Annotated in this window: 58 protein-coding genes, 2 pseudogenes and 1 riboswitch (2 of these 61 running past the window's edge); of the genes and pseudogenes, 8 read left to right on the top strand and 52 right to left on the bottom strand. The window is 41.6% G+C overall.

Features of this window, described 5'->3' with window-relative positions; genetic code table 11:
- Both mce and FCL54_RS15895 read right to left on the bottom strand, forming a co-directional pair.
- Positions 1-374: the 5' end (the start) of a methylmalonyl-CoA epimerase gene (mce, locus tag FCL54_RS15900; protein ID WP_138127722.1), read on the bottom strand. The gene continues 466 nt to the left of window position 1, outside the view; the window shows 374 of its 840 coding nt (coding positions 1-374); it begins with the start codon at positions 372-374; the stop codon falls past the left edge of the window.
- 25 nt (positions 375-399) lie between these two features.
- Complete coding sequence (locus FCL54_RS15895; protein ID WP_138127721.1) at positions 400-2,055, bottom strand: acyl-CoA mutase large subunit family protein; 1,656 nt, start codon at positions 2,053-2,055, stop codon at positions 400-402.
- Positions 2,056-2,267: 212 nt separating this feature from the next.
- On the opposite strand from FCL54_RS15895, the gene prli42 reads away from it, so the two are divergent.
- Positions 2,268-2,357, top strand: coding sequence for a stressosome-associated protein Prli42 (gene prli42, locus FCL54_RS15890; protein ID WP_138127720.1), 90 nt, complete (start codon positions 2,268-2,270; stop codon positions 2,355-2,357).
- Between the two features lie 54 nt (positions 2,358-2,411).
- Here the strand turns inward: prli42 and FCL54_RS15885 are convergent, their stop codons facing one another.
- The 14 genes from FCL54_RS15885 to FCL54_RS15820 form a co-directional block, all read right to left on the bottom strand.
- The gene (locus tag FCL54_RS15885) at positions 2,412-2,924 is read right to left on the bottom strand and encodes a L,D-transpeptidase (RefSeq protein ID WP_138127719.1); all 513 of its coding nucleotides are present in this window, start codon (positions 2,922-2,924) and stop codon (positions 2,412-2,414) included.
- A gap of 47 nt (positions 2,925-2,971) precedes the next feature.
- A complete protein-coding gene (locus tag FCL54_RS15880; RefSeq protein WP_138127718.1) occupies positions 2,972-3,946 on the bottom strand; it encodes an aromatic acid exporter family protein in 975 nt (324 codons plus the stop codon).
- Between the two features lie 206 nt (positions 3,947-4,152).
- Positions 4,153-4,875, bottom strand: a complete 723-nt coding sequence (locus FCL54_RS15875) for an amino acid ABC transporter ATP-binding protein (protein WP_138127717.1) — start codon at positions 4,873-4,875, stop codon at positions 4,153-4,155.
- Positions 4,868-5,521, bottom strand: coding sequence for an amino acid ABC transporter permease (locus tag FCL54_RS15870; protein ID WP_425467134.1), 654 nt, complete (start codon positions 5,519-5,521; stop codon positions 4,868-4,870). The genes FCL54_RS15875 and FCL54_RS15870 overlap by 8 nt, the downstream gene beginning before the upstream one ends.
- Before the next feature lie 36 nt (positions 5,522-5,557).
- Positions 5,558-6,364, bottom strand: a complete 807-nt coding sequence (locus FCL54_RS15865; protein ID WP_138127715.1) for a transporter substrate-binding domain-containing protein — start codon at positions 6,362-6,364, stop codon at positions 5,558-5,560.
- Between the two features lie 726 nt (positions 6,365-7,090).
- Positions 7,091-7,519, bottom strand: coding sequence for a BrxA/BrxB family bacilliredoxin (locus FCL54_RS15860; RefSeq protein ID WP_138127714.1), 429 nt, complete (start codon positions 7,517-7,519; stop codon positions 7,091-7,093).
- 147 nt (positions 7,520-7,666) lie between these two features.
- The gene (locus FCL54_RS15855) at positions 7,667-8,962 is read right to left on the bottom strand and encodes a dihydrolipoamide acetyltransferase family protein (protein ID WP_138127713.1); all 1,296 of its coding nucleotides are present in this window, start codon (positions 8,960-8,962) and stop codon (positions 7,667-7,669) included.
- A 40-nt stretch (positions 8,963-9,002) separates the two neighbouring features.
- The gene (locus FCL54_RS15850; RefSeq protein ID WP_138127712.1) at positions 9,003-9,986 is read right to left on the bottom strand and encodes an alpha-ketoacid dehydrogenase subunit beta; all 984 of its coding nucleotides are present in this window, start codon (positions 9,984-9,986) and stop codon (positions 9,003-9,005) included.
- Between the two features lie 11 nt (positions 9,987-9,997).
- Positions 9,998-10,990 (bottom strand): thiamine pyrophosphate-dependent dehydrogenase E1 component subunit alpha, encoded by a 993-nt coding sequence (locus FCL54_RS15845; protein WP_138127711.1) that lies wholly within the window; start codon positions 10,988-10,990, stop codon positions 9,998-10,000.
- Positions 10,991-11,021: 31 nt separating this feature from the next.
- Positions 11,022-12,443 carry a dihydrolipoyl dehydrogenase gene (lpdA, locus tag FCL54_RS15840; RefSeq protein WP_138127710.1) on the bottom strand — a complete coding sequence of 474 codons (1,422 nt, stop codon included), beginning with the start codon at positions 12,441-12,443 and terminating at the stop codon, positions 11,022-11,024.
- A 23-nt stretch (positions 12,444-12,466) separates the two neighbouring features.
- Positions 12,467-13,573, bottom strand: coding sequence for a butyrate kinase (buk, locus tag FCL54_RS15835; RefSeq protein ID WP_138127709.1), 1,107 nt, complete (start codon positions 13,571-13,573; stop codon positions 12,467-12,469).
- 16 nt (positions 13,574-13,589) lie between these two features.
- Positions 13,590-14,690 carry a branched-chain amino acid dehydrogenase gene (bcd, locus tag FCL54_RS15830; RefSeq protein WP_138127708.1) on the bottom strand — a complete coding sequence of 367 codons (1,101 nt, stop codon included), beginning with the start codon at positions 14,688-14,690 and terminating at the stop codon, positions 13,590-13,592.
- A gap of 27 nt (positions 14,691-14,717) precedes the next feature.
- Entirely contained in the window at positions 14,718-15,620 is a 903-nt protein-coding gene (gene yqiS, locus FCL54_RS15825; protein WP_138127707.1) for a phosphate butyryltransferase, read from the bottom strand.
- Between the two features lie 122 nt (positions 15,621-15,742).
- Entirely contained in the window at positions 15,743-17,809 is a 2,067-nt protein-coding gene (locus tag FCL54_RS15820) for a sigma 54-interacting transcriptional regulator (protein ID WP_138127706.1), read from the bottom strand.
- Between the two features lie 178 nt (positions 17,810-17,987).
- Here FCL54_RS15820 and FCL54_RS15815 point away from each other — a divergent pair, with 178 nt between their 5' ends.
- A complete protein-coding gene (locus FCL54_RS15815) occupies positions 17,988-18,224 on the top strand; it encodes a DUF2627 domain-containing protein (RefSeq protein WP_138127705.1) in 237 nt (78 codons plus the stop codon).
- Between the two features lie 73 nt (positions 18,225-18,297).
- On the opposite strand, the gene spo0A is transcribed toward FCL54_RS15815, so the two are convergent.
- On the bottom strand, positions 18,298-19,098 hold the full coding sequence (spo0A, locus tag FCL54_RS15810; RefSeq protein WP_138127704.1) for a sporulation transcription factor Spo0A: 801 nt from the start codon (positions 19,096-19,098) through the stop codon (positions 18,298-18,300).
- A 425-nt stretch (positions 19,099-19,523) separates the two neighbouring features.
- Here spo0A and FCL54_RS15805 point away from each other — a divergent pair, with 425 nt between their 5' ends.
- Positions 19,524-19,853 carry a hypothetical protein gene (locus FCL54_RS15805; RefSeq protein WP_138127703.1) on the top strand — a complete coding sequence of 110 codons (330 nt, stop codon included), beginning with the start codon at positions 19,524-19,526 and terminating at the stop codon, positions 19,851-19,853.
- Here the strand turns inward: FCL54_RS15805 and spoIVB are convergent.
- The 27 genes from spoIVB to FCL54_RS15670 form a co-directional block, all read right to left on the bottom strand.
- On the bottom strand, positions 19,814-21,121 hold the full coding sequence (spoIVB, locus tag FCL54_RS15800; RefSeq protein ID WP_138127702.1) for a SpoIVB peptidase: 1,308 nt from the start codon (positions 21,119-21,121) through the stop codon (positions 19,814-19,816). The genes FCL54_RS15805 and spoIVB overlap by 40 nt on opposite strands.
- Before the next feature lie 125 nt (positions 21,122-21,246).
- Positions 21,247-22,971: a DNA repair protein RecN gene (gene recN, locus FCL54_RS15795; protein WP_138127701.1), complete on the bottom strand. Its 1,725-nt coding sequence runs from the start codon at positions 22,969-22,971 to the stop codon at positions 21,247-21,249.
- 41 nt (positions 22,972-23,012) lie between these two features.
- The gene (gene ahrC, locus FCL54_RS15790; RefSeq protein WP_138127700.1) at positions 23,013-23,462 is read right to left on the bottom strand and encodes a transcriptional regulator AhrC/ArgR; all 450 of its coding nucleotides are present in this window, start codon (positions 23,460-23,462) and stop codon (positions 23,013-23,015) included.
- A 281-nt stretch (positions 23,463-23,743) separates the two neighbouring features.
- Entirely contained in the window at positions 23,744-24,562 is an 819-nt protein-coding gene (locus FCL54_RS15785; RefSeq protein ID WP_138127699.1) for a TlyA family RNA methyltransferase, read from the bottom strand.
- Between the two features lie 4 nt (positions 24,563-24,566).
- Positions 24,567-26,459, bottom strand: coding sequence for a 1-deoxy-D-xylulose-5-phosphate synthase (gene dxs / locus FCL54_RS15780; protein WP_138127698.1), 1,893 nt, complete (start codon positions 26,457-26,459; stop codon positions 24,567-24,569).
- Between the two features lie 16 nt (positions 26,460-26,475).
- Positions 26,476-27,069 (bottom strand): hypothetical protein, encoded by a 594-nt coding sequence (locus FCL54_RS15775; RefSeq protein ID WP_138127697.1) that lies wholly within the window; start codon positions 27,067-27,069, stop codon positions 26,476-26,478.
- Positions 27,070-27,752: 683 nt separating this feature from the next.
- Positions 27,753-28,640 carry a polyprenyl synthetase family protein gene (locus tag FCL54_RS15770; RefSeq protein WP_425467135.1) on the bottom strand — a complete coding sequence of 296 codons (888 nt, stop codon included), beginning with the start codon at positions 28,638-28,640 and terminating at the stop codon, positions 27,753-27,755.
- The gene (locus tag FCL54_RS15765) at positions 28,634-28,873 is read right to left on the bottom strand and encodes an exodeoxyribonuclease VII small subunit (RefSeq protein ID WP_138127696.1); all 240 of its coding nucleotides are present in this window, start codon (positions 28,871-28,873) and stop codon (positions 28,634-28,636) included. Before FCL54_RS15765 ends, FCL54_RS15770 begins: the two co-directional genes overlap by 7 nt.
- On the bottom strand, positions 28,863-30,221 hold the full coding sequence (gene xseA, locus FCL54_RS15760; protein ID WP_138127695.1) for an exodeoxyribonuclease VII large subunit: 1,359 nt from the start codon (positions 30,219-30,221) through the stop codon (positions 28,863-28,865). The genes FCL54_RS15765 and xseA overlap by 11 nt, the downstream gene beginning before the upstream one ends.
- A gap of 12 nt (positions 30,222-30,233) precedes the next feature.
- Entirely contained in the window at positions 30,234-31,106 is an 873-nt protein-coding gene (gene folD, locus FCL54_RS15755; RefSeq protein ID WP_138127694.1) for a bifunctional methylenetetrahydrofolate dehydrogenase/methenyltetrahydrofolate cyclohydrolase FolD, read from the bottom strand.
- Positions 31,107-31,121: 15 nt separating this feature from the next.
- On the bottom strand, positions 31,122-31,508 hold the full coding sequence (gene nusB / locus FCL54_RS15750; RefSeq protein WP_138127693.1) for a transcription antitermination factor NusB: 387 nt from the start codon (positions 31,506-31,508) through the stop codon (positions 31,122-31,124).
- 198 nt (positions 31,509-31,706) lie between these two features.
- Entirely contained in the window at positions 31,707-32,102 is a 396-nt protein-coding gene (locus FCL54_RS15745; RefSeq protein ID WP_138127692.1) for an Asp23/Gls24 family envelope stress response protein, read from the bottom strand.
- A gap of 21 nt (positions 32,103-32,123) precedes the next feature.
- Positions 32,124-33,488, bottom strand: a complete 1,365-nt coding sequence (gene accC / locus FCL54_RS15740; protein WP_138127691.1) for an acetyl-CoA carboxylase biotin carboxylase subunit — start codon at positions 33,486-33,488, stop codon at positions 32,124-32,126.
- 12 nt (positions 33,489-33,500) lie between these two features.
- Entirely contained in the window at positions 33,501-34,001 is a 501-nt protein-coding gene (gene accB, locus FCL54_RS15735) for an acetyl-CoA carboxylase biotin carboxyl carrier protein (protein ID WP_138127690.1), read from the bottom strand.
- Between the two features lie 381 nt (positions 34,002-34,382).
- Positions 34,383-34,952 carry a SpoIIIAH-like family protein gene (locus tag FCL54_RS15730; protein ID WP_138127689.1) on the bottom strand — a complete coding sequence of 190 codons (570 nt, stop codon included), beginning with the start codon at positions 34,950-34,952 and terminating at the stop codon, positions 34,383-34,385.
- Between the two features lie 4 nt (positions 34,953-34,956).
- Complete coding sequence (gene spoIIIAG / locus FCL54_RS15725; protein ID WP_138127688.1) at positions 34,957-35,604, bottom strand: stage III sporulation protein AG; 648 nt, start codon at positions 35,602-35,604, stop codon at positions 34,957-34,959.
- Positions 35,601-36,236 carry a stage III sporulation protein AF gene (spoIIIAF, locus tag FCL54_RS15720; protein WP_138127687.1) on the bottom strand — a complete coding sequence of 212 codons (636 nt, stop codon included), beginning with the start codon at positions 36,234-36,236 and terminating at the stop codon, positions 35,601-35,603. The genes spoIIIAG and spoIIIAF overlap by 4 nt, the downstream gene beginning before the upstream one ends.
- A gap of 23 nt (positions 36,237-36,259) precedes the next feature.
- A complete protein-coding gene (spoIIIAE, locus tag FCL54_RS15715; protein WP_138127752.1) occupies positions 36,260-37,468 on the bottom strand; it encodes a stage III sporulation protein AE in 1,209 nt (402 codons plus the stop codon).
- Positions 37,469-37,487: 19 nt separating this feature from the next.
- Positions 37,488-37,877, bottom strand: a complete 390-nt coding sequence (spoIIIAD, locus tag FCL54_RS15710) for a stage III sporulation protein AD (protein ID WP_138127686.1) — start codon at positions 37,875-37,877, stop codon at positions 37,488-37,490.
- A 12-nt stretch (positions 37,878-37,889) separates the two neighbouring features.
- On the bottom strand, positions 37,890-38,096 hold the full coding sequence (spoIIIAC, locus tag FCL54_RS15705) for a stage III sporulation protein AC (protein WP_138127685.1): 207 nt from the start codon (positions 38,094-38,096) through the stop codon (positions 37,890-37,892).
- 21 nt (positions 38,097-38,117) lie between these two features.
- Positions 38,118-38,630: a stage III sporulation protein SpoIIIAB gene (gene spoIIIAB / locus FCL54_RS15700; protein WP_138127684.1), complete on the bottom strand. Its 513-nt coding sequence runs from the start codon at positions 38,628-38,630 to the stop codon at positions 38,118-38,120.
- Between the two features lies 1 nt (position 38,631).
- Positions 38,632-39,567, bottom strand: a complete 936-nt coding sequence (gene spoIIIAA / locus FCL54_RS15695; protein ID WP_138127683.1) for a stage III sporulation protein AA — start codon at positions 39,565-39,567, stop codon at positions 38,632-38,634.
- A 123-nt stretch (positions 39,568-39,690) separates the two neighbouring features.
- Positions 39,691-39,966 (bottom strand): YqhV family protein, encoded by a 276-nt coding sequence (locus FCL54_RS15690; protein WP_138127682.1) that lies wholly within the window; start codon positions 39,964-39,966, stop codon positions 39,691-39,693.
- A gap of 229 nt (positions 39,967-40,195) precedes the next feature.
- Positions 40,196-40,753, bottom strand: a complete 558-nt coding sequence (efp, locus tag FCL54_RS15685; RefSeq protein WP_138127681.1) for an elongation factor P — start codon at positions 40,751-40,753, stop codon at positions 40,196-40,198.
- A gap of 19 nt (positions 40,754-40,772) precedes the next feature.
- Entirely contained in the window at positions 40,773-41,843 is a 1,071-nt protein-coding gene (locus FCL54_RS15680; protein WP_138127680.1) for a M24 family metallopeptidase, read from the bottom strand.
- A 3-nt stretch (positions 41,844-41,846) separates the two neighbouring features.
- Positions 41,847-42,287: a type II 3-dehydroquinate dehydratase gene (aroQ, locus tag FCL54_RS15675; protein ID WP_138127679.1), complete on the bottom strand. Its 441-nt coding sequence runs from the start codon at positions 42,285-42,287 to the stop codon at positions 41,847-41,849.
- A gap of 74 nt (positions 42,288-42,361) precedes the next feature.
- Positions 42,362-42,871 carry a YqhR family membrane protein gene (locus FCL54_RS15670; protein ID WP_138127678.1) on the bottom strand — a complete coding sequence of 170 codons (510 nt, stop codon included), beginning with the start codon at positions 42,869-42,871 and terminating at the stop codon, positions 42,362-42,364.
- 258 nt (positions 42,872-43,129) lie between these two features.
- Here FCL54_RS15670 and FCL54_RS15665 point away from each other — a divergent pair, with 258 nt between their 5' ends.
- Positions 43,130-44,077 (top strand): DUF1385 domain-containing protein, encoded by a 948-nt coding sequence (locus FCL54_RS15665; protein WP_138127677.1) that lies wholly within the window; start codon positions 43,130-43,132, stop codon positions 44,075-44,077.
- Positions 44,078-44,100: 23 nt separating this feature from the next.
- Entirely contained in the window at positions 44,101-44,493 is a 393-nt protein-coding gene (locus FCL54_RS15660) for an SA1362 family protein (protein WP_138127676.1), read from the top strand.
- Here FCL54_RS15660 and FCL54_RS15655 read toward each other — a convergent pair.
- From FCL54_RS15655 to FCL54_RS15635, 5 genes and pseudogenes are all read right to left on the bottom strand, one after another.
- Entirely contained in the window at positions 44,490-45,401 is a 912-nt protein-coding gene (locus FCL54_RS15655) for a patatin-like phospholipase family protein (RefSeq protein ID WP_138127675.1), read from the bottom strand. The two genes, FCL54_RS15660 and FCL54_RS15655, sit on opposite strands and share 4 nt — an antisense overlap.
- 220 nt (positions 45,402-45,621) lie before the next feature.
- The gene (gene mntR, locus FCL54_RS15650) at positions 45,622-46,062 is read right to left on the bottom strand and encodes a transcriptional regulator MntR (protein WP_138127674.1); all 441 of its coding nucleotides are present in this window, start codon (positions 46,060-46,062) and stop codon (positions 45,622-45,624) included.
- A 142-nt stretch (positions 46,063-46,204) separates the two neighbouring features.
- Positions 46,205-47,947, bottom strand: a pseudogene (locus FCL54_RS15645) (vitamin B12-dependent ribonucleotide reductase); the annotation flags it as partial.
- Positions 47,948-48,280: 333 nt separating this feature from the next.
- A pseudogene (locus tag FCL54_RS15640) lies at positions 48,281-49,093 on the bottom strand (ribonucleotide reductase N-terminal alpha domain-containing protein); the annotation flags it as partial.
- A gap of 431 nt (positions 49,094-49,524) precedes the next feature.
- A complete protein-coding gene (locus tag FCL54_RS15635) occupies positions 49,525-50,358 on the bottom strand; it encodes a lipoate--protein ligase family protein (RefSeq protein WP_138127672.1) in 834 nt (277 codons plus the stop codon).
- A 164-nt stretch (positions 50,359-50,522) separates the two neighbouring features.
- On the opposite strand from FCL54_RS15635, the gene FCL54_RS15630 reads away from it, so the two are divergent.
- On the top strand, positions 50,523-50,897 hold the full coding sequence (locus FCL54_RS15630; RefSeq protein WP_138127671.1) for a rhodanese-like domain-containing protein: 375 nt from the start codon (positions 50,523-50,525) through the stop codon (positions 50,895-50,897).
- Between the two features lie 231 nt (positions 50,898-51,128).
- Here FCL54_RS15630 and gcvPB read toward each other — a convergent pair whose 3' ends face one another.
- The 3 genes from gcvPB to gcvT are packed head-to-tail and all read right to left on the bottom strand — an operon-like array spanning position 51,129 to position 55,059.
- Positions 51,129-52,592 carry an aminomethyl-transferring glycine dehydrogenase subunit GcvPB gene (gene gcvPB / locus FCL54_RS15625; RefSeq protein ID WP_138127670.1) on the bottom strand — a complete coding sequence of 488 codons (1,464 nt, stop codon included), beginning with the start codon at positions 52,590-52,592 and terminating at the stop codon, positions 51,129-51,131.
- Entirely contained in the window at positions 52,589-53,932 is a 1,344-nt protein-coding gene (gcvPA, locus tag FCL54_RS15620) for an aminomethyl-transferring glycine dehydrogenase subunit GcvPA (protein ID WP_138127669.1), read from the bottom strand. The genes gcvPB and gcvPA overlap by 4 nt, the downstream gene beginning before the upstream one ends.
- Positions 53,933-53,958: 26 nt before the next feature.
- Positions 53,959-55,059: a glycine cleavage system aminomethyltransferase GcvT gene (gene gcvT, locus FCL54_RS15615; RefSeq protein WP_138127668.1), complete on the bottom strand. Its 1,101-nt coding sequence runs from the start codon at positions 55,057-55,059 to the stop codon at positions 53,959-53,961.
- Positions 55,060-55,246: 187 nt separating this feature from the next.
- A riboswitch (glycine riboswitch) is annotated at positions 55,247-55,334 on the bottom strand.
- Positions 55,335-55,648: 314 nt separating this feature from the next.
- On the opposite strand from gcvT, the gene FCL54_RS15610 reads away from it, so the two are divergent.
- Together FCL54_RS15610 and FCL54_RS15605 are read left to right on the top strand one after the other, a co-directional pair.
- The gene (locus FCL54_RS15610) at positions 55,649-57,328 is read left to right on the top strand and encodes a DEAD/DEAH box helicase (protein ID WP_138127667.1); all 1,680 of its coding nucleotides are present in this window, start codon (positions 55,649-55,651) and stop codon (positions 57,326-57,328) included.
- Positions 57,306-57,671, top strand: partial view of a YqhG family protein gene (locus FCL54_RS15605; protein ID WP_138127666.1) — the 5' portion only. Its footprint extends 426 nt past the window's final position; 366 of the gene's 792 nt are visible here — the first part of the coding sequence; it begins with the start codon at positions 57,306-57,308; its stop codon lies off the right edge, out of view. The genes FCL54_RS15610 and FCL54_RS15605 overlap by 23 nt, the downstream gene beginning before the upstream one ends.

Genomic DNA, 57,671 nt, shown 5'->3' with positions numbered 1-57,671 from the left:
ATAAATACAGCTGTATCTTTCGTTGGAGTTCCTGGAGTAAACACCTTTTTTATACCTCTTGATTCAAGAAACGGAATGTCTTCCCATGGGATTACTCCCCCTCCTACAACAATGATGTCATCTGCACCACGCTCTTTTAATAATTCCACGATTTCCGGGAAAAGTTCATTGTGTGCTCCTGACAGGCAGGAAAGACCGATCACATCCACATCCTCCTGTATAGCCGAAGCTGCTATTTGCGCGGGTGTCTGCCTTAAACCGGTGTATATTACTTCCATGCCGTAATCTCTCAGTGCCTGTGCGATTACAAGTGCACCTCTGTCATGGCCGTCTAGTCCTGGCTTTGCAATTAAAACGCGAATTGTTTTCTCCATAAATCTCCCTCCACTCTCAAAAGTCTTAAACTCCTGTATACTCGCCGAATTCTTCGCGAAGAACTCCACATATTTCCCCAACTGTACAATAGTCCCTTACACAGTTGATAATAAGGGGCATCAGGTTATCAGTGCCTTTCGCTCCCTGCCTCAATTCGTCTAATCGAGCGCTCACTCGGTTCTGGTCTCTGTTTTCGCGGACTGATTTCAACTTTTCTGTTTGTTTGCGCTGGAGCTCTGGATCTACTCTATGAAGTTCAGGCTTTGGTTCATCTTCAAGCGTAAATTTGTTCATGCCAACGACAATTTCTTCTCCAGATTCGATTTTCTTCTGGGTTTCGTAGGCAGCCTGGTGTATTTCCCGTTGCATATAACCCTGTTCTACAGCAGAAACAGCACCGCCAAGGTCATTTATTTTTTCCAGATATTCTTCTACCTTCTTTTCAATTTCGTCTGTTAGTGACTCGATGTAATATGATCCACCAAGAGGATCGACAGTATCGGTCACACCGCTTTCATTCGCGATAATTTGTTGTGTTCGGAGAGCAATTCTGGCCGAGTCTTCCGTCGGAAGTGCCAGTGCTTCATCCCGTGCGTTAGTGTGCAAGCTTTGCGTTCCTCCAAGAACTGCTGCCAATGCCTGGATCGTTACTCGGACAATATTGTTATCAGGTTGTTGAGCCGTCAATGTAGACCCTGCTACCTGAGTATGGAAACGAAGCTGGAGGCTTTTTTCTTTTTTCGCCCCGTATTTCTCTTTCATGATTTTCGCCCATATACGGCGTGCTGCTCTAAACTTGGCCACTTCTTCAAAGAACTGGTTGTGCCCGTTAAAGAAAAAGGCAAGGCGTGGGGCAAATTCGTCTATTTTTAATCCTGCATCAAGTGCTGCATCGACATAAGCCATTCCGTTTGCGATAGTAAACGCAAGTTCCTGAGCTGCGGTTGAACCTGCTTCACGGATATGGTATCCAGAAATGCTGATCGTGTTCCATCTAGGGACATTTTTAGAACAAAAAGCGAAGATGTCTGTTATCAACCTCATAGAAGGTTTAGGCGGGAAAATATATGTTCCCCTTGCAATATACTCTTTTAAAATATCATTTTGAATCGTCCCTGATATTTTTTCAGGGGATACCCCTTGCTTTTCTGCTACAACAATATACATCGCAAGAAGGACTGCAGCTGGTGCATTGATCGTCATGGAAGTACTAACCTTATCAAGCGGTATTTTATGTAAAAGCGCTTCCATATCTTCCAAAGAGTCAATAGCAACCCCTACTTTTCCGACTTCCCCTTTTGCCATCGGATCATCAGAGTCGTAACCAATCTGGGTCGGCAAATCAAAAGCTACAGAAAGGCCTGTCTGCCCCTGGTCCAGAAGGTAGCGAAAACGCTTATTGGTTTCTTCAGCTGACCCGAATCCTGCATACTGCCGCATCGTCCATGTTCTTCCTCTATACATGGTTGGCTGGATTCCACGTGTATAAGGATACATCCCCGGGAATCCTAATTTCTCTATGTAACCTTCATCTACTGTTTCCGGTGTATACAGCCTGTCAACCTCTATATCGGATGACGTTTTAAATTGTTCTTTCTTTTCTGGAAATCGATTCATCAATTCCTCTGTTTTCATTTTCCATTCTTTATACAGTTCATCAAAATTCGTTTGGTCAGCCATATTTTTTCCCTCCCTGGTGTAGTTATATCTGGAATGCTGGCACTTTTTAGCACAAATCCTTACCTACTTCTTTTGAAATCTGACCGATTCCTGCAAGCTTGAAAAATAATTTACTATCTATTCTCTATTTTAACACGCTTTCATGCTCTTGTTGAAATCTAGTTTTCAAGGTAAAATACTTTCTAGCAGTCTATCTATTAGGAGGTTTGTTCATGAACCGTAAAGTCATAAAGGTTGTCGTTTATATAATGCTTATCTCAATGGTACTTAGTCTATTCGCTGGTGCCGCTACTTTCTTATAATTTCCATCAACCAAACAGAACTAGCAGATAATAGCGGCATTAAAAAAAGAGGGATTAACCCTCTTTTTTTAATGCTCCAGCTTCCCTTCCAATTGTCGTAAAATCTTTTTCGCTTGATAAAATAAGGATTTTTGTACCGATTGGAATTTGGCCAAATAGAGTTTCAATGTTGCTATTGTCCAATCTCACGCAACCTGCAGTAATGTTTTTTCCGATGGATTCCGGCCGGTTCGTACCATGTAAACCGTAAATACGTCCATCTGTTCCATCTGCGTCAAAGCCGATCCATCTTGTTCCAAGCGGGTTTTCTTTTGAGCCACCTATTATGTTCTTTTTCCTGTAATAGGGATTCGCAGCTTTTACTGTGATCGTAAAAGTCCCTTCAGGTGTTAAAGAACGCTCTTTTCCAATGGCTACGGGAAAAACAGCCTTCACTTCATTTTCACTAAGAAAAGCCATCTGTTTTTTATCTTTATTAACAATAACAAAAGGGTCGCCTGGCAGAGGATTTTCACCAAGTGGCCATATTGGTGATAAAATGCTAACCGAAATTAGGAGAATGCTCATTAGGTGTCCCAATCTTATACATCCCTTCTTTTTTCTTTTAGGATGCGTTATGCATTTACTTTCATTCCTTTGTTTGTATCTTCCCGTTTAAAATAACGTTTTAATAACAAATATTGCTCCATTTCATTTAAGAAATGCAAAAGTGCCGACCTTGTTTCAAATTCTTTTCTGTCCCTTGGTAAGGGGGAATTACGAAATTCCTGTTTCATTTCTTCTAATTCCTCGAGAAAAAAACGAGCGGTATTGTTAGGTGAAACAGCAAGACTTAGTTCTTCCAGAAACTGTGCAATTTTCTTACCCTGTATATAAGTTTGATCAAGTGATGAGATAATAGGCAATAACCTTTCGATAATTTCAAATTGTTTCTCTCTCATTTTAAAATAGCTGTAAAAACTATCATTTTCCCGGAGCACATGGTTTTCAATATCTTTAAGAGCAAGCGTTTTTGCTTCTTTTAACAAATCCCCAACCTCTATGATTTCTTTTCCATCCCAGTCACTTTCTCCATCTTGTAAATATACGGCGAACTGCTGCAATATAAAGGTGAATTTCTCTTCTATTTTCTCCCTGTACTCCACAATTTTGCTTTCCATGCTTGGCATATATAAATTAAAAATTAGTGCTACACCAATCCCGATGACGATGAGTAACAACTCATTGATGATAATATCCAATGTAATATTACTAGTCGTGTATAAGTGCAAAATAATGACAGAACTTGTGATGACTCCTTCCTTAGCCTTCAACATTACTACAGTTGGAATAAACAGTAATAACAGTAAGATTATGCTGACAGGATGGAAAGCAAGTCCTTCAAAAAATATAATCGCAAACACCATACCCACAATACAGGCTACAAACCTTTGCCACGCACTGCTGATTGACCGTTTTTTCGTTGGTTTAATATTTAAGATCACAAGAATGCCAGCAGACACATAAAAGCTCAGGCCGATCATCTGAGCGATACTGATTGCTACTCCTGTGCCTATTGCGGTCTTCACTGTCCTATATCCAATTTTCACTCTAAGCGTCCCTCCAATTAAAAGCGAAATACATATCTATATGATGGCCAAAAAGGGGACGACTCAAAAGCAAAGTGCCAGACCCCTCAAACCCATCATCTAGAAAAACACATGTAAATGTCTCTCTGGATATATGACTGATCAGTGGGAGTCAGACCCTTATGAGCCATCCCCTTGTCTCTATATTTAATTCACTTCATGAAGCACTATAAAACTTTTTCCAAAAAGGCTTTTGCTCGATCAGTCCGAGGTGATTGAAAGAACTCTTTTGGGGGAGCCTGTTCGACCAGGGCACCGCCATCCAGAAAACAAACCCGATCAGCAACTTCACGGGCAAATCCCATTTCATGCGTGACGATGGCCATCGTCATACCTGAACCAGCCAGTGACTTCATTACATCCAAAACTTCTTTCACCATTTCCGGGTCAAGGGCAGAAGTAGGCTCATCAAAAAGCATATATTCAGGCTCCATCGCAAGGGCTCTCGCAATCGCAACCCTTTGTTTTTGCCCTCCTGACAACCGGTTTGGATATTCGTTTTCCTTTTCTTCCAGACCAACTTTTTTCAGAAGATTTCGAGCTGTAGAAACAGCTTCTCCCTTTGATAGTCCTTTAACTTTCATCGGTGCATAAGTTAAGTTTTCTAAAGCTGTTTTATGTGGAAACAGGTGAAAGTGTTGAAAAACCATTCCGATTTTCGCCCTGACATGCATAATGTTCGTTTTTGGGTCGGTAAGATTCTGTCCGTCGATCCACACTTTTCCCTCGGTCGGAACTTCAAGTAAATTAACGCACCTCAGCAGGGTAGATTTTCCCGAACCAGAAGGCCCGACGATTGCTACAACGTCACCTTTATTAATTTCCATCGATATATTGTGGAGTACTTTTAAACTGCCAAAAGACTTTGAAAGATTATCTACTTTAATCACTGCGTCTCATTCTCCTCTCTACTGCTCTGCCAAGAAGAGTTAGTATTGTCACTAATATTAAATAGATGACAGCTGCAGTAATTAACGGCGGGAAATATAAAAATTTATCAGCGGCAACAATCTGGGCTCTTCTCATAATATCAAGCACACCGATTGTCGATACAATGGCAGATTCTTTTGTTAATGTAATAAATTCATTCATCAGAGCAGGTAATATATTTTTCATTGCCTGTGGCAGAATGATATCTTTCATCATTGGACGGTATGAAACACCAAGAGCCTGTGCCGCTTCTGTTTGCCCTTTGTCAACAGCAAGGATTCCCGCTCTAATGATTTCTGAGATATATGCACCGGAATGAAGGCTGAATGCAAGAACCCCTGCCTGAAAAGCAGTGATATCATAGCCAACAACCTGTGGTGTAGCAAAATAAATGATTGCAAGCTGCAGTATTAACGGTACTCCTCGAAAAATAAATGTATAAGCATCCGCAAAACCGGTTAAAAATGTAACTCTACTAATTTTAAATAAGGCAAGTATAATTCCCCAAATAAAGCCAAATACCGCTGAAACACTAACAAACTGTAAAGTAACCCAAATCCCGTACAAAATGTACGGGATCGAGTCATAGATCTGGGAAAAACCCATGTAATTCATCAACCTTTCTGTCACGAACTGCTGCGATTAATTGTTTATTTTAAACCACTTTTCCACTAGTTCATCCAGTTTTCCGTTTTCTTTCATTTTCGCAAGTTCGCTGTTAAAGTCTTCTACAAGGTCACTTCCTTTAGGGAAGGCTACAGCTGAACCAGCTTCCGCATCAGCTGAAAGGACAAATGAAGTCAAATCTTCATTTTTCTCAATGAATTCATACGCAACCGCATCTTCAATGATCAATGCGTCGATACGACCTGATTTTAGCTCCTGGATGATTTCAGGGATTTTGTTAAGTTTAACAACTTCGATATCCACTTTTTCTTTTATCTTTTCTGCTTCGCCTTCTTGAATAGAACCAAGCTGAACTCCTACCTTTTTCCCATCGAGATCTTCAATTTTTTCAATGCCGCTACCTTTTGTGGTCATGATCAATTGTTGAGCAGTATAATAAATCTCAGAGAAATCAGCGTTCTTTTTGCGCTCTGGCTTCGGTGTCATTCCTGCCATTACAAAATCTACTTTTTCAGTGTTCAAGGCCGGGATCAATCCGTTAAAATCCATGTTTTCAATTTTTAACTCATAGCCTAATTCGTTTGTTATATATTTAGCAATATCGATATCGAAACCAATAATGTCTTCACCCTGGGCTGTATCGATGTATTCGTAAGGCGGATAATCTGCAGAAGTACCCATAACAAGTGTTTTCTTAGCCTCGCCGTCACTGCTTCCGTTGTCTCCTGCAGATTCTGGCGAGCCTTCTTCTACATTTCCGCAGGCTGCAAGCATACTTATTACCAAAACCAATAAAAAGCTAACCGATAAAAACTTTTTCATTTTTATATTTCCCCCCATGTGTCATTTTAACTGTATGTTCATTCACTGTAATGAATAATAACACACACCAAAACTATAAATCTACATTTTTCTTCATAATTAAAAATGTTTATCTTTTCAGAATTTTACTCACACCTTTACCGTTTCTTTTTTTATTCTCTGAAAACAGCGATAATTCCTTTTCTTTTTACCAATTGTTAGGTGAATTTGAGCACATATTGAATATGAAGGTTAGAACGTGACTTATTAGCTATACGAGACGGGGCGTTAACATGCTATAATCGATTTTATACAATAGGCGGGTTCTCTAAGGGCGGTTCGGCACACCCCATTTTTAACACGAAAGGGGGTGATGCCACTGACGGTTTATGAGGCAATGATGGTTTCGATTAGCTTTGCGACTTTAATCGTTGTCGTACTTTCTTTTCCTCATAACAAAAAATAGACCGCCCTTGAGATCATATTAACAGGGGGCGGTCTATCGTTCTTTATTGGCCGATCCTCCTGGAGGACCGTTTATTGTAGGAGCCGTAGGCGTGCCAGCGCCCGGCTTTTTTACGTATAGGAAAGTATAACTTAGCAGAAGAGCATCCTCGAAGCCGTTGAAATTTCAAGAAGATAGTTAAGCGCAGCTACTCTCCCGCTTTTACCCAACGGCTTGCCGACCGGCGAGTTTCTTTATTATGAAACAAATTATACCATGGATAGCTTCTAAAACTTAACTTTCTAACAATATTTATCAAACAAATATTTAAGCATTCCAGAAACTTCTTGTGGATCGCTCGCTTCAATTTCATGGCGCTCGATCATATTGATAATTTCTCCATCCTTCAAAAGGGCGAATGAAGGTGAAGATGGGGCGAAACCTTTAAAATAAGAACGCGCTTGTTCAGTAGCTTCCTTATCCTGCCCGGCAAACACTGTTACAAGATGTTCTGGCTTCTTTTCGTTATCAAGTGCTAATTTTGCCGCTGGGCGGGCTACGCCTCCTGCACATCCACATACAGAATTCACCATCACAAGAGAGGTACCTTCTTTTTTCATAACCTCATCTACTTCTTCCGGAGTCTTTAATTCCTGATATCCAGCTTCGCTAATTTCTTTTCGTGCAGTAGCCACAACGTCGTTCATAAATAAATTAAAATTCATTCCCATTATATTTACACTCCTTACGTACCATGAAATAGCTTTGACATTCCAGGTCTCTGTTAATTAGGTTATTCTTCTGTTATTTTATTATAACGAAAAAAAGCCCAATGTTAAACAAAAGAGCCACCGCCTTACCAGCAATGGCTCTAAACCTTAATAAACAGAAGTGTTTTCTTTAGAGATGTTTTCAAGCTTTTCTTTTACTCGTGCAAGGAAATGCCCGCAGACCATTCCGTCAAGCACTCGGTGGTCAAGCGATAGACATAGGTTAACCATGTCGCGAACTGCAATCATGCCATTGTCCATCACTACCGGGCGTTTAACGATCGATTCTACCTGCAAGATTGCAGCCTGTGGATAGTTGATGATACCCATCGACTGTACGGAACCGAAAGCACCGGTATTGTTCACTGTAAATGTTCCGCCCTGCATCTCATCAGATTTCAGCTTGCCTGTTCTTGCTTTTTTAGCAAGCTCGGTAACTTCACGTGCGATGCCTTTAATACTCTTTTCATCCGCATTTTTAATAACCGGAACGAATAACGCATCGTCTGTGCCTACAGCAATGGACATATTGATGTCTTTTTTCTGTACGATTTTATCCCCGGCCCACATCGAGTTCATTTGCGGGAACTCTTTTAACGCTTCCACAACAGCTTTGATGAAGAAAGAGAAGAATGTTAAGCTGTAGCCTTCTTTTTTCTTAAAATCGCCTTTTACGCTGTTCCTGAAATTTACCAGGTTGGTTACATCTACTTCTACCATTGTCCAGGCGTGTGGAGCTTCGTGCTTACTGCGCACCATATTGTTAGCGATTGCACGACGGACGCCCGTAACAGGAATTTCCACATCACCTTCCGCAACCGGTACCTCAGTAGCATTAGCTTTAGGAGGCTGCTGAGCAGGAACTGTAGCTGCTTGTTTCGGTTCTGGTGCTTCTTTAGTTGGTTGCGTTTTTGCCCCGCCTTTTTTCGGTATCTCACCAGAATCGATAATTGCCTGAATATCTTTTCTCGTTATTCTTCCGCCTTTGCCGGACCCTTTAACCTGTTCAAGGTCAATATCCTGTTCCTGTGCCATACGAAGAACTGCTGGAGAATAACGGCGTTTCATCGGCTGGTCTTGCTCATTTCCTGCTTCTGCATCATGGTTTTCGATCGCTTTTTGTTCTGGAGAAGCTTCCTGTGTTTCTTCTTCTGAAACACCGCCTTCCACTTCGATGTAGCAGACCAATTCTCCTACTTCGAGAGTATCCCCTTCAGACGCAACTAACTCTTTAATTGTGCCTGTATAAGAGGAAGGAACTTCTGCATTAACTTTATCCGTGTTGACTTCAGCAATTGGATCATATTTATTTACTTTATCGCCTACACCTACCAACCATTTTTCGATGGTACCCTCGGTAACGCTTTCTCCGAGCTGTGGCATTAAGATCTTTTCGACTGCCAAGTATAAAACCTCCTATTCCTCGAAACCTGTAATGTTTTGCTTAAAATTCTGCAAGCTCACGCATTGCTTTTTCGACTTTATCAGGATTAATCATGAAGTATTTTTCCATCGGTGGTGAGTAAGGCATCGCAGGAACATCAGGGCCCGCCAGACGCTTGATCGGCGCATCAAGATCAAACAGGCAATGTTCGGAAATGATAGCAGCCACTTCACTCATAATGCTTCCTTCTTTGTTATCTTCCGTAATAAGGAGTACTTTACCCGTTTTAGATGCCGCTTCGATGATTGCATCTTTATCTAACGGATAAACCGTTCTTAAATCAAGGATATGTGCAGAGATACCATCTTTTTCAAGCTTCTCAGCAGCTTGAAGTGCGAAATGCACGGACAAACCGTATGTAATGACGGTTATATCTTCGCCTTCCCGTTTCACATCCGCCTTTCCTATTGGAAGCGTATAATCTTCCTCTGGAACTTCCCCTTTAATTAACCGGTATGCCCGTTTGTGTTCAAAGAATAGAACAGGGTCATCATCACGGATCGCCGCCTTCAACAGGCCTTTCACATCATAAGGAGTAGATGGCATTACAATTTTCAGACCCGGGACACTTGCAAAGATGGCTTCCACCGACTGTGAGTGGTAAAGGGCACCATGTACACCTCCGCCGTAAGGAGCACGGATTGTAATCGGGCAATAAAAGTCATTATTTGAACGGTATCTGATTTTGGCTGCTTCGGAAATAATCTGATTTACAGCTGGCATAATAAAATCGGCAAATTGCATTTCTGCAACAGGACGCTTTCCATACATGGCAGCACCGATACCAACACCTGCGATCGCTGATTCTGCAAGCGGTGTGTCGATGACTCTGGCTTCACCAAACTCTTCGTATAAGCCATCGGTAGCACGGAATACACCTCCGCGTACCCCAACGTCTTCCCCAAGAACAAAAACATCTTTGTCTCGCTGCATCTCTTCCCTTAATGCTTGTGTAACTGCTTGAATGTAAGAAATAACTGGCATGCTGTTCCCCCCTATTCTCCGTAAACGTAATTCATAGCAGATTCCGGTGCCGCATAATCTGCATTTTCAGCATATTCTGTTGCTTCGTCTACTAGCTTTTTAATGCGCTCTTGAATTTCCTGTTCTTTTTCATCAGACATAACGCCATTTTCTTTTAAATAAGCTGCAAACGTAATGATCGAATCCTTTTTCTTCGCTTCTTCTACTTCTTCTCGCGAACGGTATGCACGGTCATCATCATCACTGGAGTGAGGTGTCAAACGGTAAGAAACCGTTTCAACAAGTGTAGGGCCTTCCCCTCGTCTGCCGCGGTCTGCAGCTTCTTTACATACTTCATAAACCGCAAGAGGATCGTTGCCGTCTACTGTATAGCCAGGCATTCCATAACCGATGGCACGGTCTGAAACCTTCTCACAAGCTAACTGCTTGGATACAGGAACTGAGATCGCATATTTATTATTTTCACACATTAAAATTACAGGAAGCTTATGTACTCCCGCGAAATTAGCAGCTTCATGGAAATCTCCCTGGTTGGAAGATCCTTCCCCAAACGATGCATAGGTTACGATGTCTTCCCCGTCCATCTTTCCTGCCAGTGCGACACCTACTGCGTGTGGCACCTGAGTCGTTACTGGTGAAGAACCGGTGAGAATTCTGTTTTCCCTTTGCCCAAAGTGCCCAGGCATCTGGCGGCCGCCTGAATTCGGGTCTTCGGCCTTCGCAAAGCCGGAAAGCATAATGTCTTTAGCAGTCATTCCAAAGGCTAAAACAATTCCCAGGTCACGGTAGTAAGGTGCTACCCAGTCCTTTTCACGATCAAGGGCGAATGCTGCACCGATCTGTGCTGCTTCCTGTCCCTGGCATGAAATAACAAAAGGGATTTTTCCCGCACGGTTTAATAACCACATGCGCTCATCAATTTTACGTGCTAATAACATCGTTTCAAACATATCAAGAACATCTTGATCAGATAAGCCAAGTTTCTCATGGCGCTTTTCTGCCATATAAGTGTACCTCCCTTAAATTACCTCGAGTTTATGAATGGATCGCTTTACCATCTACAGCAAGAGCCGCTTCGCCGATTGCTTCTGAAAGGGTCGGATGCGGATGGATCGTATGAGCGACTTCCCATGGTGTCGCATCCAATACTTTTGCCAGTCCTGCTTCAGAGATCATGTCGGTTACATGTGGGCCAATCATATGAACGCCAAGCAGATCATCCGAATCCGCATCAGCAACAAGTTTTACAAAACCATCAGATTCACCGAAAACCAGGGCTTTACCGATTGCTTTAAACAAGAACTTTCCTGTTTTTACGTTATAGCCTTTTTCTTTCGCTTCATCTTCTGTCAGTCCTACGCTTGCCATTTCAGGGCTGCTGTAGATACAGCTCGATACTTGTGTATAGTCGATCGGTGAAGGGTTCTGGTCAGCAAGGTGTTCCACCGCAGTAATCCCTTCATGTGAAGCTACATGGGCAAGCTGCATTCCGCCGATCACATCGCCGATCGCGTAAATATGGCTTTCAGCAGTCTGGTAGAATTCGTTCGTCTGGATGACTCCGTTTTCCACCTTAATGCTTGTGTTTTCCAGTCCAATATTTTTAACATTAGCTTCACGTCCTACTGAAACGAGAAGTTTATCTGCGGCAAATTCTTTGTTCTCTCCATTATGTTCCGCTTTGATCTTAACGCCGTTTCCTTTTTCAAGCGTATCGCCCATTACTTTAGCACTTGTCAGGATTTTAACACCTTTTTTCTTCATTAAGCGCTGGGCTTCCTTAGAGATTTCTTTATCTTCAGTAGGAAGGATTCTATCAGAGTACTCAAGAACGGTAACCTTAGCACCAAAGTCCGCAAGCATCGAAGCCCATTCTATTCCGATTACTCCTCCGCCTACTATAATCACAGAGTCAGGTACTTTCTCCATGTGGAGTGCTTCGTCAGAGGTGAGTACATACTCTCCATCCACATCAAGTCCCGGCAATGTCCGTGGTTTTGAACCAGTTGCAATGATTACATTTTTAGGAATAAGCATTGGATTCTCTTCACCGTTATTCATTTCAACAGATACAGTTCCAGGCATCGGAGAGAAAATAGATGGCCCTAAAATTCGTCCAAATCCTTCAAACACATCGATTTTCCCTTTTTTCATCAGGTGCTGGATGCCTTTATGAAGCTGGTCAATGATACTTTGCTTTCGTTCCTGCACTTTTTGAAAATCAAGCGCAACTTCTTTTGCCATCACACCAAACTTTTCTCCGTGTTTTGCTGTTGCAAATACTTCTGCACTTCTAAGCAATGCTTTACTCGGTATGCATCCTCTGTGCAAGCATGTTCCACCAAGCTCGGCTTTTTCAACTACTGCTACTTTTAGTCCGAGTTGAGAAGCACGAATTGCGGCAACATAACCGCCAGTGCCTCCCCCTAAAATGACGAGATCATATTCTTCAGCCATAATGATGCTCCTTTACAAATGGTTTAAATCACTTTTTCTACGATCGGGGAGTTTGGGTACTCCTTTGCATCTTCCTCATTCCTTAAGACTCGAAGACCGCCTTCAGCAAGCGCCTGCAATTCATTTTCTCCCGGATGAACGATCACATCGGCGATCCATTTAACACGTTCAGTTATTTTTTCAACGAATTCCTTGCCGTATGCCAGACCGCCGGTCAAAATTATCGCATCTACTCTCCCGGAAAGCACAGCACTGGCTGCACCTATTTCCTTTGCAACCTGGTAAGCCATCGCTTCATAAACCAATTCTGCTTTCTCGTTGCCCTCTTTGATCATCTTCTCAACTTTCACTGCATCGTTCGTCCCAAGATATCCGACAAAACCAGCTTGTCCAACTAGCTTTTTCATAATTTCATCAGCGTAGTAATGCCCCGAAAAGCACATTGATACAAGGTCCCCTACCGGTACTGTTCCTGCCCTTTCCGGTGAGAAAGGGCCTTCACCATGCAGTCCGTTATTCACATCAATAACTCTTCCGTTTTCATGGACGCCAACAGTGATTCCGCCTCCCATGTGGGTGACAATCAACCTTAGATCCTCATACCTTTGATTCAATTGTTTTGAGACCCTTCTTGCAACGGCTTTTTGGTTTAGGGCATGGAATATGCTCTTCCTTTCTATCTCTGGTACACCGGAAAGCCGAGCCACCGGCTGAAGTTCATCTACCACAACCGGGTCTACTATGAAAGAAGGGATGTTTAACTGGCTTGCGATTTCAAAAGCAATAATTCCACCAAGGTTGGAAGCATGTTCTCCTGAAAACCCATTTCTTAAATCTTCAAGCATTTGATCGTTCACGGAGTATGTTCCTCCTACGATAGGTCGCAACAACCCTCCCCGGCCAACTACCGCATCAAGCTTGGAAATATTGAAACCTTCCTGGTCAAGCGTTTCAAGTATCACGTTTTTCCGAAATTCGTATTGGTCAATAATGTTCTCATATGTGTTGATCTCTTCGCTGTTATGACGAATGGTTTTTTCAAATACGCCACGTTCATTGTCAAATATACCTATTTTCGTCGATGTCGAACCTGGATTTATGACCAGTAGACGATATTCTGAATTGGCCAAGATTCTAACCTCCAATTTATCTGTTGCGATGAGTTAAAATGTTGTGCGGATTCATTAAGAATTGGCTTCTCGAATTTTTCATTCTTTCGATACGCTCTTCAGCCATGCGATCTGCTGCTGCATAAGTCGGAATGCCGTCACGCTTTGAAATTTCGATTACTTTTTGTATATTATCGTAAATCCCTTCTACACGTTTCATCGCACGGTCACGGTTATATCCGTAAAGTTCGTCTGCTACGTTAATAACACCGCCTGCATTAATGACATAGTCAGGAGCATAAACAATACCCATTTCAGCAATCTGATCACCGTGAGTTGTTTCTTTCAGCTGGTTGTTTGCTGCTCCAGCAATAACTTTTGCTTTAATCTGCGGGATCGTGTCGTCGTTAATTACAGCTCCCAGGGCACATGGGGCAAAAATATCGCAATCAACACTATAAATTTCATCTGTATTTACAGCTTTCGCTCCAAAATCATCAACAGCGCGTTGAACAGCTTCTTTGTTAATGTCCGTAACAATCAAGGATGCTCCTTCTTCATGAAGATGTTTACACAGATTATAAGCCACGTTCCCAACACCCTGGACAGCAACAGTTTTACCTTCGAGAGAATCAGTGCCAAACGCTTCTTTCGCTGCCGCTTTCATCCCTACATATACACCGTAAGCTGTAACTGGTGAAGGGTTTCCTGAAGAACCGAATGCAGGAGAAATACCTGTAACATAATCAGTTTCTTCATGGATTAAATCCATGTCAGCTACAGTTGTACCTACATCTTCAGCTGTAATATAACGCCCGTTCAAGCCCTGGATATACCGCCCGAACGCTCGGAACATTTCTTCATTTTTATCTTTGCGAGGATCCCCGATAATAACTGTTTTTCCTCCGCCGAGGTTTAATCCTGCAGCAGCGTTCTTATAAGTCATCCCTTTTGCAAGACGCAATGCATCTTCAAAAGCCGCTTCCTCTGAATCATATGTCCACATTCTTGTTCCACCGAGTGCAGGACCAAGAGTAGTATCGTGGATAGCAATAATCGCTTTCAGACCAGATTGTTTATCCTGGCATACTACCACTTGTTCATAGTCATAGGTTTCCATGTACTTAAATAATTCCATTTTTGTTTCCTCCCTGTATCTTCCATGTTATTTTGTAGAATTTACTGCAAGTGCAATTGAATAAAGTTTGCTTTCCGCACTGTCGGCTCTCGATGTAAGCACGATCGGAGCTCTAGCTCCAGCAATTACTGCCCCAACTTTCGCACGGGCAAAATAAATTAACGATTTATATAATGCATTTCCTACTTCTATTGTTGGCACCATTAAAATATCGGCCGCTCCTGCAACATCGCTCTCTATTCCTTTATGTTCTGCAGCCTCCAGCGAGATTGCATTGTCGAGCCCAAGCGGACCATCGATCAAGCAGTTTTTAATCTGGCCCCGCTGGTTCATCTGTGTTAACGCAGCAGCATCCAACGTAGCCTGCATATCAGGATTGATTACCTCCACGGCTGCTATAGGTGCAACTTTAGGTCGCTTAATCCCGATTGAATTTGCTATTGATACTGCATTCTTTATAATTTCGGACTTTTGCTTTAAGTCCGGCGCGATATTCATTCCTGCATCAGTTACAAAAATGAGATTTTCCATATGAGGAACTTCAAAAGCAGCCACATGGGATAGAACTTTACCGGTTCGAAGACCCCATTCTTTGTTAAGAACTGCTTTTAGAATAACAGCAGTTGATACCATGCCTTTCATTAAAACATCAGCATCCCCACTATTCACCGCTTTTACTGCGCTTTCTGCAGCATCTGAAGGCGTAGAAGCATTTAGAACCTTCAGTTTATCTGTGGTAGTGGGATCCAGCCCCTTTTTTTGTAACAAATGAATGATTTCCTTTTCTTTGCCAAACAGTAAGAAGGAAGCGATTTCTTCTTGTATCGCTCGTTTTACTGCTTCTATAACCTCTTCATCTTCCGCTGCTGCAACAGCTACAATCTTATCAGGTTGTTCAGCAGCAACTTGAATCAGCCTATCTAACTTCAACTCTAACTCCTCCTTTTGCAAGGCCCACTATTTATAATGCAATATTCATGCCAACTTTCAAATCTTATGAAACCGCTTTATTTCAAGGTTAAGAGCATGCATTTTTTTTCATGCCACGCAAATTATTGCGTGCTATTATTTTCAATATTATACTTTTCCATTTTATAATAAAGATTTCTTAACGAAACACCCAACTCTTTAGCAGTCCTTGTTTTATTTCCGTTGTTTGCTTTCAATGCTTTTTGAAGTACCTGTTTTTCGAAAGACTCAACAAGTTCATTCAGTGTGGCAGACTCCAACTCATTTATTGTGATTGTTTCACCTGCTGATTTTGCATCAGTTTCAAGAGCAGGAATATGTTGAACATCCATTATCCTTTCTTGCATGTCCATATGAATCATCGCTCTTCCAAGTACATTTTCTAGTTCTCTCACATTGCCCGGCCATTCATATTGCTGTAAATAATGAACCGCATCCTCGCTCAACTGATCCACATTGCGCCCATAATCCTGATTGATTTTGTTAATCAAATGTTCAGCAAGCAATCTTATATCTTCTTTTCTATTCCGGAGCGGAGGAATCTGGATCGGCAATCTATTTAGTCGATAATATAAATCTTCCCGAAAAGTCCCCTCTCTTATTCTCTTTTCAAGATTTACATTCGTTGCTGCGATAACTCTCAATTTTATGGGAATGGGCTTTGTTCCTCCCACCCTGACGATTTCATTTTCCTGCAAGACCCGAAGCAATTTTGCCTGTGTGTTTAACGAAATTTCACCGATCTCATCAAGGAAAATGCTGCCTCCGTTCGCTTCTTCGAACAGACCTCTTTTTCCACCCTGCTTCGCTCCCGAAAATGCACCCTCTTCATAGCCAAATAATTCACTCTCAAGCAGCGATTCCGAAATCGCAGCACAATTGACCCGTACAAACTTGTTGAACTTTCTGTCACTCGCGTTGTGGATCGCATGGGCAAAAAGTTCCTTTCCTGTGCCAGACTCTCCACGTAACAAGACTGTCGCAGGAGTAGTAGCTCCTAGCTTTGCTTGTTCGACCGCAAACTTAATTTCCTCTGACTCACCGATTATATCGTCAAAAGAATACTTGGCCTCAAGGGTTCTAATGATTTGCCTCGCTCTTTTCAACTGATTGGTCAATGAATGTATTTCTGAAATATCGTGGATAACACCGACACTTCCTTTTATCATTCCGTCCACTATTACTGGAGCTACATTGACAAGAACATCCCGCTTATTCGGACCGACCTTCATCCGAACACCTCTCACGGGCTTCCGGGTTTTCAACACCCTCATGTGCATGCTTTCTCCTTCAGAAATATCTGTAGTAGCCGGTTTACCGATCACTTCTTCCTCACGCAGTCCTGTTAATCTACTGTAGGCAGGATTGATCATCAATCCACGCCCTTTTTCATCTACAACCGATATCGCTTCGTCTGATGAATGAATGATTGCTTCCAGCATGGTTTGAATACTTTTTAGATTTGTAACTTCATTTGCCATTTCTTCTATCTCAGTAATATCCTTGAAAACCGCAAAAGCCCCCACACAACGACCAGCATCATCGACCATAGGTATTCTTGTAGTGATAATTTTTTTGCCATTATCGAGCGTTTGCTCCTGATTTATTTCTGCATGACCTGATGTTATGATTCTCGGCAGCTGGCTGTTAGCGATTACTGCACCAACATTTTGACCAAGAGCAAGCTTGCGGTTAATCCCCGTCATTCGTTCTGCACTATGATTAAAGAGAGTAATTCTTTCTTCGATATCAATGGCGACCATACCATCATGAGTAGAATTTAGAATAAGATCCTGCTGATAAGATTGGCTTTGAAGTTCTTCAATCAACCCTTCTTTTTCCTCTATAAGTTTTAAAACGATATTAGCTACTGACCCGGGGATAAGAACAGTCTGCCTATCGCGATGGTCCCTTAAATTTTCAAAAACTTCTTCAATGCCAGTAGCTTCGATAATCACATCTATCTCGCTTGATAGCACACTTCTCCAGTCCTGGTATGTATCGATCTCTAGCTGTTTAGCCAACCGAATGCCGGTAGCATCTGGATTCACATCGACCACGGCTACTACTTCCATCATTTCGGTTTCTTGCAAAATTCTTAGAAGGGCAGTTCCACCCTTCCCCGCTCCTACTATCATACATTTATTCACCGGACAAACTCCTTTTATCATGCAATCATCTTCATACTTAATCATACAATTGTTTTTTCGATTTGACAATTCCTGCACAGTAAAAAGAATTTTCATATAACTTTCATTGTTAAGATTAGACAGTTACAGCAATGTTCGATAAAATAAGAGGTAGTTTACTTTGAAAGGATGCAGTTACATGCGTTTGATCGCCTTGTTAGTGGTGCTTTTACCCGGGTTATTAGGGGTTTATGGTATAAAATTAATGAGAGATGTATTATTCGGTTATCTTCAGACACCATTTCCGTCTTTATCTTTACAGTTCCTTGCCGGATTGGTCTTCTTTGCAGCAGGACTCGCTTTCGTTGGCGGCTTTATATTCTATAGAGACCGAAAAAGGAACAAATTACAAAAGAAATTCAGTAAACGCTCATAAAAACAGACACCTTGCAAAATTTGCAGGTGTCTTTTATCTGTTACTTCAGCTTTTATAAAATAAATATAATTTCTTATCGATTATACGTGTAGTTGTCCTGGCTATGTTCGATACGAAGCTTGTCAGCTACCATTGCGATGAACTCGGAGTTAGTTGGCTTGGCTTTAGACATGCTTACTGTATATCCGAACAGATTGGAGATCGATTCGATATTCCCTCTGCTCCATGCAACTTCAATAGCATGGCGGATCGCTCTTTCTACACGAGAAGAGGTTGTGTTAAACTTTTTCGCGATATCAGGATAGAGCACTTTTGTAATCGAGCCAAGTAATTCAATATCATTATAAACCATTGTGATCGCTTCTCTTAAGTACATATAGCCTTTGATATGAGCAGGAACTCCAATTTCATGGATGATACTTGTAATACTTGCATCAAGATTTTTAGGCCTCGATTCTTTGACATGGCGCTTAAACGTTGGGGTAGATTTTGTAAAAGCCTGTTTTTTTCCACTGACCTGGCGAATATGGCTCGCTAAGTTTTCCATATCGAACGGTTTCAGAATAAAATAAGACGCTCCAAGGTCCACAGCTTTCTTTGTAACATCTTCCTGGCCAAAGGCAGTTAGCATTATCACATTGCATGAAATACTTTCAGCGCGAAGTCTTTCCAATACCGCAAGGCCATCTAAGTGAGGCATTATAATATCTAAAACGAGCACATCTGGAACCTGTTCATCCAAAAGGGCTAAACATTCCTGGCCGTTATAAGCAGTACCGATTACCTCCATGTCATCCTGGTGAGAAATATATTCCTCAATTAAGCTAACTAGTTCGCGATTGTCATCCGCCAAGCACACTTTAATCTTCTGCACGATTATGTCTCTCCTTCCAACTATTTCTTGCTTATTGTATAAAATTCAACAGGTATTCCAAAAACCCTTTAAATTTTCTAAATAAGAATAAAAAAATCTTCTTTTCTTTATCTCCCTTTTATTTTCTTCATTTTTCGAGGTCATTTGTCGTTTGACAGGAGTTCATTTGTGTTTTTGTCGAATTTTCTTCATTTTTGATATTAGATTAATTATAGCATATCCTTACTGTTCATCATCAGCTTTTTTATTTTAAAAGGCTAAAAGATTGTTGTTATTGCACAAAAGCGATAAACTGCGACGTAAGTTACTACTGACCGCTACGGAAATACACTACGCTTTCCGCGGGCTCGCGCTGAGCCTCCTCGCTCGCAAAGGAAACTCACTGCGGGGTCTCAACGTCTTCGCTGTCCCGCAGGAGTCTACGTGTGTTTCCTTCGCTAAGCTGTGCTTTGATGTTCAACATCTTTGAAAAACGTCAATTGATTGGAGCAGAGGGCAGTCGACTCCTGCGGGAAAAGCAACAGCTGAAGATCCCGCAGGAAGCGGTTTTTGCTGACGAGGAAGCTGAAGCGTTGCCCGCGGAAAGCGAACTGCCCGGAGTGGAAATCAATGCTGTAATTGCGTCGCAGTTCATCTCTACTGTGAAGCTTATTAAGCAACAAAGTGTGCGAAAAGAGCTTTTAAAAAAACAGAAAAAAAGCGAACAGGAGCATTTTCAGCTCGCCGCCCGCTTTCCATTGCGATCTTCTTCATAAATATTAATGCCAGCTTCTTGCAGCATCCACTCTATATGAACACCGTACCCTGAGGTAGGATCATTTACGAAAACGTGTGTAACTGCCCCGATTACTTTTCCGTCTTGAATAATTGGGCTCCCGCTCATTCCCTGCACAATTCCTCCTGTTGTTTTTAACAGCTCAGGATCTGTCACTTTAATGACCATCCCTTTGGTTGCAGGAAACTTTTGTGGTATAGAGCTTACGATTTCAATGTCATACGCCTTTACTTTACTTCCTTTTACTACAGTTAAGATTTTCGCAGGTCCTTCTTTGACCTGGTGGGATAAGGCTATCGGCATTGGTTTATTATATATTTCGTTATCTATATCTTCATTCATCTTTCCGAAAATACCAAACGGACTGTTGCGAGTAATTGTTCCGAGTGTCTTATCCTCGTTAGAGAAACGAGCTAGCTTTTCTCCAGGTTTTCCATTGCTGCCTTTCTCGATAGAAGTAACAGAAGAACCGAAGATCTCTCCGTGGTGGACGACAATAGGTTTTTTCGTATCCATATCCGAAATGACATGGCCCAGCGCTCCGTATTTTTTGGTTTCAGGGTGATAAAATGTTAATGTACCTACCCCTGCTGCCGAGTCGCGGATATATAAACCGATACGATATGATTTGTCGTTACTATCTTTTACCGGAGTAAGCTTTTTCCTCAACACTTCTTTTTCCCTTATTATCGTGACTTCTAATGAACTTCCATCTGAACCGGCTTCTTTAATAATAGGACCAACATCATCCATATTTTTAATTGGTTTCCCGTTTATTTTGGTTATAATATCACCTACATGGATATCTGCGGTTTCTCCCGGAGATTTATCACCACTCTGGGTTTGGACTAAGTGATGTCCAACAACGAGAACGCCCAGTGTGTTTAACTTAACGCCTATAGATTGGCCGCCCGGGATCACTTTAAAATCGGGCAGAACTTTAACATCTACATTTTTTACAGGAAGAGCGCCAAGCGACAACAGCATTTCTGCCTCACCGCTCTTTTCTGCAGTCACGTCAACCGCACGCTTTTCCTTGTCTCTGTCGATCGAAATGACGCTATTTGCCATAGAACTGGCAACTGCACTTCCAGGAAAGTAGTTGTTTATTGACTTTTTCTCTCCTTCAAACAATGTTAACTGCTGTGGCATCGATAACATTGTTTGAATCGGTTTATTAAAACCGACAATAACCAGAAAACCAAGGAGAACTATTCCAATTATTTGTCTTATCATATCAAATTTCAATCCTTCACTCTCCTCGCTCTTACCCACACCTCCAACATGGCTGTATCTATAATCTTGCCTTAGAAAATCGTTATTATAACTAAGAAAAAAGAAAAAGCTATCCTTAGATGGATAGCTTTTCAATTTCAGGATTTAATCTCTTCGGCAAGGTCGAGCAATTCCCTGGCATGCTGCCTCGTGAGGCTTGTCATTTCAGCTCCTGAAATCATTCTTCCAAGTTCTTCTGTTTTTTCCTCAAGCGATAATTGAATTACATTTGTTTTTGTTCTTCCCTGCCCCGTTTCTTCTTTAGAAATATAAAGGTGAGTATCAGACATAGCAGCTACCTGTGGCAGATGGGTAATGACTAGAACCTGCGAATCAACCGACAGTCCATAAATCTTTTCTGCCATCGCCTGCGCTACACGGCCGCTAACTCCTGTATCTACTTCATCAAAAATGATGGACGTTATTCCCTGGTGCCTGGAGAAAATGGATTTTAAAGCAAGCATAATCCTCGAAAGTTCTCCTCCAGAAGCAACTTTTGAAAGTTCTTTTAGCGGTTCCCCAGGATTTGTAGAAATTTTAAACGATACTTTATCAATCCCATCATCGTGAAAAGAAATCGGAAAGCCTTCGATCTCAGGGCTTTTCCCGGGCTTTCCCTCATAATAAGAAAAACCGATGGAAAACTTTGTCTTTTCCATGTAAAGCTCTTGTAATTCATAATGGATTGCCTCAGTTAAATCAGAAGCAACTTTTTTTCTTAATCTCGATAGGTTTTTGGCTTCAACTAATAAATCAGCGGACAATTCCTTTAATTCTTTCTCTAGAGAAGAAATTCGACCTTCACGGTTGGTTATCGTATCCAATTCATCCTCTATAGATGCTGCATATTCCAAAATTTCTTGTACGCTGCTTCCATATTTTCTTTTTAATAAATGAATTTCGCTAAGTCTTTCTTCGATCATATCCAGACGATTAGGATCAAACTCAAGCTGGCTCTGGAAATTACTGATTTTAAATGCAGCTTCCTCCAGCAAATAAAACTGGTTGGCCACTAGATCATAAATTTCCTTTAACTCTTCGTCAAGATCGGATACATTCTCGAGCTGAGCCATCGCAAGTCCGACCCAGTCTAGTCCACGGTTTTCGCCATAAAGGGAATTATAGCTGTCATTTAAAGAAGTAAAGAGCTTTTCATAGTTCGACAACCGCAGTTTCTCATCCATTAACTCTTCATCTTCATTAGGATGTAGATCTGCTGTCTGGATCTCCTCGAGTTGATATTGAATTAAATCAAGGCGTTGTGCCATCTTTTGTTCATTTTCAGATAAATCTTTTATTTGTTTCTCAACTTTTTTATACCTTGCATAAATTGCACGGTATTCCGTAAGAGCGGATTTGATTGATCGTTCACCAAAATGATCCAGCAGCTGTAAATGCTTTTCTTCCTGCATCAAATCTTGATGTTCATGCTGGCCGTGAATATCGATCAAGTTCTGTCCAATTTCCCTTAGGATGCCCAGTGTTACAAGCTTTCCATTAATTCGGCAAGCGCTCTTTCCGGAACTCGAAATATCACGGCGTAAAATAACCATACCATCATTAATTTCGATTCCTAGCTCTTCGAGTTTTTGTATGCAAGGATGCGCCGGCTCTATATGGAAAAGTCCTTCAATTTCTGCCTTTTTCGTTCCGTATCGAACATATTCCGAGGATCCACGCCCCCCGACTAAGAGGCCTATCGCATCGATGATAATGGATTTTCCCGCTCCGGTTTCCCCGGTGAGAACAGTTAACCCTTTTTCAAACGACAATGAAATTTCTTCGATGATTGCAAAATTACGTATTGATAATTCTGCTAACATTTAACCACACCTTATCCTGTAATTCCTAAAAATATTTAAACTTATAGCATATCTAAAAAACGCTGCGAAATTACCGGGGAGAATTCTCTATTCCTGCAAATGATTAAAATAGTATCATCACCGCTAATATTGCCTAACACTTCGTTCCAATCTAAATTATCAATCAAAGCACCGATTGCATTGGCGTTTCCTGGAAGTGTCTTCATAACGATCAAGTGGTCCGTATAGTCAATGCTTACAAACGCATCTGTTAAGGCGCGTTTTAATTTTTGGAGAGGATTAAAACGCTGATCAGCCGGTAAGCTATATTTATATCGCCCATCCATCGTTGGCACCTTAACAAGGTGAAGCTCTTTTATGTCTCTGGAAACCGTTGCCTGCGTTACGTTGAATCCTGCTTCTTTCAAGGAATACACTAATTCATCTTGCGTCTCAATATCATAATTGGCAATTAGCTCCCTTATCTTTATATGACGCTGCCCTTTATTCATTTTTGGCCCCCTTGCCGTATGTCAAACATTCATTTCTATTTTTATTATAAACAATTTGTATATTTTTGTATATCTATACAGTCTTATACTGTCTAATTTTGTTTAATAATCCTAAAAATATGCTGTTAGTCAACAAATCCAATTGGTTTTTGTGTCACAATCCTAGCATAAAGCATCACGGTGAACAACGTTTTTTGACTGATTTGTTGCAAAGCACCATTTGTTCATGTACAGATAATTTCGCCAAAACAAAAAGGATACATGTATATGTATCCCACTGATTATCCTTTAAAGTTTTCGTGTGCGTTCTGAACTACTTCCTCAACATTGATCGAATCAGTTTCTGTTGTTTCATCTTCGCCATCCCACTGGAGATAAAGTAAAAATTCGATATTTCCTTCCCCGCCAGTGATAGGCGAAAAAGATAAGCTTTTCACTTTATAACTTTGTTTTTTTGCAAACTCAACCATCTCCTCGAGAACCCTTCTGTGGATCCTGGGATCTTTAACAATCCCTTTCTTTCCCACATCTTCTTTCCCCGCTTCAAACTGAGGTTTTACTAGAGCAACCACTTCCCCTTTAGAAGCTAGAACTGTTTTCAAAACAGGGAGAATAAGTCGAAGCGAAATAAAAGAAACATCAATGGTAGCGAAATCAGGCTGATCCTGCTTTAAATCTTCGGATGTCACATAGCGAAAATTCGTCCGTTCCATGACTACAACCCTTGGGTCCTGCCGAAGCTTCCATGCCAGCTGATTATACCCAACATCAACTGCATAGACTAGTTTTGCTCCGTTTTGTAGAGCGCAATCCGTAAAACCGCCTGTTGAAGAGCCGATATCAATCACCGTTCTGTCTTCGAGGTTTAACTCAAATTCAGATATAGCCTTTTCTAATTTTAGACCGCCTCTTCCAACATAGCGAAGTGTTTCCCCTTTTATGTGTAGATCTGAATCTATTTCTATCTTAGTGCCCGGCTTGTCTATACGTTCGTGTAATGTATAGACTTGTCCGGCCATAATAGCCCGTTTGGCTTTTTCTCTCGTGTCGATTAATCCTCTTTGTACTAAGAGAACATCCGCTCGTTCTTTTTTTGCCATTTGATCATGCCCTTTGTCGTTTAGCTGGAACCATTGTTTTCACCTTTTGAACAACATCCTCAACTGTTAATCCTATTTCTCGAAGAAGCTCATTGACACTGCCATGTTCAATAAACTCATCCGGAATACCCAGCCGGTTCACCACAGCTCCCTGGTTTCCTGATTCCTGCATATATTCCAATACTGCACTGCCAAAGCCGCCCTGCAGTGTCGATTCTTCCACGGTCAGGATAGGAATATTCTTAGAAGCAAGGTCGGATAACATCTCTTCATCAAGAGGCTTTATAAACCGAGAATTTATTACTTTAACAGAGATACCATCTCGCTCTAAAACCTCTGCTGCTTTTTCCATTTCTTTTAACAAAGGACCAAAAGAAAGGATGGCAGCATCCGTTCCGTCTTTAACAACTTCCCATTTTCCGATTGGAATTGCTTTCAACTGTTCTTCCATTTGGACACCGTAGCCGTTTCCTCTTGGATATCGGACAGCTATTGGCCCTCCATTATATTGATGGGCGGTATAAACCATATGCTGAAGTTCATTTTCATCTTTTCCCATCATAATCACCATATTGGGAAGACTCCTCAAAAACGCGACATCAAACACGCCTTGATGCGTTTCACCATCAGCTCCTACCAATCCAGCCCTGTCAATCGCGATAAAAACATTCAGATTTTGGCGGCAAATATCATGCACAACCTGATCATATGCACGTTGTAAAAATGTTGAATAGATGGAAAGTACCGGCTTCATATCCTGAGTCGCAAGTCCTGCCGCCATTGTGGCAGCATGCTGTTCTGCAATTCCCACATCAAACAGGCGATCCGGAAATTCCTCGCCAAAAGCCTCCCATTTTGAACCCACTGTCATTGCTGGCGTGATTACCGCGATGCGATTATCTTTTTCTGCAAGCTTCCGTACTGTTTCACTAACCACCTTGCTATATCCAGGAGCAGCCGATTTAGGCTTTAAAGACTCCCCGGATTCAATTTTATAAGGACCGGGGCCATGCCAGGTTCCTACCAGATCATTTTCTGCAGGATGGTATCCTTTACCTTTTTTTGTAATAACATGGACAAGGACAGGGCCTTTTGTTTTCTTTGCATACTTTATGTTATCTGCCAGGTCTTCAAAATCGTGCCCGTCAACTGGTCCTAAATACGTAAAGCCGAGTTCTTCAAAAAAGATTCCAGAAACAAGCATATATTTCAACGCGTCTTTTACACGCTCTGCGGTTGAAGCGAGTTTACCACCAAAAGCAGGTATTTTCTTTAGCAAATACTCAAGTTCATCTTTTGCTTTATGGTATTTTCCGGCCGTTCTTAATCGCCCGAGGACGTTATGCAACGCTCCTACATTTGGAGCTATGCTCATTTCATTATCATTTAAAATAACAGTAATATCCTTTTGCTCATGGCCGATATGGTTTAAGGCTTCAAGCGCCATCCCTCCGGTTAAAGCTCCATCCCCTATAATCGGAACGATCTTCTCATCGGTTCCTTTCATATCGCGTGCAGCAGCCATTCCCATTGCCGCAGACAGAGAAGTGGAACTGTGGCCAGTTTCCCAAACATCATGTTCACTTTCACATCTTTTTGGAAAACCACAGAGTCCTTTATACTGCCGCAGGCTTTCGAATTGCCCTGCACGTCCTGTTAAAATTTTATGGACGTACGCCTGGTGTCCGACATCCCAGATCAATTTATCTTTAGGACTGTCAAAATACTTATGCAATGCAAGTGTAAGCTCTACCACACCAAGATTCGGCCCAAGATGGCCGCCAGTTGCAGATAGTTTTTCAATCAAAAATTCTCGAACCTCTGCCGCAAGTGCGGTAAGTTCGTCATTATTGCAATCCTTTAAAAAACCGGGGTCTTTAATCTGCTCTAGATCCACGGGAACTTCCTCCCCTTCATTTCGATTTCCGTTTTTTCTTAGAGGTTGTAATCTTTATTTTAAACGTTTGTTCAACAAAATAAAGCAAACGGCCGACTTGATAAATTATACCAGTTGAAAAGTGGATCGCAAAACTCTTTCCCAGGGCTTTCCCTCCAACAGTCAGAGCTGCTACAACACTGGTAAACATAATAGACACAACATTTTGAAATATGGAACCATCTCCATGCCCAAATTGGATACTCAGCTGAAACACAACTGCCGCTGCAGCTGTGCCACTGACGATACCAGAAATATCTCCGATTACGTCGTTGCAAAAACTCGCTACTCGATCTGCATTACGCACGATGAAAATTGCCTGCTTCGCTCCGTTTAAACGCTCTGAAGCCATCGCATGGAACGGCGTCTCATCAGCCGCAGTAGATGCTACTCCTACGATATCAAAAACAACGCCAACAAGGACAATGGCAAAAACGATTAGCATGCCGATTGCCCAGGAAACGCCGCTTAACATCGCGGTTGATATAATTGAAAAAATAGCCGCTAACACTAATGTGATAACGGCAATAGCTAAACTCCAATTTATGGATTTAATGGTCGAACTTTTCATATATTCTCCTTGCTTTAATCACTAACATTATGTACGAGAGTGGTCGCCTAAAGAGTAAAGACTGCGGCTTAGGTCCAGTAGGTTTTCCCAGAGGGATACCCGAATGTCGCCATTCCGGCGGTTTCCCTTTACATCCCTCTTAGCGTTGTCGCCAACAGCTAGACTGGATTACCACTTAGTCCGCACTATAATCCCCTTTAAGCGTCTTACGGAACAGTCTAGGAGTTTTCCTCAGCAATCCTGAGCATTCCCTAGCCTCTTTTGCAGAGTAGATTTCATACAGGTGGAAGGAAAAGAGCGGCTGGCCATGCTGCTTTTTTCCCAGAATCTATAATCCCCTCTACTCCACTCAAGGCAGGCTACGCTGTCCACAGTCAATTCTTGCTGCCAGACAGGTTCATACCCCATTTCATACTGTTAAGCTTTCGCCTCACACTACAATAATGGGCCTCCGCGGAAGCAGGGTCAACGCCCACATGCCTTTGTGGATCGCCCTGCGACCTTAACTCCCAGCATTGACCCAAGCCTGGGCGGCTCAAGCCAACACAAGGAACTTCATCGATGTGCCCTTTGGCGGATTTTTAGGCCCGCCTTCAGGAATGACGGATCGACTAGAATACTGCACCACTCTTGAATGTATAATAACTATATCATATTTTGGGGTAATTCTCAAATACGGAGTATTAATGATCTCTTTTTATAATAAAATCAGCGATTGCTTTTAGCTGTGTATCTTCCACTCCAGCTGATTTCAGTTCATTAACAGCTTCGTTAACATGAAAATCAAGCTTCCTCTTTGCTCCTTCCATCGTTAGCAGCTGAGGATAAGTGCTTTTTTTATTTGATTGATCGCTTCCAGGCAGTTTTCCCAATTTTTCCTGGTCGCCTTCCACATCAAGAATATCATCCCTTATTTGAAAGGCAAGGCCAAGATGGGAAGCGAACTGCTTTAGATGATCTAGCTGGGTGTCAGTTGCATTTGCCAACAATGCTCCAGCAATTATGGAATAAACTAACAGCTTGCCCGTTTTATGATGGTGAATATATTCCAGCTCTTCCAGGCTTAACGTTTTATCTTCCCCTTCTAGATCAGCAGCCTGTCCGCCTACCATCCCTTCAGGCCCAGCAGCTTTAGCAAGCAAAGCGATCAGTTCGGCTTTTTTGTCTACTGGAATCGATTCACTCTCAGCGACGATCTGAAAGCTGTAGGTTAACAGCGCATCCCCGGCTAATATAGCCATCGCTTCCCCGTAAACCCTGTGGTTCGTTGGCTTGCCTCTTCTTAGGTCGTCATTATCCATTGCAGGTAAATCATCGTGCACGAGCGAATACGTGTGGATCATTTCAATTGCACACGCGACCGGGATTCCGTTTTCAGATCCAGCACCGAGAGCTTCCATCGTCGCAAGAAGCATAACCGGCCTTAATCGCTTTCCACCTGCGGTTAGCGAATATAGCATTGACTCTTTTAAGACGTCCGGTACCGCCAAACCTTTTACATAGGAATGCAATTTTGTTTCGATCAAACTTTTCTTCTGCTCCAAAAAAACAGAGAATTCCTGGCTCACGATTCATCCTCCTGAATTGCAAATGGTTTTAGTTCTCCATCCTCCCCCAGGATTTGGTCCATCTTCCCTTCGATCGACTGTAGTTTTTCATGGCATAAATTCGAAAGATTCATCCCATCCTGAAAAAGGGAAATCGCTTTTTCCAAAGGAACGTTTCCTTCTTCTAAAGAATCAACGATTTCCTCTAATTTTTCCATCGCTTCTTCAAAACTTAATTCTTTCTTTTTATCTTCCATTTCTTTCACTCTCCTCGATTCCCCATACCTGGCAATCAATAGTACCGTCTTGAACCTGTAACTTAACTGCATCACCCGGTGATACTTGTTTAACAGATTTAACCAACGTATCTTCATTCACATAAGCAAGATTATATCCTCTTTCCATTACCTTTAAAGGGCTTAAAGCGTTCAGTTTTGCCAGGGACTGATGAAAGGCAAACTGTTTTTCTTTCAGAACTTTTCCCATTTCTTTTGTGAGCGAGCCAGTAAGGTCGGAATGTTTTTCCAGTGCTTCCTGGAGCTTTTTTTGAGGGTGGTTCCGCTGCAAATCCTTTGTGGCTTGTATCCACTTTTCGTTTTTTTGGACATACAGTCGGGCCAGTTCTCGCTTGAACCGCTCAGTAAGTTGGTCCAGTTCCTGTTCTTTCTGCCGGATAAGCTGCTGCGGATAACGGAAAGCATAAGACTTTTGCAAAGTAGACAAGCGTTCCCGTTCATTACGAAGTCTTTCTTTAGAAACTCTAAGCAACCGGTGCTTTCTTTGCACAAGCCGGTCATACAGTTCCTTTAGGCTCGGAACTGCAAGTTCAGCAGCTCCGGTTGGAGTCGGAGCTCTAAGGTCTGCAACAAAATCTGCAATCGTAAAATCCGTTTCATGGCCGACAGCAGAAATAACCGGAATCTGGGACAGATGGATGCTCCTTGCCACTATTTCTTCATTAAACGCCCATAACTCCTCGATCGATCCGCCACCGCGCCCAACAATAAGAACATCATAGCCACCAGTTTCATTTGCTCTATGAATCGCTTTTGCAATGGAGGGTGCAGCATTTCCTCCCTGTACCAATACAGGAAACACCGTAACCCGGGCAACAGGGAACCTTCGCTTTACCGTTGTTATGATGTCTCTGACCGCAGCTCCGGTTGGAGAAGTAACAACAGCTATTTCCCTCGGGAAGGCTGGGATGGACTTTTTCAAAGCATCTTCAAACAGACCCTCTAGTTCAAGCTTTTTTTTCAGTTGTTCATAGGCAAGATAGAGGTTACCTATACCGTCTGGCTGCATCTCTTTTGCATAAAGCTGGTAAGATCCATGGGGTTCGTAAACGGAAACTTCTCCTCTGATCAGCACCTTCATCCCGCTTTCGGGACGGAATTTTAAGAAGCGGTTATTGCCTGCAAACATGACGGATTGGATTCTGGAACATTCATCCTTTAACGTAAAATACATATGGCCGCGGCTGTGGACTTTAAAATTAGAAAGTTCCCCACGTATCCACACATTTTGGAGTCTATCATCCGTTTCAAGCTTTCGTTTAATATGTCGTGTTAATGCAGTAACCGTTATGTAGCGGTTCTGGTCCATATGTAAAACTCCTTAATAAATTGATGCCTGATTTTCTTTTAATGTATTTTTGGCTGACTTTACTGTGTTATGCAGCAACATTGTAATGGTCATCGGCCCAACTCCGCCAGGCACAGGCGTGATATATGAAGCAATTTCCTTCACTTCTTCAAAATCAACATCGCCGCAAAGTTTTCCATTATCCAGACGGTTTATACCGACATCAAGCACAACCGCTCCATTTTTTACATATTCAGCCCCGATCATATTCGCTCTTCCAACCGCAACGATCAGAATATCCGCCTGTTTAGCAATCTCTTTCATGTTGGCTGTCCTGGAATGGCAGTACGTGACAGTAGCATTTTCACGCAAAAATAATTGTCCTGCCGGTTTACCTACAATATTGCTTCTGCCGATGACTACCACATGTTTGCCTTCGATCGGTATCCCTTTGGACTTTACCATCTCAAGTACCCCGAGTGGTGTACATGGTACAAAGCCATCTTCACCTATCATTAATTTCCCGGCGTTGATCGGGTGGAAGCCGTCTACATCTTTTTCCGGAATAATACGATGGATAACAGCTTTCTCAGAAATATGCTCAGGTAAAGGCAATTGAACTAGAATCCCATGAATCGCGTTATTTTCATTTAACTCATCGATTTTTTCCAACAGTTCTTGCTGTGAAACCGAGTCGTCCATACGATAGACTTCAGAATGCATCCCTGCTTTTTCACAGGCTTTTGCTTTTGAATTCACGTAAGTCTGTGAAGCTGGATCCTCACCAATAAGAATGACAGCTAATCCAGGCTTGACTCCTTTTTCCTTCAGCTCTGCAACTTCATGTTTTATTTGCTCTCTTTTTTCCTTTGCAAGTTCTTTGCCCAATATTAGTTCAGCAGCCATATGAACTCCTCCTCATTATTTCTCTTTAATGATCCGTGACAACACGCCGTTTACAAAACGCCCTGATTCCTCTCCTCCAAATGATTTTGCCAACTCTATCGCCTCATTCATCGTTACTTTAACAGGAATTTCCTCCATATAGTCCATTTCATACACAGCCATTCTAAGAATCGCACGGTCTACATTGCCAATCCTGCTAAAATCCCAGTTTTCAAGGTGCTCTTTAATATTGGAATCGATTTGATCAAGATGGCTAACTGTTCCATGAACGAGTGCATTCAAAAAATCGTCCGAGGGCTGTTCCTCTAAAACATTTTGAATAGCCTCATCAGGCTCTGTGCCAGAAACTCCAACCTGGAACAAAGATTGGACCGCTTTTTCTCTTGCAATTCTTCTTTTCATAATTAATCTCCTTTATACTCCTATGTTAGCTCTACCCTATGATAATAGCATAAACCCCTTTAAGAAAACAGTTAAGGGATGTTTCATACCCGAACGCATAGAGGATCTTTTTATTTATTATTTACGGATCACTCCCGGTTTCATGCCCCTAACAAAATATAAAAAGCAAAGGGCTTGATCCACCCTTTGCTTTTATGATCATTCGTTATCCTCATCTTCCTGCTTGTCAAATGTGATTCCGACTACATGGATGTTAATTGCACTTACATCAAGTGCCGTCATTGTTAATAGAGCCTGGCGCACGTTATCCTGAATTTGTGTTCCTGTTTCAGGGATGGAAAGACCATATGTGACTACCACATAGATATCAAGGGTTATCCCTTCTTCCCCCAGTTCCACTTTAACGCCCTTGCCGTGGTTCTTCCGTCCGAGCCGCTCGGCGACGCCAGAGGCAAAGTTTCCTCTCATTGCGGCTACTCCATCTACTTCAGAAGCAGCAATGCTTCCGATCACTTCGATCACTTCAGGTGAAATCTCAACTTTTCCAAGTCCAGTCTCATGCTCTTCCATTTCAAAAGATTGCATTTCATTCATGCAAAACACCTCCAACAGGGATTATGAAGACTTGTCGGTCAAATCGTATATCTCTAAAAATTTTGTATTGAAGTCCCCGCTCACAAACTTTTCATGATCCAATAATCTCATATGGAAAGGTATTGTAGTCTTAACTCCTTTTCCTTCGACTACAAACTCACTTAGTGCTCTTTTCATTCGAGCGATCGCTTCGTCTCTTGTTTCACCATAAGTGATCAACTTTGCGACCATGGAATCATAGAAAGGCAGGATATCATAGCCTGGATAAACTGCAGAATCGACCCTCACACCTAATCCGCCTGGAGGAAGATACATTTCTACATGGCCTGGAGAAGGCATAAACTTTTTATCGGGATCTTCAGCGTTTATTCGGCATTCTATTGCCCAGCCGTTAAACGTGATGTCTTCTTGTTTGTAAGCAAGCTTCTCTCCTCCGGCTACCTTTATCTGCTCTTTGATCAGATCGATTCCAGTGACCATTTCAGTAACCGGGTGTTCAACCTGGATTCGAGTATTCATTTCCATAAAATAGAACTTCCCTGTGTTTTCGTAGATAAACTCCACTGTTCCTGCACCGGAGTAGTTTACGGCTTCAGCGGCCTTTACGGCAGCTTCTCCCATTTTGGCACGTGTTTCTTCGTCGATTGCAGGAGACGGTGTTTCTTCCAGAAGCTTTTGAAGCCTTCTCTGGATTGAGCAGTCACGTTCTCCAAGATGTATAGTGTTGCCATAGTTATCTGCGAGAACCTGGATTTCCACATGGCGGAAATCTTCAATATACTTCTCGATATAGACTCCAGGATTTCCAAAAGCTGTCGCAGCTTCCTGCTGGGTGATATTGATCCCTTTGACAAGATCTTTTTCATCCCTTGCGATCCGGATTCCTTTTCCGCCACCGCCTGCAGTCGCTTTAATAATAACCGGGTAACCCATTTCATTCGCAAGTTCAATCGCCTCATCAGTATCCTTGATTACACCTTCTGAACCAGGAACGATTGGAACCCCCGCCTCTTTCATTGTCGATCTTGCGACATCTTTTGTTCCCATCTTGTTGATAGCCTCTGCACTCGGTCCCACAAAAATAACATTGCATTCATTGCAGATCTCAGCAAAATCTGCATTTTCTGCCAGGAATCCATATCCTGGATGGATTGCATCCACACCTGTTAAAGTGGCCACACTCATAATGTTTGTAAAGTTTAAATAACTGTCTTTCGAAGCGGTAGGTCCGATGCAGTATGCTTCATCTGCCATTCTTACATGAAGCGCTTCTTTATCCGCCTGGGAATATACGGCGACAGTTTCAATTCCCATTTCCTTACATGCTCGAATAATCCGTACGGCAATTTCTCCTCTGTTTGCAATTAATAATTTTTTTATATTCATAATAATCACCCGTTACTTAACAAGAAATAGAGGTTGGTCATATTCCACCAATTGTCCATCTTCAACGAGGATTTCAACGATTTCCCCTTTAACTTCTGCTTCGATTTCATTAAATAGCTTCATCGCTTCAATAATACATACGATCGACTCTTCATCTACACTATCGCCTTTTTTCACGTAATTATCTGCATCTGGTGAAGGCTTGGCATAAAAAGTTCCAACCATCGGAGATTTAATCTTATGTAAAGATTCATCGGTTTCCTTCTCCTGAACTTCTTCTTTTTGAGCAGGTGCGGCTGTCGCAGTTTCTTTCGATTGCTCAGCTGGAGCTGGTGCAGAAGCTACTTCGACCGGTCTTGTTTCTACCTGCTGTTGAACAGGGGCCGCCTGAACTGTTTGTATTTCATTTTTCTTTAAAGATACTACAGAACCTTCATGTTCGTATTTAAATTCATCAATGCTTGATTGGTCGATAAGTTTGATTAATTCTCTAATTTCTTGAATCTTTAACACTTCTTCCACTCCCTACTAATATTTTTTAGCAAAAACCATCTTAAAGTTGTCCTGAAACCGGAGCCTATAACAGAATTGGTGGCCAAATGTAACATTATGCATCATTATACCATATATTATTTCCTAGTGACCCTCTGTCCCATTCCTGTTATATAAGACCGACACAAATTAGCATCAGGTCATAAACACTCCTATCATATCATACTAAAAAAACTTTTTGCACGCACGAAAAGACACTGTTATCGTATAACACTGCAGTAAAAATCGAAAACGTTTTCTTCTGTTTATTCGAATTAAAGGAAAGAAAGATGGGGGATTTTTTAGAAATGCTTAAAAATAATAAAAAAAGAAAAGCCAAAGGCATTGGCCTTTAGCTTTCACTTACTTTTTTGTTGGCTGGTATTGAACGGAAACTAGCTTTGCATCTCCGAGCTGTTCTTTCGCCATCACCATCAACTGGTTCGCTTCCTTGTTCGAAAGCTGGTCCGCTTTTACAATGACTTTAATTTTATTATCATCGATAGTATATACAAGTGCGTCTGAATAGCCCTCAGATCGAATCAAGTTTTCAAGTACCTGCTCTTTTCTTGATAGCTCTTGCAACTTTTGCACTTGTAGATGGGCGTTGTTCCTTAAGTCAAGTGAGGCATCACTTGCGATAACAGCTGTATAATCAGCTATTTTGGCCGAGCGCTCATCTTCAATCGATAATCTTGTTGCAGCAAAATACTCATCGCTCGAAATACTTGATGTTACGGTTCCTTCTTCAGCAGCATTTGTCTCTGCAGCTTTTTGGGCATTTTCCTGTCCGGTTGTTTTTGCCCCCTGTTCAGAAGATTCCTGGTATGCGAGATTATCGTCTTTTTCTGGTGCGGTGATATAATAAACTGATAATACAATAATTAAACTTAACATTGTTAATAACCAGACTGTCTGTTTTTTTAAGACCATTCGTTTATTCCCCCTTTGATTTTTTCGGCATTACGGCTACCCGGTGATATGGTACATCCAGAACCCTGGTCACAGCATCGACGATCATTTTTTTTATTTGAATATTTTCTGCCCCCTTTGCGACAACAAGAACTCCTCTTACCCGAGGTTTTTCGGTGGTCAGAACGATAGGCTCTTGTTTGTTCCCATCCTGGATAATCACTGCTTCTTCTTCTGAAACTTCTTCTTCTATTTTTCGATTGCCACCCTGTTTGTCAGATTCATGCGTATATTTTTTATTAGTGCTTCGATTCTTTTCAATTATCTTTTGAGGAGAGGTTTCAAGGTTTACGACGACATTCACATCTGAAACACCCGTTATCAAATCAAGGGCTTCTTTCAATTCGTTTTCATAACGGTTTTCATAGTCAACAATGGAAGAAGGGGAAGATTTGTTATCACCGAATGCCGGTTCACTACCTTCTTCATTTGCAGGTTGCATGTTGCTCGAAACAGGTTCTGCCGGCTCAGGAGAACTCATCATATTGCTTACGATCATCAGCATGGCTCCGATCGCCACTACCATAACGATATATTGTTTGGGAAACCCTTTTTTCTTCTTGCCTGGCGGAAACAGCTTTTCAAGATACTTTGTAAATTCATCCTGCTTCATGGTGAAATAGAATCCCCTCCTTCCGATTGAAGATCAATTTGATTTGGATATACTCCCCACTTATCTGCTAAAAAATAGGTGATAGTATTGGTTTTGTTATGTTTGACTTGCTCGTTTTGTTTTTTTGAAAGGTCGATTTTAACTTCTTTTACAACCGGAACCGTTTTGTCTTCTCCAGATTGCCCGGACTCATCAAGAACAACGGTTATTTTTTCTATCTTCTCCGCTTCTTGTGAAGTTTCGGCACCGGAGGACAGCTCCACATCCATCGCTTTTATTTCCAGGCCATATTTCTTCCTCAACTCCTCTTCTACTTGATTTTCCATTTGGACAGCCATTTGTTCTAAAATATATGCACGATTGGAGGCTTGTATTTCACTTTTCTTATTTTCTATCGAATTTTCTAATGTTTTTGACGGAACTAACTGGTCAAAATGAACCGAGCGCAGCATCTGATCGAAATCCTTAGAAAAAATAGATAAGACCGGAGTTATGATCACAGCAATTAGCATCAATCCGATAACCATTTTCACATAGCGTTCCAGGCTAGAATTCGGCAACAACAACTCAAGGATCGTAGCGATTAAAATCAAGAGAATAATATTTGCAATCCAGTCTGATATCGCTCCCAATCCCCCCCCTCCCTTCTAACGCGTTAACGAATCATCAACGAGATATTTCCAGCGGCAATAATGATCGTAATCGCGAGAAAAAACATCAGCGACACAATAGCAAGTGCTGCAAAAATAAACATGACGCTTTTAGAAATGACACTTAAGGATTCAATCATCGGACCTCCCCCAAGCGGTTGAAGGACCGCAGCTGCTATATTATAGATAAGTGCAAGGGCCAGGACTTTTATGGCAGGAAAGATGCAAATCAATAACAAGATTCCCACTCCTGCTATACCTACCGTATTTTTAAGCAATACCGAGGCGCTAAGCACCGTGTCCGTTGCATCGGTAAACATTCTTCCTATAATAGGAATAAAGTTTCCTGTAACAAACTTTGCAGTTCTTATCGTGATGCCGTCCGCAACTGCTGTTGAGGCTCCCTGAACGGATATAACCCCGAGAAAGACTGTGAAGAAGACCCCCAGGGTACCAACAGCAATGTTTCGTAACAGTTGGGACAGCCTGGTCACCTTATAATGTTCGGTAAGCGTGCTAACGATCGCCAGAACGGCTGACAAAAACAACAAAGGAAGGACAAAATGCTGAATTAATATGCCGCCTGTGTTAACTAAAAAGATAATGACAGGATGAAAAAAGGCAACAGAAGCAAATCCGCCAACTGAGGCAATGAGCGCCAGAAGCAATGGCATCAGGGCTATCAAAAAACCGGTCATGGTTTGTATAGCATGTTCGGTATATTCAATGGCTACATGGAAGCTGTTCAAGGCAAGGATGACGAGAACCATGTATGTGATCGCATATGCGACTTTACTAACCGCCTTATGTTCAAACGCATTTTGCATGTTTTGTAACAAAATGGCGAATACGGTTAAGATAATGATCGTTCCAAGAAGTTTTCCATGGACTAAAAGTTCATGAAACAAAAATTTCACCAGCCCAACCAACCATTCTGTTAATGAAAAACTTTTTTCTCCACTTACAAAGTCCATGAAACTGCCCTTTTGGCTTTCTGGTAAAAAGCCTCCATAGTTTGTCTGGATCGCATCCCAGTAAGCTTTAATTTCATCAAGGCCAAGATTTGATAGCTGCTTGTCTACGAGTTGTTCATGTATTGGAACCTGGTTGGGCTCTTCATCGATCCCCTCAGCTTGTACAAAGTCATTGAAAAAAAAAGGAAAAACACAAAATAAAAACAGGACTAAAAGAATAAAAACCGGTTTTCGTTTCACCACACATCTAATCCCTTCTTTATGCAGGAAGTAGTTGGAGAACCGTCTCGATGATCAACTTTAAGATCGGTATGGCCATCGTCATTATTAAAAGCTTCCCAGCTAGCTCTATCTTCGCAGCTATGGACCCCTGTCCCGCATCCCTAACAATTTGCGCCCCGAATTCAGCTATATAAGCAATCCCGATAATTTTCAAAACTGTCTCTACGTACACAAGTTCAATATGGGCTTTTGAGGCAAGGTCTTCTAGCATTCTGATGATGGCACTGATCTGGTCGATAAGGAACAGGAAAATAACTGCACCTACAAATATGGTCAGAGAAAAAGCAAAGATAGGTTTTTGCTCTTTCAGTATAAGGACTAAAAAGGTACTGATTAGTCCGAGGCCGATTATTTGGATAATTTCAATTTGAAACGCCTCCTAACCCTGAAAAAGAAAAACTCCTTTTATTTTCTGAAATAAACTGTCAATGATTGAAATTACCATGTAAAGAACAACAATAAATCCGATTAATGTTACCCAGTGGGCATATTCTTCTTTTCCCATTTGTTTTAAAATCGTATGGAGCATCGCAACAATGATCCCGATTCCAGCAATTTGAAAGATGGTGTTCACATCATGGTTCATTCCTCTACTCCTCCTGCCCATCTATATCAGTAAAATAACCAGCAATATACCTGCAAGAAATCCAAGGCTTTTGATCATTTTTTCATATTTGACCTGTTCTTCTTTCGCTTCTCCTTCTTCTCTTTCAAGGTGGATCAGTGCAAGTCGGAGTTGTTTTTGTTGATGGTCCCGGTCATGTTTGCCGATCGTTGCTCCTAATTGCCGCATCACTTCCATTTCTCCCTGCCGAAAAGCAGTGAATTTCCATATTTCGTTAAGGCTGCTGTCCCAGGCTTCCTGTGCGCTGGAAGAGCCCTCTTCAAGCTTTTTATTAACTGTCTCAAAGAACCAGGCTAATGGCTTTGGAAGCTGTTCAGCCAGATGGATGCAAGCCTGGCCGAGCGGAGTAAGTCCGTAAACGATTTCAGCTTCCAGTGACTGAAGGGCAACCTTGAGCTGTCTTAATTGTTTTGGACGTTCACTCAGTTTCTTCGCCCATTCAAACCCTGCCCACGTACTTGCTGCAATGATAATGATGGCTCCTAAGATTTTCATGCTAAATCACCTTTTTACAGTAAACTTCCTTGCCATGCTGGTTTCGGATTCGATTGATCGTTCCCGGTCCGTTAGCTCTTGTCAGTTCGATCATTCGATCAAATACTCCCATGTCGAGCAAGGGACGAATGGATGGCCTCCTGAAGAGATCTTCCATGGTGTTCCCATGCATTGTCATGATGATCTGGATACCTGCATTTACCGCTTCCAATATCGCTTCACTGTCCTCTTTTCTACCAATTTCATCTACGACCAGGACATCCGGGCTCATCGAGCGGATCATCATCATCATTCCTTCCGCTTTTGGACAGGCATCCAACACATCGATCCGGTCTCCAAGATGATGTTGGGGAACCCCGTTAACACAACCTGCAATTTCAGACCTTTCGTCAACAATACCAACCTTAAAAGAGGGAAGTTTTCTAGCTATATCACCAGTGCTTATTATTCGTGCTAAATCTCTCAACAACGTTGTTTTTCCTGTTTGAGGCGGTCCGATCAGGATGGTATTGAGCCATTTGCCGTCATAGAGATATGGGACAAAGCGGTCTGCAATCCCCACTTTTTGTTTTGCGACCCGGATGTTAAAGGAAGCAATATGCTTGATTGCTTTAACTTGTCCTTTTTCGGTTATTACTTTTCCAGCAAGTCCGACTCTGTGACCTCCCTGTATCGTGATATATCCTCTTTTAAGCTCTTCTTCCAGTGCGTAAAGCGAATACTGGCTGAGCTTATTTAAAAGTTGGCCAGATTCCTGAGGAGTGATGACATGCTTGCCTCCATCCGAATCAGGAATGATAGATTTTCCGTCAACAATGATCTCCAGCGGACGGAGAATCCGAATTCTAATTTCCTCAATCCCCTTCTTTATATCTGTATCCATTTGTTCAATGACTCTCCTGATAGTGTCTGGCAAGACATCTAGTATCTCCTTCACTACAGTCCCTCCTTTTCACCAGGCATTTTCTGGGACGAAGCTTCTTTACACCATATTCAACGAAGGTTAAATTTATGTCCTTAACCGGAACAAACCTACCTGCCATTGTTTAGACCTTACTAGTCAGCGAAAGATCCCAATTAAGATAAAGCCAATTCCAACTAGAATAAGCAAAATTTTCCCAAATGACAATTCGTCGGCTAACCCCACTACACCGATTGTCATCGTAACGATCAAGATGAGCGGGCCGACGATTGCCAGCATGGAATTGATAAATAAAGCTTTACGAACATCATTGAAGTAAAGCATTAATAATGCTGCCGTAAATTCAATAGATGCAGATAATATTCTGAACATCGCCATGGAAAATACAGTGCCGTCAATTTGAAACCTTCTCATTCTTTTCCTCCTGTCTCTCCTTCACCTGTTTGTACAACTTATGATTCAACAGGAAAAATAAGACTGGTATAGGGAACAATTTCTTTATGCGGTTATCATTATGAAGATATCTTAGAGAGACATATGAGATAAAGGAACCTCACCGCCTTCTCCTTTGCTAAAAAGTTTTACTTTCTAAACGGCAAAAAAAAGAAACCGCAGATTGCTGCGGTTTCTTTTTATCTCATGTTTATGCACGAGATACATATTCGCCTTTTGATGTATCGATCACAAGCACATCACCTTCATTAACGAAGAATGGCACTTGTACAGTTAAGCCTGTTTCAACAGTAGCCGGCTTTGTACCTCCGGAAGCAGTGTCCCCTTTAATGCCTGGCTCTGTTTCCGTAACAGTAAGTTCTACTGTGTTCGGTAGCTCTACGCCCAGTGTTTCCCCCTCATAAGTACGGATATGAACTTCCATATTTTCTTTTAAAAACTTTAGCTCATACTCAATCTGAGAAGCTGGCAATTCCAATTGCTCATAGGTTTCTGTATCCATAAAGGTATGCATGTCCGCGTTTGAATACAAATATTGCATCCGGCGGTTTTCGATATGGGCTTTCCCAACTTTTTCCCCGCCTCTGAAAGTTTTTTCCTGAATATTTCCATTTCGAAGGTTACGAAGCTTAGATCTTACGAATGCCGCACCCTTACCAGGTTTTACATGTTGGAAATCAAGTACTTGCCAGATTCCGCCATCTACTTCAATTGTTAATCCTGTTTTAAAGTCATTAACTGAAATCATTTAATGTTCCCCTCTTTCATTATTCTCCAATAATTAATAACTCTTTTGTGGTGTGAGACAGCTTTTCATTGCCGCTCTCTGTAATGACAGTATCGTCCTCAATTCTAACCCCGCCCTTGCCGGACAGGTAGATCCCGGGTTCTACAGTTACCACCATACCTGGTTCTAATACGACATCGGATCGGAAAGAAAGCCCTGGCCCTTCATGAACTTCAAGCCCAATTCCATGGCCAAGAGAATGCCCGAAGTAATCTCCGAATCCTTTATCAGCAATAATATCGCGCGACACAGTGTCTGCATCCTTCCCGGTCATCCCTGGCTTAATTTGCTCCAACGCTTTTAACTGGGAGTCAAGGACGATGTTATAGATATTTCTAAGTTCATCACCAGGATCGCCGCCTACTGCAACTGTCCTTGTGATATCTGAGCAGTAACCCTTGTAATACGCTCCAAAGTCAAGCGTTACAAGCTCATTCTTTTCTATGATCTTGTCACTCGCAACACCATGGGGAAGAGCGGAACGGACACCCGATGCAACAATAATATCAAACGAAGAAGAAGTAGCGCCATTTTTTCTCATAAAGAATTCTAATTCATTTGACACATCGATTTCCTTAAGGCCCGGACGTATGTATGTAAGAATATGTTCGAATGCAGCATCTGCGATTTCAGTCGCTTCTTTTAATGTTTGTAACTCGGAACTGTCTTTGATCATACGAAGTTTCTCGATTACACCTGAAACTGGCACAAGGGTTGCATCTATTTTATCTTCGTACAATTTAAAAACAGAATATGTAAGATGGTCCTGTTCAAAGCCGAGCTTCTTAATCCCCAGCTCACTTACAGCTTTTGCCACTTCGTCTATGATCGAAGCCGTATGCTGAACTACCTCATAACCTTTTGCTTGTTCCCCGGCCTGGTCTACATAGCGGAAATCAGTAATGAACTTCGCGCCTTTTTTTGAGATCACTACCACACCGGCACTTCCGGTAAAACGAGTCATGTATCTGCGATTATAAGCGGAAGTGATCAGCATGCCATCCATTTCATTTTCCTTAAACTTCTCTCTTAATCTTTCTATTCTTTCCAAGACTTATTCCTCCTTTTTAATCTCTAACAAAGCCTGCAGTGCAAGTTCGTAGCCGTGTAATCCCAGTCCTACAATCTGCCCTGAAGTAACCGGAGAAATCACAGAATGATGCCGAAAAGGCTCTCGCGTGTGGACATTGGAAATATGGACTTCGACCACTGGGACAGACACACTGGCAATTGCATCCCGAATAGCATAACTATAATGAGTAAACGCACCTGGGTTTAAAACGATTCCTCTTGCAGTCTTATCTGCTTCATGGATCCAGTCGATCAATACACCTTCATGGTTTGATTGCCTGCATTCGATTTTGTTTCCAGTTCGCTCAGCAAAACTTTGAATCATCGCCTCAAGATCTTTTAACGTCGCATTTCCATAAACATCCGGTTCTCTAACTCCTAACCGGTTAAGGTTTGGTCCGTTCAGCACTAACAACTGTTTCATCCTGTACCCCTTTTTCTATCAAAAAAATAGAATGTTCCAAGAACATTCTATCATAGCTTTATTTGTTTGAATAGTTAGGAAGAAGACCCACGTGACTTATTCTGCTGGTTGTCAATGTATTCAAATGAAATGGAATAACCCACAAATACACCATATAAAATAAACAAACATATAGTTGTAACCATTGTATTCCGATCAAGCTCAAGCGGATTAGGCAGCTTCGGAAACATGGGATTCAGGATGTAAAAAACAATTATCCAGAGTAGGATTCCGTATGCCATACCCACATACATGTTTGAAAATTTCACAAGCGCTGCTCTATATAGAAATGCAACCAGAATCGAAACAAGCCCGATGACTCCGATCGCAACCCATTGACCGAGCGCTCTCTCCTTCCATTCACCAATTGCCCATGGTGACAAGATCAAGGAGGGCGAGATCGTTGAAAAGTTTAGAAAATATGCAAGATAACCGATCATACTCCAAAATAATCCTCCAACAAGACCGATGGTGACAACTTTTGAATTAAACGATACCGGCTCTTCTTTTTGCTGTTGTTCCATATTTCTGTTGTTATCTTCCATTCCGACACCTCCATTAATAGTTTGTCCCCACTTGTTAAAATTATTTCCTAGAATTTTTGCAAGTTATGAAGTGTAAAAAAAAGTGAGTTGGGGAAAATGATTAATGACGCATCAACCTAGAGGTTTTGTTAGCTTTCTTGTAGAATTATATAAAGAGTAGAATTTTTGTCGCGGTGTTCCTTCACACACCTATCTTTTTACGAATACAAGATTCTGCTAACATAATAACAATACACAATTGAACAGGTTGGTGAAAAAATGTCAGAAACGAAAAAGCCGGCATATGGAGGGCAGGCAGTCATAGAGGGTGTGATGTTTGGTGGGAAAAACACTTACGTCACTGCAGTAAGAAGAAAAGATGACTCGATTGAATATTTTGAAGTGAAGAAGAAAACAAACCCTACTTTAAATAAATTTAAAAAAATTCCGTTTTTAAGAGGGATTGCAGCAATTGTGGAGGCAAGCGCAAATGGCACGAAGCATCTGAATTTTTCTTCTGAAAGGTATGATGTGGATCCAAAAGACGATGAGAAAGTTATCGCGGAAAGTGAGCCTTCAAAAATATCTCTTATTCTCGGGGCAGCAGCAGTAGGTGTTATATCGTTTATCTTTGTTAAAACGATTTTCACATTGGTCCCCGCTATCGCGGCTGAATCCTTGCGCTTTATGTTTCCAGGGCACATCGAACAAAACTTGATAGAAGGGTTAATCAAACTGCTCTTACTATTAGGTTATATTTACTTTATTTCGATGACCCCGATCGTAAAAAGGGTTTTCCAATATCATGGCGCTGAACATAAAGTGATCAATACGTATGAAGCAGGGTTGCCGATTACGATTGAAAATGTTCAAAGCCAATCGAGATTACACTACAGATGTGGCAGCAGTTTCATTTTATTCACGGTGATAATAGGTGTGTTTGTTTATCTCTTCGTACCATCTGACCCATTATGGCAGCGGCTGCTCTTTCGCCTAATGTTAATTCCTGTAGTGCTGGGTATTTCATTCGAGGTTCTTCAGCTGACAAACAAAGTTCGCGAAGTACCTGTATTAAAAGCCCTCGGTTATCCGGGTTTGTGGGTGCAGCTTTTAACAACTAAAGAGCCCGATGATCGTCAGGTTGATGTAGCGATACACTCGTTTAAAGAATTGCTGAAGCGTGAAAAAGAACATGAAAAGGACTTGGAAAACACCAGAGTAGTTTAACTAGTTCCAGGGAGGTGAATCATGTGGCCAATCGTTTTGTTCAACCTCTTATCTATTTTATTATGGTTCTCGCTTTGATTGGCTTTGGGTGGAGATTAATCACGGAGCCAATGAGCCTTTTGACACAAATTTTAATAGCGGTTGCAATAGCCGGGATTTTCTACTTTATTTACAAACGTTTTATAGCCAAACAAAGCAGTCCAGAAAACAGTGCATATAAACGAGCTGCTAAGCAATCGTTAAAAATGAAAAAAAGAAGAGAAAGCACACGCAAACAGGCGTCGCATTTACGATTATTAAAATCAAAGCCTTTGCTAAAAAATAAAAAGAACCGTTCTAACATCGATAAAAAGGAAATTCCTTTTACTGTGATCGAAGGACGAAAAGGCAAAAAAAAGAATCGAGCCCTTTTCTAAAGGTCGATTCTTTTTTTGTATGTTGTTTTTGTCCATTTACTAAGAAATTTCTCCGTTCTCTCTTTTCCAATCCTCATTAAACTATCTTTCGCATCTCGATTTAAACCAAATTCAGTTGTTAAGTCCTGCTGTACGGGAATAAAAACAATCTGTGCTGCTTTCTGGTCATTTATATACCTTGCATCATGCGCCTCCCGCATCGTTGAGAACAAAGCATAATAGAGCTCCACTGCGTTTTTGATTTTTCGTGCCGGCATCTCCCCGAAGTTTGAGCTTAGCTGAAAACCCAGAACCGGCCGTTTGGCTACTGCTCCTTCTGGTTCAAATACCCATAAAGGGAAATTGCTCAACATTCCTCCATCTACTATATAGTGTTTTTCTCCTCCAATTGTGTAAAGGGGAATAGGTTGAAAGAAGTATGGCAGACTTGCACTCATTCGAATTGCCCGTGCTACTGAAAACCTTTCCGGCACTAAACCGTAATTTTTCAAATCGTCTGGCAACACGATTAATCTTCCAGAAGATATGTCAGATGCGATGATTCTTAATGAACCATCAGGTAAGTCTGCAAACGTTTCGATCCCTTTGGCTTTCAAGAGCTGTTTAACCCATCTTTCAAGCTCTTTGCCGGAGTATAGCCCAAGGTTCCAATATAGCATCAGCCATTTAAACATTGGGAACGGAAGCTTCTTTTTTTGATCTAAGAGCTGTTTTAGGTCTGTTGTTGTCAAAATCCCCTTAAGGTCCTCACTTTTGTAACCTGCCATTACCAGCGCCGCGATTAACGCTCCTGCACTGGTTCCGGCAGCCCTTTTGAATCTTAAGCCTCTTTTTTCCACTGCTTCAAGCGCACCTACAAGGGCGATCGCTTTAACCCCGCCCCCAGAGAATACACCATCTATATACATAGAAGTCCTCCAATCAGTTTCCGCCTTTTATAAATTGTACTGTCATCAAACCTGTACATAGTACTAATATCTCGAGTCCCATAGTTAGTCATAAATAAAACTCGCCGGCCGGAAAACGGAGGCATATTTGCGCTTCTCTATATTTTTACTTTTCAACGATTTCGAGTATTCCCGGATAAAAAAGTTATGCTTTCTGTACTGCAAAAAAAAGAACAATCAACTAAGATTGTTCCTCAACATCCGCTTCATTATTTTGCTGTATTTCCTTTAGGTCTTCCACCCGTTTATCTCCTTCTTCAAAGTACTGAACGAGATCACCGATCCGATCGATCGCATCCCAGCTTAAGTGATGTTCAATACCTTCCACATCATCGTAAATGTTTTCTTCATTCACCCCGATAATAGTTAAAAATTGCTCTAACAATTCATGTCTATAAACTAAGCGCTTTCCAAGCTTCTTCCCCTTAGAAGTAAGCATGAATCCCCGGTATTTTTCATATACGACATATTTTCCCTTATCGAGTTTTTGAATCATTTTCGTCACTGAGGAGGGATGTACTTCAAGTGCTTCAGCAATATCTGAAACTCTGGCATATCCTTTTTCATCTATTAAAGCATAAATCCGTTCTATGTAATCTTCCATACTTGGCGTTGTAGGCATTAAATTCCCTCCATACAAGTTTTCCCAAAAAGAATATCAATAATCAACTAAAATCATACACTATTGTTCATGCTGTTACAAGGAAACGCAGCAAACACTTTGCTTTGTAAGAAAAAAGGACTGGACAATGTCCAATCCCTTTCTATAAGCCGCACTTTAACTGTGCATTACAGTTATCACACGTGTTGCATCCTCCGATTTCCTTTACCTTCCCTTTTCGGCAGACAGGACACGTGTTACCAACCTCAGAGCCGATCGTAACATCTGTAGCTCTCAGGTCTGTGATTGTGTCGACAAGAACAACATGGCTTTTTTCTTCCTCTCCAAAATCATGTTCAAGCTGCTCAAAGGTGTTTTCCTCTGCTTTCAGTGTTAGAACCTGCGCATCGCGGCTACCGTCCACATATACGGTACCGCCTTTTGCTCCGCCTTTATAGAGACGTTCGTATACAGATTCAACCTGACGGACAGTGTATCCTTTTGGAGCGTTTACTGTCTTACTGATCGAACTGTCTACCCAGCGCTGGATAACACACTGTGTATCTGCATGTTCTTCTGGAGAAAGGTCCATTGCAGAAACAAACCATTCCGGCAGGTTTTCTTCATCTGCTTCCGGATTTCGTTCAAGATATTCTCTTACAATATCCGCTTTCACTTCAATAAACTTGCCAAGACGTCCGCTTCTAAAGTAAGAGAAGGAGAAGTAAGGCTCCAGTCCCGTAGAAACCCCGACCATTGTTCCAGTACTTCCCGTAGGCGCAACGGTTAATAGATGGGAGTTTCTAATGCCGTTCTTTTTGATTTCTTCACGAATATGGGCAGGCATTTCTTCCATATAGCCAGTTTGGGTAAAAGCTTCACGCAAACGATTTGTTTCTTCTTCCGTATCCCCTTGCAGGAACGGGAAGCTGCCTTTTTCTTTCGCAAGCTCGATCGAGGCGCTATATGCTGTTTCGGCGATCGTTTCAAAGATTTGATCGACAAGCTCGTTTCCTTCTTTAGATCCATATCTTGTCTCACAATAAATAAGCAGGTCGTGCAAGCCCATAACGCCAAGTCCGACACGGCGCTCGCCAAGCGCTTGCTTTTCATTTTCTTTCAAGAAATATGGCGTTGCATTTATAACGTTATCCTGCATGCGCACTCCGATTTCAACAGTACGCTTCAGTTTATCAAAGTTAACTGTTTTGTTCTCTTTGTCTGCCATCTGGGCAAGGTTAACTGCCGCTAGGTTACAGACAGAATATGGTGCTAATGGTTGTTCACCACACGGATTCGTTGCAACTACTTTTTGGCCGTATGCCGTTGCATTTGTCTTTTCGTTTGCATTATCGATGAAGAAAATGCCTGGTTCAGCTGAGTAAGTTGCACAGATGTTAATAAGATCCCAGAGCTCTCTTGCGCGAACTTCACGGTATGTGCGTACATTATAGCCTCGCTCTTTCCACTCTCTTACATCACCGCAGTTATGCCACTCGTTGTTGTATACTTCCATTTCTTCAGCTGTGTACTTCTCGACATCAGGGAAACGCAGCTCATACGTGGTGTCCTTTTCAACCGCATCCATGAAGTCTTTCGTTAAGCAAATCGAGATGTTTGCCCCAGTCAGGAAGTCAGGGTTGTGAACAGAGTAAGTGCCGCCTGTATGCAGCTTCTCTTCTGCTTCACTGATCACCTTTTCACTGAAACCGCCTGTTCCAGGGATATGTCTGTAATGAAGGATTCCCTGATAGGTATCTCTTTCCGTTTCAGTTAACGGTGTGAATTTCAGCTTGTCCTCAGCAAGTTTCTTGATTTGTTCATCTTTTGTGTTTTCAACAAGGTAACGCAAAATTCTTGGATTTTGCATTTTGGAGATGATGAATTCGATAATGTCTGGATGCCACGTTTTTCTACCGTCCTTTTCAGGATATTTACTCTGCTAAACGCAAACGGACTAGACTATATCATCACCCTCAGCATTACCTGGTAGGGGCCGGGCACTTCGGGGATATCTCCCCTACTCTACTTACTGCCGACTGGCAGCTTTCGATAGTCGTTGAACCTTCTCCTGTTTAGGAGCTTGGCTGCTGATCATCCAATCCGATCAATTTTCAAGCTTTCACGCTCACCGTTACCAGTCACGTTGTAGCTTGATCGGCTCTAAGAATTTTCCAGCAATTCACCCGATTTTCTAATCATTCATTTCTGAACGATGCGGACTAAGGCATCAACATTAATCCGCTAGCATAATCATCTGTGCGCCTCTTCTAGACCCACCCTGCTCAACTAAATGAGTCAATTTCGCAATATCATCAAGCCATGATACTGATCCGGACGATTTCCCGTTTACGCCTCTAGCAAGCGTGTTTCTCGGTCTCAAAGTTGAACCGTTCGTTCCTACACCACCGCCGCGACTCATAATTTCCATAACCTGTTTGCGGTGTTCTGAGATTCCTTCTCTTGAATCCTGTACGAAAGGCATTACATAACAGTTAAAGTATGTTACCTCCGTATCAGCGCCTGCACCGTATAGAACCCGGCCTGCTGGTACAAAGTTAGTTGAAGCGAGCTCTTCATAAAAGATATCTCTCCAGTATTCCCTTTCGGCTTCCGTTTCCTCTACTGCTGCAAGCCCTGTTGCGTTACGCTTTGCAATTTGTTCATAGTAAATCTCCAGGGGCTTTTCAATCACATCAAGGGATCGGACGATAATTCCAGTTTCCTGCTCTTCTTCCTTATCGAGCGAACCGATGTAATCTTCATGGACAGATACTGTAGCCTTGTTGTTCTGCCAATCGATCTTTTCAATAAACCCGAGGCCCCTTGCCGGAAACTTAGGGTCCTCCTTAATGGTAAGTACTACGAAATCTCCTTTTTTCAACGTACGCTTTTCCGTATCTTTAAATGCATACCGATCAAGCATTACCAATCGAGACACGCCTTTATGGGTAGTGTTCATCTCTTCTGTGATCGGATGCACCTGGTGAAATTGTTTAATATCCTCGTTTAATTGGTCTACATTTATTTTCTTTGAATTGCTCATTTTCATTACCAACTAAACCCCTCCCTTTTCGACATTCTTTTATATCACTATTGCAGATTGAGAGCTTCATGATGTATGTATAGCTTTTTTCTGAATGTACCGTTAATGATAGCACAGGATGTTATAAATCCACAATATATAGTGTTAAAATTTCTTTACCCAATACTATATCTTGTGAAACGTTTACAAGATTAATTTTTTTGTCAACTTTTAAAAAAGGAGAAAGAAAGAGAAAACTAGAGATTTTAATGGAATATATCGCTTATAGAAGCAATTTAAAAAGATTTTGCGTTTGCATTTTTCTACATAATTTGAGCTTATTGGTAAATCTTTTATAACAGTTCTTCGTCGACTGGTGTCGAAGTTTTTTGATATCACCGGATTCTCTATCCAAAGATTTCGCGAAACAAAAAAAAGACTAGCACCACATATGGGTGCTATCTCTGAAAGTTCCATTGCTTATTTCCGTATCTGTCTTGAATGATCTGCCGGACAAATTCTTCTTGTTCGGAGGTAAGCTGAATTGGTTTCAACTGTATGTCCAATCCTTTCTCAAACCCACGTTTAAATGCTTCCGAAGCTTCCTGGACCGTTACCGGCTCTTCCCTTAGTTCATTAATAGCAACAGCTTTCTTTTTAAAATTCCGTTGCATTCGTTCTCTGATCCGTTCATTCTTAAATTTAAAGCAGTCAAATAGCTTATCTTCATCAATATCGAGCAGGATAGACCCGTGCTGTAGGATTACGCCTTTTTGTCTTGTCTGTGCACTACCGGCTACCTTTCTTCCTTCAACAACCAGTTCATAGTAAGAAGGGGCATCGAAACAAACCCCTGAACGAGGAGCTTTTAATTCCTGTTTTTCTTCTTCGGTTTTCGGTACAGCAAAATATGCTTCAAGACCAAGTGATTTAAATCCTTCTAACAAGCCTTCTGAAATAACACGATAAGCTTCTGTAACACTTTGAGGCATTTTCGGGTGATCTTCCGTCACGATCACACTATATGTTACTTCCTGATCGTGTAAGACAGCTCTTCCGCCTGTAGGCCTGCGTACAAAACCAAGACCATGCTTTTCTACTGCATCCATATCTATATCTTTTTCTACTTTTTGAAAGTAACCAATTGACAGGGTGGCTGGATCCCAACCATAAAATCGAATCGTTGGTTCTATCTCCCCTTTGCTGTGCCAATAAAGCAAAGCTTCATCAAGCGCCATATTATATTCCGGGGAACAATTTCCTGAATCTATAAAATTCCAAGTTTCTGCCATATGATAATTCCTCTTTCTATGTAAGGATTACCTACTTAGTTTACCAAACAAAAGCGTTACTTTAAAAGCGAAAGGTTTCTCCTTTAAGTTTTCTTTGCTAAAAAGCGCAAACACGTGTAAAATTTATAGTGTCGATTTTTAGTTTAAGGAGTGTTTAGTCCCAAATGGAATGGATTCTAGCAATTATCGTCGGTATCATTGTATACACTGTAGTATCCTGGTTCATGCAGAAGCGCTATCTAAAAACGTTATCTGAAGAAGAGTTTCGAGCAGGATACCGTAAAGCCCAGCTGATTGATGTAAGAGAAGCAAAAGAATTTGAGAACGGGCATATCCTTGGAGCAAGAAATATCCCGGTTTCTCAATTAAAGATGCGAATTAATGAGATTAGAAAAGACCAGCCTGTTTACCTATACGATTATAACGGTTTACTAAGCGGAAGAGCTGCAGGAATGCTTAAAAAGTATGGCCATAAGGATTTGTATCAGTTAAAAGGCGGCTTTAAAAAATGGAACGGTAAAGTGAAGAAAAAGAAATGACTTCGATGCGAAGTCATTTCTTTTGTTAATATTTAATTTTTCTCTCTAAAAAACAGTTTGATATATTTTAGAAAAAATATGTTCCATACCTTGATGAAGAAGGACTGACTCAAAAGTGTCTGGCGTTCTCCGTTTACCACATTACCTGGATGAACACTTGTATAAGTCCATCCAGGTAATGTGTTGTGGTGCCTGATACTTTGCTTTTGATTCAGCTCCGTTTTTTTATGTTTATTGTTCTTTCTGGTAACGCAAGATCGGTTTCCTTGCAGCAGTTGTCTCGTCAAGGCGGCTCACAACGGTCGTATGCGGAGCTTCCTGTACAATCTCCGGATTTTCTTCTGCTTCCTTAGCAATTTGAATCAAGACATCACAGAATTCATCGAGCGTTTCCTTCGACTCGGTTTCGGTAGGCTCAATCATCATACATTCCTCAACATTGAGCGGAAAATAGATGGTTGGCGGGTGATAACCAAAGTCTAGAATTCGTTTTGCCATATCAAGCGTACGAACGCCAAGCTTTTTCTGCTTTTTGCCGGAAATAACAAATTCATGTTTACAATGCTGCTGATATGGAAGCACAAAGGCATCCTGCAAACGGCGCATCATATAGTTTGCATTAAGCACTGCATTCTCAGACACCTGCTTTAAGCCTTCCGGACCCATCGTGCGTATATAAGTATAAGCACGTACATTGATTCCAAAATTTCCGTAGAACGGCTTCACACGGCCGATGGATTGCGGCCGGTCATAATCAAAATGGAATTTATCGTCTTTTTTCACAAGTACTGGCTTCGGCAGGTAAGGAATAAGATCAGCTTTAACACCTACCGGTCCAGAACCTGGCCCACCGCCTCCATGAGGCCCGGTGAATGTTTTATGAAGATTCAAGTGAACAACATCGAATCCCATGTCCCCTGGACGAGCAAACCCCATGATGGCGTTCATGTTTGCTCCATCATAATAAAGCTTTCCGCCAGCTTCATGGACAATCTTAGCCATTTCCACGATATGCTCTTCAAACAATCCAAGGGTATTAGGATTTGTCAGCATTAAAGCAGCTGTATTTTCATCCACAACGCGCTTTAAGTCTTCAAGATCAACTAATCCATCTTCATGGGATTTAACGGTTACTGATTCAAACCCTGCCACTGTTGCTGACGCAGGGTTTGTACCATGCGCAGAATCCGGCACAATAACTTTCGTACGGTTAAAATCGCCATTAGCTTCATGGAAAGCACGGATCATCATCAGACCGGTCCACTCACCATGCGCGCCAGCTGCAGGTTGTAGCGTCACTTCATCCATACCTGTGATATACGCAAGGTTTTCTTGCAGGTTATACATCATTTCCATTGCACCCTGAACTTGATCTTCTTCCTGCAATGGATGGATGAATGCAAATCCAGGGTACCTCGCCACGTCTTCATTGATCTTGGGATTATATTTCATCGTACAAGATCCCAACGGATAAAATCCAGAATCAACACCATGGTTTCGCTTTGAAAGAGCTGTATAGTGACGCATTAATTGAAGCTCAGACACTTCAGGGAGGTCAGGTTCTTCTTTACGAATAAACTGTTCAGGGATTAATTCTTCCGTTTCCATTTCAGGCACATCTAACTCAGGCAGACTAAATCCAATTCGTCCAGGAGTACTCATTTCAAAAATTAACGGTTGGTCCTGTTTGTTCATTGTGCTCCCCCCAATTCAGCAACAAGTGTATCAATTTCAGCTTTTGTTCTTTGTTCTGTTACAGCAATAAGCATGCAGTTTTCCAGTTCAGGATAATTTCGGCCCAGATTATACCCGCCAATGATTCCTTTACTGATAAGATTTTGGTTTACTTCTTTTACAGGCTTAGCTAAGCGAACAACAAATTCATTAAAAAACGGTCCTTCGTATACCAGTTCGAGCCCCGCTTTTTTAAACTCATTACTTGCATAATGAGCTTTGGTCAAATTTTGTTTCGCCATTACTTTTACTCCAGTTTTTCCAAGTGCGCTCATCGCAACGGAAGAAGCGAGTGCATTTAACGCCTGGTTCGAACAGATGTTAGAAGTAGCTTTATCTCTTCTAATATGCTGCTCGCGGGCCTGAAGCGTTAATACAAATCCTCTGCGGCCTTCTTCATCAGTTGTCTGTCCTACAAGACGTCCTGGAACTTTTCTCATCAGCTTTTTCGTTACCGCAAAGTATCCGCAGTGAGGTCCCCCAAACTGAGCAGGGATTCCAAACGGCTGTGCATCGCCGACAACGATATCTGCACCAAACTGTCCCGGCGGTGTTAACAAGCCAAGGGAAAGTGGATTAGCAGAAACTACAAACATCGATTTTTGAGAATGCGCAATTTTTTCAACCTTATCCAGATCTTCGATTTGCCCGAAGAAGTTTGGATATTGGACCATTACACAGGCAGTCTCTTCATCCATCGCCTGCTCAAGCGCCTCAAGGTTCGTTTTGCCGCCTTCAGCATCGATTTCAACAACTTCAAGGTGCTGGCCTTTTGCATAGGTTTGAATAACTGCTCTTGACTCTGGATGGACAGCTTTCGAAACAAGAATTTTATTTTTTCTAGTTTGGCCCGCGCTTAATAGTCCCGCTTCAGCCAATGCTGTCGGTCCATCGTACATCGAGGAGTTAGCAACCTCCATCCCCGTCAGTTCACAAATCATCGTTTGGAACTCAAAAATAGCCTGAAGTTCCCCTTGAGAAATTTCTGGTTGATAAGGTGTATATGCTGTGTAAAACTCAGAGCGGCGAATAACATGGTCTACAACTGATGGAATCGCATGGTCATATACTCCAGCTCCAAGAAAAGAAACATTTTCAAGCATGTTATCGTTCTTATTTGCGAGGGAGCTCATATATTTGATCAATTCTGGTTCAAACAATTGCTTTTCTACGTTTAATTCCCCTTTAAAACGGACGCTCTCAGGAATATCTGCGAATAACTCTTCAGTGGAGTTTATTCCTATTGTTTCAAGCATTTCTTTACGATCCTGTTCAGTCATCGGCAAATAACGATGTTTCATAAGGTTAATCCTCCTTAGGTAAGCTTTTACTTTTGGCGTTTATAAAATGGAGCTGATACAACTTTTGCTTTTAATCTTTTTTTGCGAACCTGTACTTCCACTTCTGTATCAAGTGCGGAAAATTCCTTTTTAATGAGAGCAAGACCTACGTTCTTCTTCAGGGTAGGCGATTGCGTACCGGTTGTAACTTCGCCGATCTTGTCACCTTCTGCAAACACCTCATAATGTGAACGCGGAATCCCTTTGTCGATCATCTCGATTCCTACTAGTTTTCGTTTTGCGCCCTCTTCCTTTTGTTCTTTCAAAACGTCTTTGCCGATAAAATCCACACCTTTATCCGGTTTAACCGCAAATCCGATTCCGGCTTCTATCGGTGTGATTTCTTTTGTTAATTCCTGTCCGTATAACGGGAGTTTTGCTTCAAAGCGGAGCGTGTCTCTCGCACCGAGCCCGCAAGGAAGAATACCATACTCTTCGCCTGCCTCAAGCAATTCATTCCAGAGTGCGGGCGCATCTTCCCACTTACAATAGATTTCAAACCCATCTTCTCCTGTATAACCGGTTCTGGAAACAAGCGCTTCTTTACCGTTCAGCTCAACCTCGTCTTTAAATTTAAAAAACTTAATTTCGCTTAAATCAGTTTCTGCCAACTTCTGGAGCACCTTTTCTGCATCCGGCCCCTGAATTGCTAACTGGGCGATTTTGTCTGAAATATTTTCTAACGTAACATCGTTTCCAGCATGTTCTTTTAACCAGTTAAAATCTTTCTCTGTATTAGCCGCATTGACAACAAGCAAATATTGATCATCAGCTTTTTTGTAAATTAAAAGATCGTCGACCGTTCCACCGTCTTCATAACACATCGCTGTGTATTGAGCGCCGCCCTCTTTCAATTTAGAGACGTCATTCGTCATAGTAAGTTGCAAAAACTCTAAAGCCCCTGTACCTTTCACTTCGATTTCCCCCATATGGGATACATCGAATAGCCCCGCCTTCGTTCTTACCGCCTCATGTTCTTCTTTAATGCTGCTAAATTGAACCGGCAATGCCCAGCCGCCAAAGTCGATCGTCTTAGCACCCATCTCCTGATAGGTTTCAAATAATGGTGTTTTTTTAAGCGCTTCCATCCATTCTCCTCCTTATAATGATTTTTTGTTTCAGAGTTAGTTAAAATTCAGATTTTGAACTTTCTGACATAAAAAAAGACAGAGAAATACAAGGGTTGTATTTCTCTGTCCTGTAACCAGAAAGTTTCTCCGCAAAAAAGCAGATTCCCCCGTGGGTGGTTCAGTATCTGAACGCTCTCCAGAGTTGCGTCAAACAAGAGTCTTTTTGCCTGAGAGATTCACAAACCGCTTGCTCCTTCGGCGCTACTTTTCGTAGTCTCTCCCCTTGTTCTCATTCGCTCTTATTTAAGTTTTAAAAAGAACAGACTTATGTGTAAAACGTATGAATGGCCTCTTTTTGTTGCATAATATGATTACTTGCTTTAATCCTATCATTATCTTGCGTTAATTGGCAATAATAATTTTGATTAATACAAGTTTCACATCTCTTTATCACCTATTAACGAACATTGTAAGATTTTCGATCCGTTAATATTCGTTTTAACCAGATGAAAACACGTTAAAAGAACCACTCTTATTCCTGCCCCCGGGCAGTTTAGTTAAATCAATCCTTATGAGTTTTCCATTTTTGATAGAAAGGGGTCTTGGAATGAAAGTTGAAATCAAGCTAAACGAAGAATGGCAGAATGAGTTTTTAAGCCGGATTGAAGATGATGGCCCATGGACAAACTGGGATCTTTATAAACTAGCACTACAAGCTGAAGAGCAGCTATCAATTCCTTCTTTCGATGGTCTCCAGGCTCCTAAACACCTTTCACATCTTACACCGCATCCTCACCAGTTAGAGGTTGCACAACGCGTTGTTGAAGAAATGAACGGAAAAGCGATTCTTGCAGATGAGGTAGGGCTTGGAAAAACAATTGAAGCCGGTTTAATTCTAAAAGAATATATGATCAGGGGATTAGCGAGAAAAGTCCTTATTCTTGTTCCTGCCTCACTCGTTTCACAGTGGGTCACTGAGCTAAACCAGAAGTTCTTCATACCTGCTATCGCACAGAAGAAAAGCTATGTATGGGAGCAATGTGATGTTGTAGTGTCATCGATCGACACTGCCAAGAGAGAACCGCACCGGTCAATCGTTTATGCGCAGAATTACGATATGGTTATTATTGATGAAGCCCACCGTTTAAAAAATAAAAATACAAAAAACTATGAATTCGTCCAGCACCTTCAGAAGAAATTTTGCCTGTTGCTAACAGCCACACCTGTTCAAAACAGGGTCGAAGAAATCTTTCACCTTGTCTCCTTATTGAAGCCTGGCCACCTTGGAAACCTTGAAAATTTCGAAAAAGATTTCAGGGCGAAAAATCGCACTCTGGAAAACGAAGAAAAGCTAAGGTCCCTGATCAATAAGGTGATGGTCAGGAACCGACGGGCCGATACAGGAATGGATTGGCCAAAACGTTTTGTGAAAACAGTCCCTATAACGTTCAATCAAGAAGAAAGACAATTATATGATGAAATATACAAGCTTAAGGAAGAGCCCGGGATTATTAAAAGCCAGTTCTCTATCATGACACTTCTCAGGGAAATTTGCTCCAGCCGAGAAGCAGTCTTCATGACTTTGAAAAAAATGCTGGAAAATGAAAACTGTACAGAATATACCGAAGCATTTGTCCATCGCATGATGAAATTGATCGAAAATGTAAAGGTAAATTCAAAAGCGGAAAAAGCACTGGAAATCATTAAATCTATCGAAGGAAAGGTAATTATTTTCACAGAATACAGAGCAACACAAATGTACTTACAATGGTTTTTACAACAGCACGGCATTTCATCCGTGCCATTCCGCGGGGGTTTTAAAAGGAGCAAGAAAGACTGGATGAGAGAACTATTTAAAAACCACGCAAAAGTATTAATCGCAACCGAAGCTGGCGGTGAAGGGATTAACTTGCAATTTTGCCAGCACATTATTAATTATGACCTTCCATGGAATCCGATGAGAATTGAACAGCGGATCGGACGGATCCATCGTATCGGGCAGGAAGGAGACGTTCATATCTATAACTTTGCAACAAAGAACACGGTAGAAGAGCACATCTTAACGCTGTTATATGAAAAGATACGCTTGTTTGAAAACGTAATCGGGGAGCTTGATGAAATCCTTACAAGGCTGGGGATGAAAAACATCGAGGACCATATTTCTGATATTCTTTTAAATTCAGAATCTGACGGAGAGATTAAAATTAAAATGGATAACCTCAAAGAGATAATTGCCTTCCAGCAGCACCAGGAGGAGGATAACGATGCAACAAGAAGATATTCATAACTATTTAAAATCTTATTTTATTGCAAACAACTGTGAGATTACACGCGAAAATAATGGCCTGCTTGGAGTCCAGCTTACCATTGAAATGGATAAAGAAATAATGAACCGTCCTTTTTACTGGCATTATCTTGAGAAAACTGGCGGAGTTCCCCAGCCGATGGAGTTAAGCTTTTTCACATCCCAGGATTACAAAAAAGAAAAAGGAGAATTTATTCATTTTGGTTCTCCACGGCTTCACCAGATTTTTAATTCTACCAAAAAGCTAGCCTCCTATATAAGAATGTTTGAAGAAGCTTCCGGAAAACCGGGCTATAATATGCCGTTGCATCCATGGCTTTGTTTA

It is taken from the genome of Exobacillus caeni, assembly GCF_005747095.1.
In the GTDB taxonomy this organism is placed as follows: Bacteria; Bacillota; Bacilli; order Bacillales; family Guptibacillaceae; genus Exobacillus; species Exobacillus caeni.
Note: the sequence above shows the minus strand (reverse complement) of the source record. Positions and strands in the feature narration are given on the sequence as shown.

Bases quoted from the DNA above. Each gene is read 5' to 3' on its own strand.
- FCL54_RS15895 (WP_138127721.1), bottom strand. From the start codon at position 2,055: ATGGCTGACCAAACGAATTTTGATGAACTGTATAAAGAATGGAAAATG.
- prli42 (WP_138127720.1), top strand. From the start codon at position 2,268: ATGAACCGTAAAGTCATAAAGGTTGTCGTTTATATAATGCTTATCTCA.
- FCL54_RS15885 (WP_138127719.1), bottom strand. From the start codon at position 2,924: ATGAGCATTCTCCTAATTTCGGTTAGCATTTTATCACCAATATGGCCA.
- FCL54_RS15870 (WP_425467134.1), bottom strand. From the start codon at position 5,521: ATGGGTTTTTCCCAGATCTATGACTCGATCCCGTACATTTTGTACGGG.
- FCL54_RS15865 (WP_138127715.1), bottom strand. From the start codon at position 6,364: ATGAAAAAGTTTTTATCGGTTAGCTTTTTATTGGTTTTGGTAATAAGT.
- FCL54_RS15860 (WP_138127714.1), bottom strand. From the start codon at position 7,519: ATGGGAATGAATTTTAATTTATTTATGAACGACGTTGTGGCTACTGCA.
- FCL54_RS15850 (WP_138127712.1), bottom strand. From the start codon at position 9,986: ATGCCAGTTATTTCTTACATTCAAGCAGTTACACAAGCATTAAGGGAA.
- FCL54_RS15845 (WP_138127711.1), bottom strand. From the start codon at position 10,990: ATGGCAGAAAAGCGCCATGAGAAACTTGGCTTATCTGATCAAGATGTT.
- lpdA (WP_138127710.1), bottom strand. From the start codon at position 12,443: ATGGCTGAAGAATATGATCTCGTCATTTTAGGGGGAGGCACTGGCGGT.
- bcd (WP_138127708.1), bottom strand. From the start codon at position 14,690: ATGGAATTATTTAAGTACATGGAAACCTATGACTATGAACAAGTGGTA.
- FCL54_RS15815 (WP_138127705.1), top strand. From the start codon at position 17,988: ATGCGTTTGATCGCCTTGTTAGTGGTGCTTTTACCCGGGTTATTAGGG.
- recN (WP_138127701.1), bottom strand. From the start codon at position 22,971: ATGTTAGCAGAATTATCAATACGTAATTTTGCAATCATCGAAGAAATT.
- ahrC (WP_138127700.1), bottom strand. From the start codon at position 23,462: ATGAATAAAGGGCAGCGTCATATAAAGATAAGGGAGCTAATTGCCAAT.
- FCL54_RS15785 (WP_138127699.1), bottom strand. From the start codon at position 24,562: ATGGCAAAAAAAGAACGAGCGGATGTTCTCTTAGTACAAAGAGGATTA.
- FCL54_RS15775 (WP_138127697.1), bottom strand. From the start codon at position 27,069: ATGAAAAGTTCGACCATTAAATCCATAAATTGGAGTTTAGCTATTGCC.
- FCL54_RS15765 (WP_138127696.1), bottom strand. From the start codon at position 28,873: ATGGAAGATAAAAAGAAAGAATTAAGTTTTGAAGAAGCGATGGAAAAA.
- xseA (WP_138127695.1), bottom strand. From the start codon at position 30,221: ATGGACCAGAACCGCTACATAACGGTTACTGCATTAACACGACATATT.
- folD (WP_138127694.1), bottom strand. From the start codon at position 31,106: ATGGCTGCTGAACTAATATTGGGCAAAGAACTTGCAAAGGAAAAAAGA.
- nusB (WP_138127693.1), bottom strand. From the start codon at position 31,508: ATGAAAAGAAGAATTGCAAGAGAAAAAGCGGTCCAATCTTTGTTCCAG.
- FCL54_RS15745 (WP_138127692.1), bottom strand. From the start codon at position 32,102: ATGAATGAAATGCAATCTTTTGAAATGGAAGAGCATGAGACTGGACTT.
- accC (WP_138127691.1), bottom strand. From the start codon at position 33,488: ATGAATATAAAAAAATTATTAATTGCAAACAGAGGAGAAATTGCCGTA.
- FCL54_RS15730 (WP_138127689.1), bottom strand. From the start codon at position 34,952: ATGGTCTTAAAAAAACAGACAGTCTGGTTATTAACAATGTTAAGTTTA.
- spoIIIAG (WP_138127688.1), bottom strand. From the start codon at position 35,604: ATGAAGCAGGATGAATTTACAAAGTATCTTGAAAAGCTGTTTCCGCCA.
- spoIIIAC (WP_138127685.1), bottom strand. From the start codon at position 38,096: ATGAACCATGATGTGAACACCATCTTTCAAATTGCTGGAATCGGGATC.
- spoIIIAB (WP_138127684.1), bottom strand. From the start codon at position 38,630: ATGAAAATCTTAGGAGCCATCATTATCATTGCAGCAAGTACGTGGGCA.
- FCL54_RS15690 (WP_138127682.1), bottom strand. From the start codon at position 39,966: ATGAGAAGGTTTCAAATTGACGGCACTGTATTTTCCATGGCGATGTTC.
- efp (WP_138127681.1), bottom strand. From the start codon at position 40,753: ATGATTTCAGTTAATGACTTTAAAACAGGATTAACAATTGAAGTAGAT.
- aroQ (WP_138127679.1), bottom strand. From the start codon at position 42,287: ATGAAACAGTTGTTAGTGCTGAACGGACCAAACCTTAACCGGTTAGGA.
- FCL54_RS15670 (WP_138127678.1), bottom strand. From the start codon at position 42,871: ATGGAAGATAACAACAGAAATATGGAACAACAGCAAAAAGAAGAGCCG.
- FCL54_RS15665 (WP_138127677.1), top strand. From the start codon at position 43,130: ATGTCAGAAACGAAAAAGCCGGCATATGGAGGGCAGGCAGTCATAGAG.
- FCL54_RS15655 (WP_138127675.1), bottom strand. From the start codon at position 45,401: ATGTATATAGATGGTGTATTCTCTGGGGGCGGGGTTAAAGCGATCGCC.
- mntR (WP_138127674.1), bottom strand. From the start codon at position 46,062: ATGCCTACAACGCCAAGTATGGAAGATTACATAGAACGGATTTATGCT.
- FCL54_RS15635 (WP_138127672.1), bottom strand. From the start codon at position 50,358: ATGGCAGAAACTTGGAATTTTATAGATTCAGGAAATTGTTCCCCGGAA.
- FCL54_RS15630 (WP_138127671.1), top strand. From the start codon at position 50,523: ATGGAATGGATTCTAGCAATTATCGTCGGTATCATTGTATACACTGTA.
- gcvPB (WP_138127670.1), bottom strand. From the start codon at position 52,592: ATGAACAAACAGGACCAACCGTTAATTTTTGAAATGAGTACTCCTGGA.
- gcvPA (WP_138127669.1), bottom strand. From the start codon at position 53,932: ATGAAACATCGTTATTTGCCGATGACTGAACAGGATCGTAAAGAAATG.
- gcvT (WP_138127668.1), bottom strand. From the start codon at position 55,059: ATGGAAGCGCTTAAAAAAACACCATTATTTGAAACCTATCAGGAGATG.
- FCL54_RS15610 (WP_138127667.1), top strand. From the start codon at position 55,649: ATGAAAGTTGAAATCAAGCTAAACGAAGAATGGCAGAATGAGTTTTTA.